General features: G+C 64.0%; 51 protein-coding genes (2 of these 51 cut by a window edge). 27 read left to right on the top strand and 24 right to left on the bottom strand.

Annotation, left to right across the window (positions count from 1 at the left end; all coding sequences use genetic code 11):
* From glyA to HGK27_RS19895, 3 genes are all read right to left on the bottom strand, one after another.
* Positions 1–856: the 5' portion of a serine hydroxymethyltransferase gene (gene glyA / locus HGK27_RS19885; protein WP_241127656.1), read on the bottom strand. The gene continues 452 nt to the left of window position 1, outside the view; only the first 856 of its 1308 coding nucleotides appear in the window; it begins with the start codon at positions 854–856; its stop codon lies beyond the left edge, outside the window.
* A 215-nt stretch (positions 857–1071) separates the two neighbouring features.
* A complete protein-coding gene (locus HGK27_RS19890) occupies positions 1072–2250 on the bottom strand; it encodes an SMP-30/gluconolactonase/LRE family protein (RefSeq protein WP_206244582.1) in 1179 nt (392 codons plus the stop codon).
* Positions 2247–3614, bottom strand: coding sequence for an MFS transporter (locus tag HGK27_RS19895; protein WP_206244583.1), 1368 nt, complete (start codon positions 3612–3614; stop codon positions 2247–2249). The genes HGK27_RS19890 and HGK27_RS19895 overlap by 4 nt, the downstream gene beginning before the upstream one ends.
* 436 nt (positions 3615–4050) lie before the next feature.
* Here HGK27_RS19895 and HGK27_RS19900 point away from each other — a divergent pair, with 436 nt between their 5' ends.
* Positions 4051–4428 carry a response regulator transcription factor gene (locus HGK27_RS19900; RefSeq protein WP_206244584.1) on the top strand — a complete coding sequence of 126 codons (378 nt, stop codon included), beginning with the start codon at positions 4051–4053 and terminating at the stop codon, positions 4426–4428.
* A 61-nt stretch (positions 4429–4489) separates the two neighbouring features.
* Positions 4490–5119, top strand: a complete 630-nt coding sequence (locus tag HGK27_RS19905) for a response regulator transcription factor (protein WP_206244585.1) — start codon at positions 4490–4492, stop codon at positions 5117–5119.
* A 25-nt stretch (positions 5120–5144) separates the two neighbouring features.
* Here HGK27_RS19905 and HGK27_RS19910 read toward each other — a convergent pair whose 3' ends face one another.
* The 3 genes from HGK27_RS19910 to HGK27_RS19920 form a co-directional block, all read right to left on the bottom strand.
* Positions 5145–6128 (bottom strand): hypothetical protein, encoded by a 984-nt coding sequence (locus tag HGK27_RS19910; RefSeq protein ID WP_206244586.1) that lies wholly within the window; start codon positions 6126–6128, stop codon positions 5145–5147.
* Between the two features lie 131 nt (positions 6129–6259).
* Positions 6260–8269, bottom strand: a complete 2010-nt coding sequence (locus HGK27_RS19915; RefSeq protein ID WP_206244587.1) for a M1 family metallopeptidase — start codon at positions 8267–8269, stop codon at positions 6260–6262.
* A gap of 141 nt (positions 8270–8410) precedes the next feature.
* Positions 8411–8968, bottom strand: coding sequence for a hypothetical protein (locus HGK27_RS19920; protein ID WP_206244588.1), 558 nt, complete (start codon positions 8966–8968; stop codon positions 8411–8413).
* Between the two features lie 372 nt (positions 8969–9340).
* Between HGK27_RS19920 and HGK27_RS19925 the strand changes: the two genes are divergently transcribed.
* Positions 9341–11251 carry an FAD-binding monooxygenase gene (locus tag HGK27_RS19925; RefSeq protein ID WP_206244589.1) on the top strand — a complete coding sequence of 637 codons (1911 nt, stop codon included), beginning with the start codon at positions 9341–9343 and terminating at the stop codon, positions 11249–11251.
* A 45-nt stretch (positions 11252–11296) separates the two neighbouring features.
* Complete coding sequence (locus tag HGK27_RS19930; RefSeq protein ID WP_206244590.1) at positions 11297–11785, top strand: MarR family winged helix-turn-helix transcriptional regulator; 489 nt, start codon at positions 11297–11299, stop codon at positions 11783–11785.
* A 60-nt stretch (positions 11786–11845) separates the two neighbouring features.
* Here the strand turns inward: HGK27_RS19930 and HGK27_RS19935 are convergent, their stop codons facing one another.
* Genes HGK27_RS19935 through HGK27_RS19945 form a run of 3 tightly spaced genes read right to left on the bottom strand, consistent with a single transcriptional unit; the run spans position 11846 to position 13752 of the window.
* The gene (locus HGK27_RS19935) at positions 11846–12058 is read right to left on the bottom strand and encodes a tautomerase family protein (RefSeq protein ID WP_206244591.1); all 213 of its coding nucleotides are present in this window, start codon (positions 12056–12058) and stop codon (positions 11846–11848) included.
* 31 nt (positions 12059–12089) lie between these two features.
* Entirely contained in the window at positions 12090–12983 is an 894-nt protein-coding gene (locus tag HGK27_RS19940; RefSeq protein WP_206244592.1) for an SDR family oxidoreductase, read from the bottom strand.
* A 28-nt stretch (positions 12984–13011) separates the two neighbouring features.
* Positions 13012–13752 carry an SDR family oxidoreductase gene (locus HGK27_RS19945; RefSeq protein WP_206244593.1) on the bottom strand — a complete coding sequence of 247 codons (741 nt, stop codon included), beginning with the start codon at positions 13750–13752 and terminating at the stop codon, positions 13012–13014.
* A gap of 99 nt (positions 13753–13851) precedes the next feature.
* On the opposite strand from HGK27_RS19945, the gene HGK27_RS19950 reads away from it, so the two are divergent.
* The 4 genes from HGK27_RS19950 (at position 13852) to HGK27_RS19965 (ending at position 19252) form a co-directional block, all read left to right on the top strand.
* The gene (locus HGK27_RS19950; RefSeq protein ID WP_206245440.1) at positions 13852–14745 is read left to right on the top strand and encodes a LysR family transcriptional regulator; all 894 of its coding nucleotides are present in this window, start codon (positions 13852–13854) and stop codon (positions 14743–14745) included.
* A gap of 108 nt (positions 14746–14853) precedes the next feature.
* Positions 14854–16137, top strand: coding sequence for a D-tagatose-bisphosphate aldolase, class II, non-catalytic subunit (locus HGK27_RS19955; protein WP_206244594.1), 1284 nt, complete (start codon positions 14854–14856; stop codon positions 16135–16137).
* Positions 16130–17263: an SIS domain-containing protein gene (locus tag HGK27_RS19960; protein WP_241127658.1), complete on the top strand. Its 1134-nt coding sequence runs from the start codon at positions 16130–16132 to the stop codon at positions 17261–17263. The genes HGK27_RS19955 and HGK27_RS19960 overlap by 8 nt, the downstream gene beginning before the upstream one ends.
* A gap of 30 nt (positions 17264–17293) precedes the next feature.
* A complete protein-coding gene (locus tag HGK27_RS19965; RefSeq protein ID WP_206244596.1) occupies positions 17294–19252 on the top strand; it encodes an alpha-galactosidase in 1959 nt (652 codons plus the stop codon).
* A 16-nt stretch (positions 19253–19268) separates the two neighbouring features.
* Here the strand turns inward: HGK27_RS19965 and agaR are convergent, their stop codons facing one another.
* Positions 19269–20042: a transcriptional repressor AgaR gene (gene agaR / locus HGK27_RS19970; RefSeq protein ID WP_206244597.1), complete on the bottom strand. Its 774-nt coding sequence runs from the start codon at positions 20040–20042 to the stop codon at positions 19269–19271.
* A gap of 265 nt (positions 20043–20307) precedes the next feature.
* Between agaR and HGK27_RS19975 the strand changes: the two genes are divergently transcribed.
* From HGK27_RS19975 to HGK27_RS19995, 5 genes are all read left to right on the top strand, one after another.
* Positions 20308–23064 carry a TonB-dependent receptor gene (locus tag HGK27_RS19975; RefSeq protein ID WP_206244598.1) on the top strand — a complete coding sequence of 919 codons (2757 nt, stop codon included), beginning with the start codon at positions 20308–20310 and terminating at the stop codon, positions 23062–23064.
* Positions 23065–23155: 91 nt separating this feature from the next.
* Positions 23156–24064 carry an ROK family protein gene (locus HGK27_RS19980; protein ID WP_206244599.1) on the top strand — a complete coding sequence of 303 codons (909 nt, stop codon included), beginning with the start codon at positions 23156–23158 and terminating at the stop codon, positions 24062–24064.
* Complete coding sequence (gene nagA / locus HGK27_RS19985; protein WP_206244600.1) at positions 24061–25266, top strand: N-acetylglucosamine-6-phosphate deacetylase; 1206 nt, start codon at positions 24061–24063, stop codon at positions 25264–25266. The genes HGK27_RS19980 and nagA overlap by 4 nt, the downstream gene beginning before the upstream one ends.
* Entirely contained in the window at positions 25263–26576 is a 1314-nt protein-coding gene (locus tag HGK27_RS19990; protein WP_206244601.1) for a sugar MFS transporter, read from the top strand. Before nagA ends, HGK27_RS19990 begins: the two co-directional genes overlap by 4 nt.
* 58 nt (positions 26577–26634) lie before the next feature.
* Positions 26635–27273: an HAD-IA family hydrolase gene (locus HGK27_RS19995; RefSeq protein ID WP_241127660.1), complete on the top strand. Its 639-nt coding sequence runs from the start codon at positions 26635–26637 to the stop codon at positions 27271–27273.
* Here the strand turns inward: HGK27_RS19995 and HGK27_RS20000 are convergent.
* Complete coding sequence (locus HGK27_RS20000) at positions 27268–28158, bottom strand: LysR substrate-binding domain-containing protein (RefSeq protein WP_206244602.1); 891 nt, start codon at positions 28156–28158, stop codon at positions 27268–27270. The genes HGK27_RS19995 and HGK27_RS20000 overlap by 6 nt on opposite strands.
* Positions 28159–28250: 92 nt before the next feature.
* On the opposite strand from HGK27_RS20000, the gene HGK27_RS20005 reads away from it, so the two are divergent.
* From HGK27_RS20005 to HGK27_RS20015, 3 genes are all read left to right on the top strand, one after another.
* Complete coding sequence (locus HGK27_RS20005; RefSeq protein WP_206244603.1) at positions 28251–29456, top strand: MFS transporter; 1206 nt, start codon at positions 28251–28253, stop codon at positions 29454–29456.
* Entirely contained in the window at positions 29453–29866 is a 414-nt protein-coding gene (locus HGK27_RS20010) for a GFA family protein (protein ID WP_206244604.1), read from the top strand. The genes HGK27_RS20005 and HGK27_RS20010 overlap by 4 nt, the downstream gene beginning before the upstream one ends.
* 141 nt (positions 29867–30007) lie before the next feature.
* Positions 30008–31513: a GGDEF domain-containing protein gene (locus tag HGK27_RS20015; protein ID WP_206244605.1), complete on the top strand. Its 1506-nt coding sequence runs from the start codon at positions 30008–30010 to the stop codon at positions 31511–31513.
* Positions 31514–31530: 17 nt separating this feature from the next.
* On the opposite strand, the gene HGK27_RS20020 is transcribed toward HGK27_RS20015, so the two are convergent.
* The 3 genes from HGK27_RS20020 to HGK27_RS20030 form a co-directional block, all read right to left on the bottom strand.
* The gene (locus tag HGK27_RS20020; protein WP_241127662.1) at positions 31531–32433 is read right to left on the bottom strand and encodes an ADP-ribosylglycohydrolase family protein; all 903 of its coding nucleotides are present in this window, start codon (positions 32431–32433) and stop codon (positions 31531–31533) included.
* A gap of 15 nt (positions 32434–32448) precedes the next feature.
* A complete protein-coding gene (locus HGK27_RS20025) occupies positions 32449–33870 on the bottom strand; it encodes a nicotinate phosphoribosyltransferase (protein ID WP_206244606.1) in 1422 nt (473 codons plus the stop codon).
* Positions 33871–33954: 84 nt separating this feature from the next.
* Entirely contained in the window at positions 33955–35022 is a 1068-nt protein-coding gene (locus tag HGK27_RS20030) for a bifunctional nicotinamide-nucleotide adenylyltransferase/Nudix hydroxylase (protein ID WP_206244607.1), read from the bottom strand.
* A 103-nt stretch (positions 35023–35125) separates the two neighbouring features.
* On the opposite strand from HGK27_RS20030, the gene HGK27_RS20035 reads away from it, so the two are divergent.
* Positions 35126–35800, top strand: coding sequence for an NUDIX hydrolase (locus HGK27_RS20035; protein WP_206244608.1), 675 nt, complete (start codon positions 35126–35128; stop codon positions 35798–35800).
* Here HGK27_RS20035 and HGK27_RS20040 read toward each other — a convergent pair.
* Entirely contained in the window at positions 35782–37794 is a 2013-nt protein-coding gene (locus HGK27_RS20040) for a sigma-54-dependent Fis family transcriptional regulator (protein WP_206244609.1), read from the bottom strand. The genes HGK27_RS20035 and HGK27_RS20040 overlap by 19 nt on opposite strands.
* Before the next feature lie 368 nt (positions 37795–38162).
* Between HGK27_RS20040 and HGK27_RS20045 the strand changes: the two genes are divergently transcribed.
* From HGK27_RS20045 to dld, 7 genes are read left to right on the top strand one after another with little or no spacing between them, the layout of a single operon-like run.
* Entirely contained in the window at positions 38163–38567 is a 405-nt protein-coding gene (locus tag HGK27_RS20045; protein WP_241127664.1) for a c-type cytochrome, read from the top strand.
* A gap of 8 nt (positions 38568–38575) precedes the next feature.
* Positions 38576–38971: a VOC family protein gene (locus HGK27_RS20050; protein ID WP_206244610.1), complete on the top strand. Its 396-nt coding sequence runs from the start codon at positions 38576–38578 to the stop codon at positions 38969–38971.
* Positions 38972–39011: 40 nt separating this feature from the next.
* Positions 39012–39557, top strand: coding sequence for a Twin-arginine translocation pathway signal (locus HGK27_RS20055; protein ID WP_206244611.1), 546 nt, complete (start codon positions 39012–39014; stop codon positions 39555–39557).
* Positions 39558–39581: 24 nt separating this feature from the next.
* Positions 39582–41153 (top strand): GMC family oxidoreductase, encoded by a 1572-nt coding sequence (locus HGK27_RS20060; RefSeq protein ID WP_206244612.1) that lies wholly within the window; start codon positions 39582–39584, stop codon positions 41151–41153.
* A 46-nt stretch (positions 41154–41199) separates the two neighbouring features.
* The gene (locus HGK27_RS20065) at positions 41200–42297 is read left to right on the top strand and encodes a glycerol dehydrogenase (protein WP_206244613.1); all 1098 of its coding nucleotides are present in this window, start codon (positions 41200–41202) and stop codon (positions 42295–42297) included.
* Positions 42298–42300: 3 nt separating this feature from the next.
* Positions 42301–43017, top strand: a complete 717-nt coding sequence (gene gloB, locus HGK27_RS20070; protein ID WP_206244614.1) for a hydroxyacylglutathione hydrolase — start codon at positions 42301–42303, stop codon at positions 43015–43017.
* Positions 43017–44675 (top strand): D-lactate dehydrogenase, encoded by a 1659-nt coding sequence (gene dld / locus HGK27_RS20075; RefSeq protein WP_206244615.1) that lies wholly within the window; start codon positions 43017–43019, stop codon positions 44673–44675. The genes gloB and dld overlap by 1 nt, the downstream gene beginning before the upstream one ends.
* 38 nt (positions 44676–44713) lie before the next feature.
* Here dld and HGK27_RS20080 read toward each other — a convergent pair whose 3' ends face one another.
* On the bottom strand, positions 44714–45502 hold the full coding sequence (locus HGK27_RS20080; protein ID WP_206244616.1) for an SDR family NAD(P)-dependent oxidoreductase: 789 nt from the start codon (positions 45500–45502) through the stop codon (positions 44714–44716).
* A 125-nt stretch (positions 45503–45627) separates the two neighbouring features.
* On the opposite strand from HGK27_RS20080, the gene HGK27_RS20085 reads away from it, so the two are divergent.
* Complete coding sequence (locus tag HGK27_RS20085; RefSeq protein ID WP_206244617.1) at positions 45628–46590, top strand: LysR family transcriptional regulator; 963 nt, start codon at positions 45628–45630, stop codon at positions 46588–46590.
* Between the two features lie 126 nt (positions 46591–46716).
* Entirely contained in the window at positions 46717–48273 is a 1557-nt protein-coding gene (locus HGK27_RS20090; RefSeq protein WP_241127667.1) for a porin, read from the top strand.
* A 369-nt stretch (positions 48274–48642) separates the two neighbouring features.
* Here HGK27_RS20090 and HGK27_RS20095 read toward each other — a convergent pair whose 3' ends face one another.
* The 8 genes from HGK27_RS20095 to HGK27_RS20130 form a co-directional block, all read right to left on the bottom strand.
* Entirely contained in the window at positions 48643–49122 is a 480-nt protein-coding gene (locus HGK27_RS20095) for a CPBP family intramembrane glutamic endopeptidase (RefSeq protein WP_206244618.1), read from the bottom strand.
* 569 nt (positions 49123–49691) lie between these two features.
* Positions 49692–52184, bottom strand: coding sequence for a TonB-dependent siderophore receptor (locus tag HGK27_RS20100; RefSeq protein WP_206244619.1), 2493 nt, complete (start codon positions 52182–52184; stop codon positions 49692–49694).
* A 123-nt stretch (positions 52185–52307) separates the two neighbouring features.
* Entirely contained in the window at positions 52308–53228 is a 921-nt protein-coding gene (locus tag HGK27_RS20105; RefSeq protein ID WP_206244620.1) for a FecR family protein, read from the bottom strand.
* A 65-nt stretch (positions 53229–53293) separates the two neighbouring features.
* Positions 53294–53824, bottom strand: a complete 531-nt coding sequence (locus HGK27_RS20110) for a sigma-70 family RNA polymerase sigma factor (RefSeq protein ID WP_206244621.1) — start codon at positions 53822–53824, stop codon at positions 53294–53296.
* Between the two features lie 273 nt (positions 53825–54097).
* The gene (locus tag HGK27_RS20115; RefSeq protein WP_206244622.1) at positions 54098–54316 is read right to left on the bottom strand and encodes a helix-turn-helix domain-containing protein; all 219 of its coding nucleotides are present in this window, start codon (positions 54314–54316) and stop codon (positions 54098–54100) included.
* A 99-nt stretch (positions 54317–54415) separates the two neighbouring features.
* Complete coding sequence (locus HGK27_RS20120; protein WP_206244623.1) at positions 54416–54736, bottom strand: hypothetical protein; 321 nt, start codon at positions 54734–54736, stop codon at positions 54416–54418.
* The gene (locus HGK27_RS20125; protein WP_206244624.1) at positions 54685–54888 is read right to left on the bottom strand and encodes a hypothetical protein; all 204 of its coding nucleotides are present in this window, start codon (positions 54886–54888) and stop codon (positions 54685–54687) included. Before HGK27_RS20125 ends, HGK27_RS20120 begins: the two co-directional genes overlap by 52 nt.
* Before the next feature lie 65 nt (positions 54889–54953).
* Entirely contained in the window at positions 54954–55949 is a 996-nt protein-coding gene (locus HGK27_RS20130) for an AraC family transcriptional regulator (protein WP_206244625.1), read from the bottom strand.
* Between the two features lie 236 nt (positions 55950–56185).
* On the opposite strand from HGK27_RS20130, the gene HGK27_RS20135 reads away from it, so the two are divergent.
* Positions 56186–57053: the start of a TonB-dependent receptor gene (locus HGK27_RS20135; RefSeq protein ID WP_206244626.1), read on the top strand. It continues 1049 nt past the right edge of the window; 868 of the gene's 1917 nt are visible here — the first part of the coding sequence; the start codon lies at positions 56186–56188; its stop codon lies off the right edge, out of view.

Genomic DNA, 57053 nt, shown 5'->3' on the forward strand with positions numbered 1-57053 from the left:
AGGCCACGGCCTTGGCGGCGATCACATGTTCAAGCGGGCCACCCTGAATGCCGGGGAAGATCGCCGAGTTGAACTTCTTCGCCAGCGCCTCGTCATTGGTGAGGATCAGGCCGCCACGCGGACCACGCAGCGTCTTGTGCGTGGTGGAGGTGACGACATGGGCGTGTTCGATCGGGTTGGGATGCTGGCCACCGGCCACCAGACCCGAGAAATGCGCCATATCGACCATCAGCTTGGCATCGACCGAATCCGCGATCTCACGGAAGCGCTTGAAGTCGATCTGGCGCGGATAGGCCGAACCGCCCGCGATGATCAGCTTGGGGTGGTACTCCTGAGCCAGCGCGGCGACGGCATCGTAATCGATGCGCTGATCGTCCTCACGCACGCCATACTGCACGGCGTTGAGCCACTTGCCCGAGAAGGTGGGCGCGGCCCCATGGGTGAGGTGGCCGCCATGGGCAAGGCTCATGCCCAGCAGCGTGTCGCCGGGCTGAAGCAGGGCGTACTGCACCGCCATATTGGCCTGAGCGCCCGAATGCGGCTGAACATTGGCGAATTGCGCACCGAACAGGCGGCAGGCGCGGTCAATGGCGAGCTGTTCGGTGACATCGACATGCTCGCAGCCACCGTAATAGCGCTTGCCCGGATAGCCCTCGGCGTACTTGTTGGTCAGCACCGAGCCCTGCGCCTGAAGCACGGCGGTCGAGACGATGTTTTCCGAAGCGATCAGCTCCAGCTTGTCACGCTGGCGGCCCAGTTCGGCGTTGATCGCGGCATCGACAACGGGGTCGGCCTCAGCCAGCTGGCCGCCGAAAAAAGGCGCAACTGTAACGTCGAGAGAAGCGGTGGTTGCCATGTTCAGATCCTCTGCGAGATGGTCTGCGTTATCCGTGAGAGGCAGCTTGCGCGCCAATCGCCGGGCCCGCTCGGATATCCGCGCCGATCTGCTTGAACATTTGCGTCAATGGGAAAATTCAAGGACGGAAAGCGGCGGCGCGACAGGCCACCGCGGGAAGCAGCCCCGGCCTCACATCCACCAATGCTTGAAACGGATGCCCCGACCGGCAGGGCTCAGCCTGGCGCGGCGCCCTGCGTCTGCACCTGCAGCGCATAGAGCGACTGCCCGCAGCACATCATCAGCATGTTGCGCTTGGGGCCCGCAAAGGTGAGGTTGGCGCAGAGTTGCGGCAGGCGGATGCGCCCGATCAGCTTCCCTGCGGGCGACAGCACCTGCACACCGCCATAGCCCAGCGGCCCGTTCACCCCGCACCACAGATTGCCGTTCACATCGGCGCGAAACCCGTCCGGGCTGCATTTCACGCCATCGACCACCATATCGCTGAACAGCCGCTGCCGGCTGACGGTCCTGCCGTTCACATCGAAGGCATAGATCACCGATTTGCCGCCCGCATGGTTGTCCCCCGGCGCCTTGCCGGTGCTGGCCACATAGAGCGTCCTGAAATCGGGCGAAAAGGCGATGCCATTGGGGTCGGGCAAGTCCTTCTCGTCGATCACCTTGCTGATCGAGCCATCCGCATCCACCCGGTAGCAATGGCCCGGCCCGCGCGCGCGACCACCGACCATGCCCGCCAGCTCTGAACCGATCCGGGGGTTGATCCGCCCTGCCGGATTGGTCTGCCCGCCCGCGAAATCGGGATGGCCTTCCGACAGCGTGTCGCCATAGGCCGGATCGGTGAACCAGACGCTGCCATCGGCATGAACGGCGATGTCATTGGGCGAGTTGAGCGGTTTGCCCTCGAAACTGTCAGCCAGCACGGTGACGGTGCCGTCATGCTCATGCCGCACGATCCGGCGGAACAGATCCTCGCAGGTGATCTGCCGCCCCTGCGCATCGAAGGCATTGCCGTTGGAATTGAACGAGGGGGAGCGGAAGGTGGTCACCTCACCCGTCTCCCAGATGTAGCGATACTGCTTGTCGGCCTGCACATCGCTGAAGACCAGATACTGGCCTTGCGAGGACCATGCGGGCCCTTCCAGCCAGAGGCCCTTGTCCCAGATGCGGCGGATCTGCGTGATGCCCAGCAGCAGGTCGTTGAAGGCGGGATCAAGGACGATGATGTCCGGATCGGGATAGATCACCGGATCGGCACCCGGCCCCCAGGCGCGCGGCGGATCGGTGATCACGCTGCGCGGCTGCGGCCTGCCCATCGCGCCCTGCGCCAGCGCCGCGGAAGGCAGGCATGCGGCGGCGCCCAGCAGGCCCAGCGTGGTGCGTCGATTGACAATCATGATGAGGCTCCTTCCGGCAGGCTGTTCGTCAGGGTTGAGGGCGTGCCCCCCCGGTTGCGGAAGACCAGCAGCACCAGACCGCCTGCCGCCACAAGGCACAGGCCAAGGGTGGCCAGACCGATCTCATCCGATCCGAAGCGATCCCGTGCAAAGCCCAGAATGGAGGGCCCCGCAAAGCCGCCGATGTTGCCCAGCGAATTGATCGCCGCCACGGCAGCGGCCACCGCCCGCCCGGACAGGCGCTCGCCCGGCAGGCTCCAGAAAAGGGCGGAAGCGGTCATGGCGCCGACCATGGCGATGGTCATGGTCAGCAGCGTGATCAGCAGATGGCCCGCGCCCCAATGGGCGGCGGCCACCAGCGCCAGCCCGCCGACAATCGACATACCGACCATCATCGCCTGCTTGCACCCTGCACGCTCGGCATAGGCCGAGGCCGTCACCATGCCCACAGCGCAGCCGACATAGGGCACCGCCGAATAGAGCCCGATGGCCAGACTGCCCTGCACCCCGCTGGCATGAACCAGTGTGGGCAGCCAGAAGTTGATGCCATAGACGCCGATCACCATCAGGAACCAGATCGCCATCATCGCCCACAGCACCGGCAGGCGGGCGACCTCTCCCAGCGGCAGATCGGTCTGAGCGGTTTCGCGCTTTTCGACGGCCTGCACCACGGTCTCCACGTCTGCGGAGGTCAGCCATGAGGCCTGACGAGGACCATCCACCAGCGTCCGGGCCACCACGAGGCCCAGCACAAGGGCCGGCGCCGCCTCGATCACGATCATCCAGCGCCAGCCGGCCAGACCCAGCGCGCCATCCAGCGCGCCCAGCAGCCAGCCGGAGAGCGGCAGGCCGATCACAAAGGAGATCGGCTGGGCCGCCATCAGGATGGAGAAGACGCGGCCCTGCCGCTCCGGCGGCAGCCAGTAGTTGAAATAGAGGATCAGCCCGGGGAAAAATCCGGCTTCGGCAGCGCCCAGCAGGAAGCGCAGGGCGAGGAAGACCCATTGCTCCTGATGCGGGCCGAAGAGATGGGCTATGGGGGCAATCGCCGCCAGCATGGCCGCCACCACGCCCCAGCTGACCATGATACGGGCGATCCAGAAACGCGCGCCGACCTTGTGAAGGATGAGGTTGCTGGGCACCTCGCACAGGAAATAGCCGATGAAGAAGATCCCGGCGCCAAGGCCGAACACCGTATCCGAGAGCCCCAGCTCGCCCAGCATCTGCAGCTTGGCGAGGCTGATGTTCACCCGGTCGATATAGGCCACGATGTAGCAGAGCAGCAGCAGCGGCATGATCCGCAGCAGGATCTTGCGATAAAGCGCATCGCTGCTGGTGGGCAAGGCGTGCCGGGGGGCTGGCATCTCTATCCGCTCCGCAAGGATCTTATGACCATGGATCGCTGGCCGGAGATTGCAGCCTGATTTCAGGCGTCTGCCCCTGATGGCCCGATCGCCATGGTGAAATTCATGATTATTTGTAGAGGTATAGAAGCTGAGCCACGGGGGTCAACCCTCTCAATCGGCCTCTGCCTCGCGCGATGGCAAGACCTCTTGCGGGGAAGGCTCCGAGAGAATTTCATTGTTTTTTGTGGCGTTGCGAAAAATTGGCGCCCGGCTCGGCCCTCTACAGCCCCTCGATCCGAGATACCAACCACCGCCATTTAGTCCGACTATATAAGTCGCACATACCCATGCCCCCAACCTCGGTATAGTTATATTTCTCAGCCGATTGCGCCACCAAGGGGAAAATCACAGTGATCCGCAGACCCTGGCCTGCAGGATCGCCGGGGAGAACCGCGTGCCCACATCCCTTCCGATCGCCCTTGTCGATGACAATCCGCTGGTCTGCGCCTCACTGGACAGCCTGATCAGGTCAGCCGGAATGACGACGAGGACCTTCAGCGGCGGCAAGGCCTTGCTGGATTTTGCGGGGCTCGCGGAGATCGCCTGCGTGATCACCGATCTCAACATGCCCGGGATGAACGGCCTTGCCCTGCAGACCGAACTGCTGGCGCGCGGCCACCACACCCCCATCATTTTCATGACCGCCTTCCCGACCCAAGAGGCGCAACAACGCGCCCTCTCCGCAGGCGCCATCGCCTTTCTGACCAAGCCGATCAGCCCGCAGATCCTGCTGCAAACCCTTGAACAGACGCTGGATCAGGGCCTTGCGTGATACAGGCGGGCAGGCCAAAGACAGCGCATTGGCCAGCAGGCCCGCGCAGGGGGTATCGCCTATGACCAAATCCCATGACCAGACCGGCCTGGTCATCATCGTCGACGATGATCCGATGCTGCTCGAGTCCAGCGCCAGCCTGCTGCGCTCGGTCGGCCTGCCCACCTTGTGCTTTGGCTCGGGTCAGGCTGTGCTGGAGGCCAGGCTGCCCGATGTGCCCAGCTGCCTGGTGATCGATATCCGCATGCCGCAGATGGGCGGCTTTGAAATCCAGGCAAAGCTGGCCGAGAGAGGCGACGATATCCCCGCCATCTTCGTCACCGGCCACGGCGATATTCCGATGAGCGTGAAAGCCATGAAGGCGGGCGCCGTCGATTTCCTGCCGAAGCCCTGTCGCGATCAGGATCTGCTCGATGCCATCGCCGCCGCTTTGGAACGTGACCGCGCAAGGCGCAGCGCGCGCAAGGATCTGGCCGCCAGCCAATCGCTCTATGACCGCTTGACCGCGCGGGAAAAGGAAGTGATGGGCGGCGTGTGCCGGGGGCTGCTCAACAAGCAGGTCGGCGCGGAGCTGGGCATCACCGAAATCACGGTGAAGCTGCATCGCTCCAGCCTGATGAAGAAGCTGGGCGCCAAATCCTTCGCCGAACTGATCCGCATGAATGATTTTATGCGCAGTCAGGGGATTTAAGACCAAAAGCGGCCTGCTCCCCCGATCACTTCATGGCCACGGCTCTGAAGCCGATCACCCCGGCATCGGCATCATACAGGTAATCGAAGCGGTTCAGCAGATGGACGCCGGTGTTGACGAAGGTGGGCCGCCGCCCGATCCCCGCCAGCGTGATCGAGGAAGGCACCGCATCATCGCCGCGATCCCCGGCATGGATGGTGTAGCCGATCCGGGCGTGGCCCGCGCTGGCTGGAGCAATCTCGATCCCGACCGCCGTGCCATCGGGCAATGCGGTCGCATCGCCGGCTCCGGCGGGCAGCTTTTCGGGCGGCAGGGTCAGGAACATGCCGGTGATCCCCGTATCCACCAGCAGCTTGCCGCAGGACGGCGCCCCATCTCCAAGCGTGATGCAGGCCCCGGCCGCAGCCCAATCGCCATGCTCCGCATCGCGCGCCAGAGGCACCAGCGCAAAGCCTTCATGCCCCGCGCCCAGCTCGATGCCGTGCCGGGTCAGGCGATAGGATCGCGGCCCCGCAGCGGCGAGGTTCAGCAGCGGATTATGGTCCGGCGTGCCATCGGGCTGATGGTCATAGGCGCGCGCGAAGCCGATCCCCAGCATGGCCACATTGTCCGGATGCGATACCGGCGCGCAACGCCGCGCCCGGGGCGTGCAGTCGATCCTCTCCACGGCGAGGACAGGGATGGGTCTGGTCGTCACGCGGCTGTTGCGCCCGGCGATGGTCAGCGGCGTAACCACCCAGCGCCCCACCATGATCCGCCCCGAACTCGAATAGGTGAGGCTGGCCGGACCAAGGGAAGGCAGAGCCCCGATCCCCGCAATGCTGCTGGCTGACAGCACCACCCCCGTCGACCCTGTATCGACCACGGCAGCGTGCAGCGCATCGCCGACACCGACCGCCAGCCGGGGCACTTCGACGATCGGTTGCCCCACCGGTGGCGCATTGAGAAATTCGAGGAAAACAGGCGGAGCCGCCTGCGCCGTCGCAGCGGTGGCACAAGGCAGCAGCATAAGGGCTCGCCAGATCATGCGGAAACGTCGGAGCATGGCCATGTCTGCACCACATCGCCGCGCCTTGCCATCGATTTTACCGCCACCCTTGCAGACAGGCAGGCGCCCCCATGACCGCCTGCCTCCCGGAGTTACTGCCCCGGCGCCACCATGCTGTCATTGCTGCGGTCGCGGTCTGGGATGCGGTGTTCAGGGTCCAGCGTGGCGCGGGCGACCTGCTTGCCCGGCTCGATGGTGATGGTGGTGAAGGGCTGGCGAATCCAGCTTTCGGCAGGCAGGCGATAATCGCGATGCGTGCCGTCGCGGAAGTCCACCCGCAAGGTAACGGGCATGATCAGCCTGTCATGGCTGGCAACGGTGATCGCGGTGCTGCCCTTGGCGGCATCAGGCGTGATCCTGTCGACCCCCAGATCCAGCTGCCAGTTGTTCTGATACCAGCCGCGCCACCACCAGCTCAGATCCTCGCCACTCTCGCTTTCCATGGCACGGAAGAAATCAGCGGGCTTGGGGTGCTTGAAACGCCAGGCGTCGATAAAGCGGCGGAAGGCGGGATCGAAACGGTCTGGCCCGAGGATCTCCTCGCGCAGCAGCTTGAGGCCCAGCGCCGATTTGAAATAGGTCACCGGGTGGCGGTATTTCTCGATGATCGTGTCGGCGCGGCTCAGGATCGGCGGGGCGGCAGGGTCGGCCAGCGTGGGCAGGATTTCATCGACCGGATTGCCGCCGCCCGGGGCGAATTCGCTGTCACGCTTGGGAGCGTACTCGCCCTTGTTGAAATCGTCGGATTCATAAGTGTCGATGAAGGTGTTGAAGCCCTCGTCCATCCAGGCGTCGCGGCGCTCGTCGAAGCCGACGATCATCGGGAACCAGCTGTGGCCGATCTCATGGGCGGTGATCCAGAACAACGTCTTGCCCGCATCCTCGATGCCGTCGAACACGATGCCGGGATATTCGATGCCCGAGGACGGCCCCGCCACATTGATCGCCGCAGGCCACGGGTAGACCGACCAGCGCTGCGACATGCGCTCGACCGTATCCTTCACATATTCCGTCGAGCGGCCCCAGCGGTCATTGCCCTGACTTTCAGCGGGATAGAAGGACATGGCCAGAGAGGTCTTGCCGCCGGGCAGGTTGATCCGCGCCGCATCCCACGCAAAGACCGATGAAGCGCTGAAGGCCACATCGCGCGTGTCGTTCATGTGAAAGTGCCATGTCAGCGAGCCGCCGGGATTGGGGCGGCTGGCGGGATCGGTGATTTCCTGCGGGCTGCGGATCATCACCGTGGCGTCGCTGCTGCGGGCTTTCTCCAGCCGCGCGCGCTGGGTGGCGGTGAGCACCTCCTGCGGGTTCATCAGCTCGCCGGACCCTGCCACCAGCATGGTGCCGGGCGCCGTCACCCAATAGTCGAAATTGCCATATTCGAGGTAGAACTCCTGCCCGATGTAGGGCAGAGTGTCCCAGCCGCGCAGATCGTCATAGACGGCCATGCGCGGATACCACTGGGCCATATCATAGATCGGCCCATCCTTGGCCACGCCCCATGACATGCGCCCGCCCCATTTGCCGGGGATCGCGAAGTGATAGCGGATGCGCAGCTTCGCCTTGCCGCCCTTGGGCGCCAGAGCGGCAGGCAGATCCACCCGCAGCCTTGTATCGCTGACGAGCGAATGCACCGGAATGAAGCCGCTTTTCGTTTCGACTTCCACCCCATCCAGCACAAAGCCATCGGTGGAGGCCGGGCGCGGGCGTCCTCCGGCGAAGCTGCCCCGGCTGTCGGCCTTGTAGATGTTCTGGTCGAGCTGCACCCACAGCACATCCAGCGTATCGGGGCTGTTGTTGGTGTAATCGATGTCCTCGCTGGCCGAGAGGATCGGCCCCTGTCCTGCGCCCTTCTCATCCAGCTTCGCATGGATCGCGTAATCGGCGCGGTTCTGCCAATAGGCCGGGCCCGGCAGGCCATTGGGCGAGCGATAGGGATTGACCGCCTGCCCCATATCGAAAGGCGCGAAAGTCTCGCGGGGCTGGTAGGTCGGGGCCTGTCCGCTCTGGGCAAAAGCCAGCGAGGACCAGCCACAGGATGTCAAACCACACAGGGCAGCAGCCAGCAGCGCCCGACGCAGGCGAGAGGCAGGGTGAGGCATCGATCAATCCTTCAATCTGGAGCAGCAGGGCCTGACGTGGCCTAACCTTTTGCGGTGTCGGCCTTTCCGCCCCTCTTGGCAAGGCGTGATATTATCTCATAGTCGCCATTTGCCCCATCCGACCGTCGGAATGAAGAACCCTCAAAGCGCCGTGGTGATGTCCAGCCCGATCCGGCTGGAAGAGCCCCGCGTCGGCTGCGAGGGATCGCCCTGGCGCTGCCCGGGATAGCGCGTCATCTGCCAGCCCATGGTCATCACCAGAGGCCCCAGCGGATGCTGCAACCCCACATTGCTGCGCCAGCCCATCAGCTCCGGCTCATTGAGGAACCACAGCCGCGTGCTGTCATCGAAACCGTCATGCATGCGCAGTTGCAGCGCCCCCGCACCCGCCACCAGCCGCCATTGCCCATGCACCCGCAGGCTGGAGGTAGCGCCCACATAGATCTCGCGGTCCACGCGCAGGCTGCGGTGATCGGCCTCATGCCCGATATAGTCGTTGGGATTGACCACCATCACCGTGCCATACTGGAAGGTGACGCCATAGCGCAGGCGGCCCGCATTGTTGTCCAGATTGACGAAAGCGACATCGAGCCGCCGCTGCGCCGGCGCGGCGCCCAGCCCTCCCTCGACCGCCACCGCATTCTCCTGAGAGATCAAATCGGTGGTCAGCACGGGATGCGCCTGAGCGGCCCCCGCCATGCTCGCAAGCCCACTCAACAGCAGCAAAAGACGCGAGGCACGGCCACGCCGCCTCCCGCCTGCAAGACAGGTCATCTCCATGTGTTGAACCCCCGTTTCGCCCCTCGATCCCCATCGAGACAGCGTGATCCCGGGATTAAAATTGCCTAAAAACCTTGAAGCAAAGTTTGAGCAGCTTGGTTGACGCGCCGGCAAGGTCCGTCACGCGGATAGACCTAGCCCGGGCCGGATCGGCGGCCATCCGGCCTCCCCGCGCAACACCGCCTGCGACTTAAGTCGGGGCGTTGACTTCCATATAGGTAGTATACTACATATTTTGTATGGGCTCGACAGCGGGCCGGCGCGAAACAGCGCTTGCGAGAGGATGAAACGATGCAATTCCACCTCAATGGATTTCGAACCGGCGATCCGTCCGTGTCTGACAGGACGCCCAGCGATCACGCCGCCCACGATGTCGATGTGCTGATCGTCGGCTGCGGCCCGGCGGGGCTGACGCTTGCGGCTCAGCTTGCGCGTTTCCCCGCGATCCGCACCCGCATTGTCGAGCGCAAGGCAGGGCCGCTCCAGCTTGGTCAGGCCGACGGGATCGCCTGCCGCACGATGGAGATGTTCAACGCCTTCGGCTTTGCCGAGCGCGTGGCCCGCGAGGCCTATTGGGTCAATGAGACCACCTTCTGGAAGCCCGATGACACCCATGCCGGGCGCATCGCGCGCCATGGGCGCATCCGCGACACGGAAGAGGGTCTGTCCGAATTTCCGCACGTCATCCTCAATCAGGCGCGGGTGCATGATTTCTACCTTGAAACCATGCGCAATGCGCCGAGCGGACTTGAGCCGGATTACGGCCTCGAAGTGGCGGATCTGAGCATTCCCGAGGACCCCGCCGCGCCCGTTTCCGTCACCTTGCGGGCCGCCGATGGTAGCGATGATGCGCCGGTCGAAACCATCCGAGCGCGCTATGTGATCGGCTGCGATGGCGCGCGCAGCAAGGTGCGCAAGGCCATGGGGCGCGAATTGCGCGGGGAATCCGCCAACCAGGCCTGGGGCGTGATGGATGTGCTGGCCTATACCGATTTCCCCGACATCCGCCTCAAGGCCGCGATCCATTCGGCCCATGACGGCAACATTCTGATCATCCCGCGTGAAGGCGGCTATCTCGTGCGCCTCTACATCGAACTCGACAAGCTGGCCGCGCAGGAGCGCGTTGCCGCGAAAAACATCACCGCAGACAAGCTGATCGCGGCAGCGCAGCGCATCCTCCAGCCCTATGTTCTGGATGTGAAGGAGGTGGCCTGGTGGTCGGTCTATGAGATCGGCCAGCGCCTGTGCGACAAGTTCGACGATGTGCCCGCCGGGCAGGAAGCCCATCGCCTGCCGCGCGTGTTTATCGCCGGGGACGCCTGCCATACGCACAGCCCCAAAGCGGGTCAGGGCATGAATGTCTCCATGCAGGATGCCTTCAACCTCGGCTGGAAGCTGATCGCCGTGCTGAGCGGTCAGGCAGAGCCCGAATTGCTGCACAGCTATTCGGCGGAGCGGCAGGCCATCGCCCGGGAGCTGATCGACTTCGACCGGGAATTCGCCGCCATGTTCAGCGCCAAGCCCAAGACCGCCCCGGATGAAGAGGGCGTCGATCCGGCGGAATTCCAGCGCTATTTCGTCAAGCAGGGGCGCTTTACGGCGGGCACGGCGACCCGATATCAGCCCTCCCTGCTGACCGGAAGCCGCGCCCATCAGGGGCTGGCCGAAGGCTTCCCTGTCGGTATGCGCTTCCATTCCGCGCCGGTGATCCGTCTGGCCGATGCCAGGCCCATGCATCTGGGGCATGTCGCGGCTGCCGATGCGCGCTGGCGGCTCTATCTCTTTGCCGACAAGGCGGGGCTCAAGCCGGGATCGGCGCTGCTGACTCTCTGCGACTGGCTGGCGCGGGATACCCGCTCGCCGCTGGTGGCCTACACCGCCCCCGATGCCGATCCGGACAGCCTCTTCGATGTCCGCGCCATTATGCAGCAGGGCCACCAGACCCTGTCCATGGACGATCTGCCCGACCTGCTGTGGCCGCGCAAAGGCCAGTTCGCCCTGCGCGATTATGAGAAGGCCTTCTGCGTCGACCCGGCCGCCGATATCTTCACCCTGCGCGGCATCGATCGCGAGCAGGGCTGCATGATCCTCGTGCGCCCGGACCAATATGTCGCGCAGGTGCTGCCGCTCGATGGCGTCAGCGATCTCTCCGCCTTTTTCGAGGGCGTGATGCGCAAGCCGGAGCCAGTCGCCCCTGCGTGATCGAACAATTCCCTCCGCATCGAAATGGCTTTAGGAGCGCTTCCCATGAGCCATTTGGAAACCATGCCCGGACATCTGATCCGCCGCCTCCAGCAAATATCGATGGGGCGTTTCAGCGCCCGCATGGCCGAGGCCGGTCTCGATCTCACCTCGGTGCAATATGCCGCCTTGCTGACGCTGCAGGATCACCCCGATCTCGATCAGCAGACCCTTGCGGGCATGATCGCCTATGACCGCGTCACGCTGGGCGCGGTCATCGACCGGCTGGTGCAGCGCGGCCTGATCGAGCGCGGCATCAACCCCGATGACCGCCGCGCCCGCGTCCTGCGGCTGACGACGCAGGGGCATGAGATGATCGCTCTGGCCTCGGGCTGGGTGGAGAAGGTGCAGGAGGATCTGCTCGCGCTGCTGGCGCCTGAGGAACAGGCCACCTTTCTGGCCCTGCTGACCAAGGCGACAGCGAGCGGCAATGCCCTCAGCCGCGCCCCCTTCAAGGGGCAAGCCTCACCCGCTTCCGCCAAGGCCGGGGACTGAGCGGAAAGGGCCGCCCCTGCATCGGCAAGGGCAGCCCGTGTGAACGCGGAAGGAAAGCGTTCAGTCTCTGGCGCGATAGGCCTCAGGGATGATGAAGACCTCGTCAGAGCGGGCGTAGCCGCCGTCCGGCACCTCTTCGATCAGCACCATCGTGTGGGCTTTCGCGCCCTCGCCGAAATATTCGGCCAGCATGGCGGTGGTGCGGTGAACCAGCTCTTCCTTCTGAGCCTTGTTCATCGCGGCCTGAGGGAATTTGAAATTGGCAAATGGCATGGGTTTTACTCCTGTTGGGTGGTTGGAAACTTTATCGCGCGGGATGAAGAAGGTCGGCGTGATCGATGCGATGCAAAAATTCGGCGCGAACTCTGTCGATCACCGCGAAGCTGACCTCTGATCCGTCACTGGCCGGATCGATCACAAGGCGGAAGGGGCGCGTGCCGTGCTCCATGCCGACCACATCGGCCACCGCCTGCCCGATGCTTGCCGGATCGGCGTCAGCTGGCACGGTGGCCGCCAAAGCATCGAGCAAATGGGCCGAAAACTGCGGCGGATAGCTGGCGACATAGGCCTGCTCGACGGCCCTATCCCCGGGCGATCCGGCATGGGCGAAATGGTTGGTACCGCTGGTAAAGGCGCCCGGCACGATGATGGATGTCTCGATCCCCAGCGGCGCCAGTTCTCTGGCATAGCTGACCGCCAGCGCATCCATCCCCGCCTTGGCCGCAAAGTAAGGCCCCAGCAGCGGCGGCACACCGCCCGCCACGCTGCTGCTGGAAATCCAGACCAGCAAGCCTTGTTTGCGCTCACGCATATGTGGCAGCACCGCCCGGTTGACGCGCTGGGCGCCCAGCACATTCACATCGTAAAGCTGGGCCAGTTGCTCGGGGGCAAAGGCCTCGGACGGCCCAAAGACCATATGGCCGGCATTCTGCACCAGCACATCGATGCGGCCATGGCGGGCGATGATGGCCTCCACCGCGGCCTTGATCGAGGCCTCATCCTGCACATCCAGTTCGATGGCATGCAGGTCGATGCCATGCTGCGCGGCATAGGCATCATTGTCGGCCACGGCCTGCACGTTCTTTCCGGCAGTGCCGCGCATCGAGGCATAGGCCGTATGCCCGGCATGGGCGAGATCGCGCGCGATCATCCGGCCAAAGCCGCTCGATGCGCCGGTGACAAGGGCAATCAAGGACATGGGACGTCTCCTTTCCGATAAGGATTTTTCAGATCACGCCGCCATTGGCGCGGATGGTCTGGCCGCTGACCCAGCCACCATCAGGCCCGGCCAGAAAGGCGACCACGCTGGCGATGTCGTCAGGCTGACCGAGGCGCCCGAAGGGGTTCATCCCCGCGATGGCCTTGACCTGCGCCTCGCTCTTGCCCTTGAGGAACAGTTCGGTCTCGACCGGCCCGGGCGCCACGGCATTGACGGTGATGCCGCGCTGGCCAAGCTCTTTGGCGAGGATATGGGTCATCGCCTCAACGCCCGCCTTGGTGGCGGCATAGACGCCGTAACCGGGCTGATAGAGCCCCACCACGCTGGAGGAAAAGCTGACGATCCGCCCGCCATCGCGCAGCCGCCGGGCCGCTTCACGCATGCCGCGAAACACACCGCCCAGATTGAGCGCAACCTGCTGTTCGAAGGCGTCATCCTCCATCTCGGCGATGGGGGCCAGCTTCATCATCCCGGCATTGTTGACCAGCACGTCGACCCGGCCAAACGCCGCTTCGGTAGCATCGAACAGGGCAGTCATCGCTTTGGGATCGCCCAGATCGGCCTGCACCGCGATGGCCTGTCCGCCCTGAGCGATGATGGTCTTGACGATGGTGTCGGCGGCCTCACGGTCATGGCCGTAATTGACGGTGACGGCGAAACCGTCATGGGCGAGGCGCTGGGCGATGGCCGCGCCGATGCCCTTGGACCCGCCGGTGACGATGGCGCTGCGCTGATGCTGATGGATCATGAACTCTCTCCTTGGCTGATGAGCAGGAGATAGCGGCACCGATGGCCCGGATAATCAGGCAAGACTTGCCATCATAATTCGGTTATCACGAATAATATGATGGACCGTCTAGACCGGATGCGCCTCTTCGTGCGCGTGGTGGAAAGGGGCAGCTTTACCGCCGCTGCTGCGGATCTGGGCATTCCGCGCTCCACCGCGACAGAGGGCATGAAGGCGCTGGAGGCCGCTCTGGGCGCCCGCCTGCTGGACCGCACGACGCGCCATGTCGCCGCCACGCTCGATGGGCAGGACTATTACCGGCGCTGTCTGGCGATCCTGGCCGATCTGGAGGAGGCCGAAGGCGCGCTGCGCAATGCCGAGCCGCATGGGCTTTTGCGCGTCGATGCCCATGGGCTGATCACGCGCACCTTTCTCCTGCCGCACCTGCCCGATTTTCTCGACCGCTATCCCCGCATCGACCTGCATTTCGGCCAAAGCGACAGGCTGGTCGATCTGGTGCGCGAGGGGGTCGATGTGGTGATCCGCGCCGGGCAACTGGCTGACAGCGGATTGATCTCGCGCCGTCTGGGCGTGATCAGCGAGATCACTGTTGCCAGCCCCGCCTATATCGAAAAACACGGCATGCCCGCCACGCCCGACGATCTGGCCGGACACGAGATGATCGGTTTCGTTTCGTCACGCACGGGCGAGGTGCTGCCCCTGGAATTCATGCAGCAGGGGCACCTTAGGGAGTTGCGCCTGCCCGCGCGGATCACCGTCGACAATTCGGACACGATGGCCGATCTGGCGCGGCGCGGTTGGGGGCTGGTGCAGGCCCCACGCTATCGTTTTGCGCAGGATCTGGCTGAAGGCAGGCTGGTCGAGGTGCTGGGCGCCTTTCCGCCGAGCCCCACGCCACTTTCCGCGCTTTACCCGCAGAACCGGCAATTGGCGCATCGGGTGCGGGTGTTTCTCGACTGGATCACCGGGCTGTTCCAGACCGCAGCGCTTTGAAACAGGAAAGGAATGAGGCTGCGCCGGACATAGAAAGTTTCGTTTTGCTGTTTTTTATTGCGCAGGCGCGATTGGCATCATAGAAATCCCGGCGAAGGGAGCGTTTCGATGCATCTGATTCGCGATTTGATCACCCGCCACAAGAATGGCGACGCCATCGGCATCACCTCCGTCTGCTCGGCCCATCCGCTGGTGATCGAGGCGACATTCAAGCATGCGCTGCGCGTGCATGCGCCGCTGGTGCTGATCGAGGCGACCTCCAATCAGGTCAATCAGGATGGCGGCTATACCGGCATGGTTCCGGCCGATTTCCGCAAATTTGTCGAAACAATCGCTGAAAAAACCGACTTTCCTCTCGACCGTCTGGTGCTGGGCGGCGACCATCTCGGCCCCAATGCCTGGACCGCGCTCAGCGCCGAAGAGGCCATGACAAAAGCCGAAATCATGGTGGCCGATTATGTGCGCGCCGGTTTCAGCAAGATCCATCTCGATTGCTCGATGAGCTGCGCCGATGATCCCGCCCCCCTGCCCGAACGCACCATCGCCGAACGTGCCGCCCGCCTCTGCAAGGCTGCGGAACAGGCTTACGAAGGCGATCCCGCCGGCGCTCCGGCCTATGTCATCGGCACGGAAGTGCCCGTTCCCGGCGGCGCGGCAGAGGATCTCGACACGCTGGCCGTCACCTCGCCCGAGGCCGCGCTGGCCACGCTGGACATGCATCTCACGCTGTTCCGCAGCAGCGGATTGGGCGCGGCCTGGGACCGCGTGATCGCCACGGTGGTTCAGCCCGGCGTGGAATTCGATCATATGAAGGTGGTCGATTACCGCCCCGAGGCCGCCACCGCGCTGAGCGATGCCATCGTTCCGGTCGATCATATTGTTTTTGAAGCGCATTCCACCGATTATCAGCCCCCCGAGGCGCTGGCCGCGCTGGTACGCGATCATTTCGCCATCCTGAAAGTCGGCCCCGGCGTGACCTTTGCGCTGCGTGAGGCGCTATGGGCGCTCGATGCGATCGAGCGCGAAACCATAACCGAAACAAAGCGAGCGAATCTGCGCGACACCGCCATCGCCCGCATGCAGGCCGAGCCGGGCAACTGGCAGCGCTATTACCACGAAAGCGGCGATGCGCTGGGCCTGCAGTTGCAGTATAGTCTGAGCGACCGCATCCGCTATTACTGGCCCGACGCGCAAATCGCGCAGGCCCAGCAGCAGTTGTTCGACAATCTGCGTGAGCATCAGCCCCCCTTGCCTTTGCTCAGCCAATATCTTCCTGTCGCTTATGCCGCCGTCCGGGCTGGTGAAGCGACGCTCGATCCGATTGATCTGGTCGTCGCCCATATCGGCGCCACCCTCGATGCCTATCATGGAGCCTGCAACCCCGATGCCTGACACCTCCACCGCCGCCGCTCAAGCATCGACCGAAAGCTGGACCCGCCGCGAAATCCTGCAGCAACCCAAGACGTTGCGCGCGACTCATGCCATTCTGCGTGAAGAACAGGCCGGGATCGACGCCTTCCTCGCGCCCTTCCTTGCCAAGCCCGATCTGCGCATCATGCTGTGCGGCGCGGGCACCTCGGCCTTTATCGGCGAATGCCTTGCCCCCTGGCTTTCGGCCAAGCTGGGCCGCCGCGTCGAAGCCGTTGCCACCACCGAGATCGTGGCCGCACCGCATCTCTACCTCGATCCCGCGCACCCGACGCTGATGGTGTCCTTCGGCCGTTCGGGCAGCAGTCCGGAGAGCGTCGCCTCGGTCGATCTGGCCGATCAACTGCTGCCGCAGGTGCGCCATCTGGTGATCACCTGCAACGCTCAGGGCGCGCTGGCTCAGCGCAATGCGGACAATGCCCATATCGTGGTGCTGCCCGAGGAAACGCATGACCGCGCCTTCGCCATGACCTCCAGCTTCAGCGGCATGATGCTTTCGGCGCTGTCGATCCTGACCGGCATCGACCGGATGGATGCCCGCACTGCGGCCATTGCCGCTGCTGTCGATGCCGTGCTGCCCGCTGCGGATGCCGTGGCCGCCGATCTGGCAGCGCAGGATTTCGACCGCGTGGTCTATCTGGGCAGCGGCGTGTTTCAGGGGCTGGCGCGCGAGGCCGCGCTCAAGCTGCTGGAGCTGACCGATGGCGCGATCCCGACCATGTTCGATTCCTCGCTGGGCTTCCGCCATGGGCCGAAGACGATCGTGACAGCGCGCACGCTGGTGGTGGTGTTTGTTTCGAACGATCCGCTGACCCGCCTTTATGATCTTGATATCATAGAGGAATTGCGCGCCGATGGCCTCTGCGCCGCTGTGCTGGCGGTGGCGGCTCAGGATACGCCGGGCATCGTGCTGCGCGTGCCGGGCGCCGAGGCTCTGGGCGATGCCGATCTGCTGTTTCCCTATATCGTTCCCGCTCAGCTGTTTGGCCTGCATTGCTCGCTCAGGCTGGGGCGCACGCCGGATCAGCCCAATGCCAGCGGCGCGGTCAACCGCGTGGTGCAAGGGGTCCGCATTCACCCGCTGGGGTAAGCGCCAATCAAGAAGCTTGGGGGAATAAGAATGGTCGCCAAATCGATGCGACAGATGGCAGTGCTGATGCTTTCCACCGGGCTGATGGGCGCGTCTTTCGCGCATGCCGGCACCTTCGGCAATGACAGGCTGGCGCTCGATTGGCAGGAGGACGGGCATCTCGCGCAGATGCGCGTGCTTGATCGGCTCAACAACAAGACCATCGCGATCACGGCGCCTTTCGCCCTGCATCTGGGCGACGGCACCGTGCTAACACCCGCCGATCTGGTGATGGACGGCGCCCCGAAGCTTTCCATCATCAAGCCCGTTCCGGGCGCTTCGCGCGCGGCGGAACGCCGACAGCGCAGCCAGATCGAGACCAGCTTTACCGATAAGGCAGGCCGCTTCCGCGTGACATGGCGCCTGATCCAGAGCGCCGAAGCCGCCTATGCCCGCGGCGAACTCACCGTCACCGCGCTCAAGCAGGATGAGGCGATCCCCCGCATCGATCTCTTCGATGCGAGCGCGCCCGGCGCCGAGATCATCGGGCGTGTCGACGGCTCTCCAGCGGTTATCGGCCCGGATTATATCCAGTTCGAGAACCCGCTCGCCAAAAGCCATACAGAGGTGGAGCATCCCACCATCGAGCAATGGATCGAGCGCGCCCTGCCCCTGCAAAAGGGCAAATCCGTGACCTACAGCGCGGCGGTGGGGGCGACAGCACCGGGCCAGCTGCGCCGCGATTTCCAGACCTATCTGGAGGAAGAGCGCGCCCATCCCTATCGCACCTTCCTGCATTACAACAGCTGGTACGATATCGGCTTTATGACGCCTTACACCGCCGATGAAGCGGTGGAGCGGATCGGGACCTTTTGCGAGGAATTGTCCAGAAAACGGCAGGTCAAGCTGGATTCCTTCCTGTTTGACGATGGCTGGGACGATCGCAGCGGCGACTGGTCTTTCTCCAAGGCCTTCCCGCAAGGTTTCGTTTCCTTGCGCAATGCTGCCCAGCGTTGCGGCGCGGCGCCGGGCATCTGGCTTTCGCCCTGGGGCGGTTATGACAAGCCCAAGCTGGAACGCATTGCGGCAGCGGGGCAGCGCTATGAGACCATCGATGGCGGCTTCGCTCTGTCAGGCCCCAAATATTACGAGCGGTTCCATCAGGTTGCGATGGATCTGATCGAGAAACAGGGCGTCAACCAGTTCAAATTCGACGGTACGGGCAATGCCAACAAGGTGGTGCCGGGCAGCCGCTTCAACAGCGATTTCGATGCCGCGCTCGATCTGATCCATGATCTGCGCGTGGCCAAGCCGGACCTGTTTATCAACCTGACCACCGGCACCTATCCCTCGCCCGCATGGCTGCGCTATGCGGACACGATCTGGCGCGGCGGGGCGGATCATGATTTCGCAGGCGTCGGCCCCTCGCGTGAGCGCTGGGTGACCTATCGCGATGCCCAGACCTATCAGACCGATGTGATCGGCGGGCGGCTGTTTCCGCTTAACGCGCTGATGCTGCATGGGATTATCTACGCCCAGCATGCCATGGGGCTGGACACCGACCCGACCAACGCTTTCGGCAATGAAGTCCATTCCTATTTCGGCAGCGGGACGCAGTTGCAGGAACTCTACATCACACCGAAACTGCTTTCGGCCCAGAATTGGGACCTGTTGGCGCAGGCCGCGCGCTGGTCTCGCGACAATGCCGAAGTGCTGAAGGATACTCATTGGATCGGGGGCGATCCGGGCCATCTCGACGCCTATGGCTGGGCGGCGTGGAGCCCTCGCAAATCGATCATCACCCTGCGCAATCCGGACAATCGCCCGCAGGCCTTGCTGCTGGATGTGGCGCGCGCTCTGGAACTGCCGAAGGGTGCGGCTGACAGCTATGCGGCCAAGGTGATCTGGTCAGGCGGGGCGAAACTGCCCGCTTCACTCAGCACCGGCAGCCCCGCAACCATCATGCTGGCGCCGTTTGAAGTGCTGACAGTGGAACTGACGCCCGGCTGATCGTCGGGCGTTCCGCTCAGCTTTTGTGAAGCTTGAAGCCCAAGCGCTCCGAGGCCGCACGCACGTCCTCTGGCACCTGGGGCTCGGTCACCAGATGGTGGATGTTCTCGATGCGGATGATGCGATGGAGGCAGACCTTGCCGAATTTCGAACCATCCGTCACCGCGATCACCTCGCGCGCGGCTTCCACCATCTTGCGGTTGAGCATCGCCTCGGGCTCGTAATGCGTGGTGATGCCGCATTCGATGTCGAAACCATCGACACCGAGAAACAGCTTGTCGACCCGCAGTTCGTCCAGCGCGGCCACCGTCTGCGCGCCGTAGAAAGCGCGGTTCTTGCGGCGCAGCATGCCGCCCAGCATCACCACATTCAGATTTTCCTTATCCGCCAGCGCGTTGAGGATATCCAGATCATTGGTGAGGACGGTGATATCCTTGTCGTCGGGCAGATGGCGGGCGATCTGCAAGGTGGTCGTGCCCGAATCCAGCACGATCGAATCGCCCGGGCGCACCATGGCGGCTGCCAGCTTGCCGATGCGCGATTTCTCATCGGCATGGCTGGAGCGTTTCGTTTCGACCGCAGGCTCGGCGGTGACATTCACCGCCTCCGCGCTGATCGCCCCGCCATAGGAACGCTCCATCACGCCGCGTGTCTCAAGATAGCGCAAATCCTTGCGAATCGTCTGCATCGAGACGCCGAAACGCTCGGCCAGCGGGGCCACCTGCACGCTGCCGCGTTCTTTCACCAGCGTGCTGATCTGTTGGCGTCGCTCGCTGGTGTCACGGATCATGCTGTGGAGTCCTGTTTTCAAAACGAAACCCTGAATAACAGGCATTTGCCCCATTTTCAACCGAGACTCGAAGTTTCGTTATCTTTCTGTTTGACACCAAGTATAAAACGAAGTCATATTTGAGACAGACAATGATGAACGAAACATCAGGGCGGATCACTCGACCGGCATCAAACTCTCAGGGCAAGCGCTGCAAGGAGGCAGCGCAGGCCTGATACGGGGTTCAACGGGCGGGAACCAAGCTGCATCCAACGGAGGGACTACGATGGGCGGTTTCAAGGCAGAGCTGGGTGCCGGGCACACCAGCAGTGCGCATAAACGCAAGGCGCTGAGGCTGATGGTGGCAGGCATGGCCCTGCCGGTGCTGACGGGCCTGTTCGCGGGTCAGGCCGCCGCGCAGGCCAGTGACGCGCAAACGCAGGGCGATACGCCTTCGCTGGGCGCTCAGGCGGTGAGCAACAGCGGCGCTCCCATCGTCGTCACCGGCCTGCGCGCCGGGATCGAACGTTCGCTTAATGACAAGCGCAAGTCGATCAATGTCGAGGACGTGATCTCCGCCGAAGACATCGGCAAGTTCCCCGACAACAATCTGGCGGAATCGCTGCAGCGCGTGCCCGGCATCACCATCGACCGCTCGGTGACCGGCGAGGGCCAGACCATCAATCTGCGCGGCCTTGGCCCCCAGTTCACCCGCAGCGAGATCAACGGCGGCACCGCGCTCAACGGTTTCGACTTCAGCGTGCTGGCGCCCGAACTCTTCTCCAAGATCACCGTCGAGAAATCGCCCCAGGCCAAGACGGTCGAGGGCGGTCTGGCTGGCACGATCAAGGAAGAAACCCCCAAGCCGTTTGATATTCCCGGCTTCCGCGCCACAGTCACCAGCGGCCTTACCATTGGCGATCGCGGCGAAACCATGCCGCGCGTCTTCGGTCTGATCAGCAAGAACTGGAATGACAGCTTCGGCATCACCATTGCCGGCGCCTATTCCAAGACCAACTTCCAGACCAATGAGGTCGATTACGGCCCCTGGGTCGCCTTCAAGAACATCGCCAGCGCTCAGGCTCTGGCCACAGCACCCAGCGATCTGCTCAACGCGGCCACGCCGCGCACCTCGGCCTATTATTCCTATCAGCAGAAGCGCGACAATTACGGGCTGACCGCCGCCGTGCAGGGCCGCCCCTCCGACAAGCTGGAGATCACCGCCGACTTCCTCTACGCCCGCAAGAGCGGCGTGGAAATCGACGACCGCCCCGATGCCCCCATCGAAGGCACCACCTATTACGCCGATGGCACCAGCAGCGCGGGCAATCAGGTGCCCACCAATTACACCATCAGCAATGGCGCGGTCACCTCCGGCACCTTCAGCAACATCCAGAACCGCGTGGGCTACAGCTATCAGCCGCAGACCAACACGGTCTATCAGGCCACGCTGCGCGCCAAATGGACGCCCAGCGATCACCTGACCATCGAACCCGGCTTCAGCCACGCCCATCAGAAAACGCGCGCCGAGCTGGACCTCTATTCTTTCGCGATCAACGGCGCCAACATCACCTATAATGTGAATGGCGATGCCCCCAGCTTCGCCTCGACCGCGACAGACTTCTCGACCAACCCCAACGATTACAAATTCAACGTCTTCATCTTCGATCGCACTGACGACAGCATCGATGAGAACGTCGCCCATCTGGACTTCACCAACACCTTCGACATTCCCGGCTTCAAGAGCCTGCAATGGGGCGTGCGCTATACCGATCGCCGGTCGACACAGGTGACCAAGGATGTCGGCCTGTATCAGGGCAACAGCCTGCTGGGCACCAACACGCCCACGCTGGGTGCGGTGGCCACCACCCTGCCCTTCTCGGTGAACGGCGCCAGCACGCCTTCGCGCATCCTGTCGGTGGACATCAGCAAGGTGGCCAGCACCTTCTACAACGGCCTCGATCCCTACACCGATTCCAGCCAGTTCTATGACGATCCCACGCAGGATGCGCTGGCCAGCTACCATGTGGTGGAGCGCACCTATGCCGGTTACGTGCAGGGCAATTTCGAATTCGGCCCGGTCTCGGTCAATGCCGGTGTGCGGATCGTGTCCACCTCAACGCATTCGCAGGGCACATCGCTGATCGGCACCACGCCCACGCCCAGCGATACGCGCAGCAGCTACACCAACTTCCTGCCCGCCATCAACGCGCGCTATGAGCTGAAGCCAGACCTGCTGCTGCGCGCCACCTATTCGCGCGCCATGACGCGGCCCACGCTCGACCAGCTCAGCTCCTCGGTGATCGTGAATGCCGGGCCGCGCACCGGCACCAGCGGCAATCCCAATCTGAAGCCCTATACTGCTGACCAGCAGGATGTTGGTTTCGAATGGTATTTCCACAAGGGCTCGCTGCTGACGCTGACCGGTTTCGCCAAGGAGATCGACAATCTGATCTCGGAAACGGTGGTCAACCAGACCACCACCTTCCCCGATCAGCTGACCGGCCTGCCCACCACCGGCGTCATCGCCTTCACCGAGCCGACCAATGGCAATCACGCCACCATCAAGGGTCTGGAAGCAGGGCTGCAATCGCCCTTCTACTTCCTGCCCGGCGCGCTGAGCGGCTTTGGCGGCATTCTGAACTACACCTTCGCCGACAGCCAGTCGAATGTCACCATCGCGGCGGATGGCACGCGCACCACGGCGCTGCCCGGCCTGTCCAAGCACAGCGCCAATGCGGTGCTGTATTACGACCGCCACGGCGTGGACATGCGCCTCGCCTATGCCTGGCGCAGCACCTATCTGCGTGACGATGCGGTGGGCGCGCAATTCGGGGCCCAGCGTTACATCCGCAGCTATGGGCAGATGGACTTCTCGATGAATGTGCCCGTCACCCATTTCTTCCAGCTGGGCTTCGATGTGAACAATCTGCTCAACACCCAGCGCAAGGAGTATATCCTGCTCGACAATGGCGCGAAGGAACCGGCCAGCCTGCTTCAGCAGGAACGCCGCTTCGTGTTGACGGGCCGCGTGGTCTTCTGATCAATCTGGAACCCATGCCGACCGGGGCTGATACCTCGGTCGGCATCATGAGATGGGATATGATGGTGCAACGGTATGGGCGGGTTCCCGCATGATCTACGGCATCGATATCGGCGGGACCAAGATCGAGTTCGTGGCCTTCGATGATGCGCTCGAAGCTGTCGAGCGCCGCAGGCTGGCCACGCCTGCCCATGATTACGGCGCCTTTACGCAGGCGCTGACGCAGTTGATCGAAGAGGCCGATGCCCGTTTCGGCGGCAAGGCTCCCGTGGGTCTGGGCATGCCCGGCCTGACCGATCGCGAAGGCCGGGCGCTATGTGCCAACCTTCCCGGCGTAACGGGCCACAAGGTGGCGCAGGATATGGCCCAGCGCCTTGGCCGCCCGGTGGCGATGCTCAACGACACGCGCTGCTTTGCCCTGTCCGAGGCGCGCGGCGGTGCGGGTGAAGGCCATCGCGTGGTCTTCGGCGCGATCCTGGGCACCGGCGCCGCCGGAGGTCTGGTGATCGACGGCCATGTCGAGGACGGCCATCGCGGCCTCGCCGGGGAATATGGCCATTTGCCCCTGCCCGCTGCCCTGCAGCAAACATATGACCTGCCCATCCTGACCTGCGGCTGCGGCTTGCCCGGCTGTTTCGAGGCCTATGTCGCGGGCGAAGGCCTGATCGCTCTGGCCCGCTGTTTCGGGGCCGATGTGGCAGACTCCCGCGCTCTGGCCGCCGCATGGCGCGCTGGCGACAGGGCCGCGCTGGCCACGCGCGATGCCTTTCTGGACATTCTGGGTGCCTCTTTCGCCAACATCGTGAAGCTGTGCGACCCGGACATCATCGTGCTGGGCGGCGGGCTCTCGTTGATCGAGGAGGTCTGCGCGGGGCTGCCCGCAGCCATTGCCGGGCATCTGTTCTCCGGTCTGGCCTCGCCGCCGGTGGTCCGGGCCAAATTCGGGGATTCAAGCGGGGTGCGCGGTGCGGCCATTCTCGCCAGCTTACTGGAACCATGATGGATTATGCCTTGCGGGCGGCTCAGATCATCGCCCATGACAGCGATCTGAGCAATGCCACCATCACCATAGACAACGGGAAAATCGCGGGCCTTGGCGAGGGTGAGGGCGAAAGCCGGCCTACGCTCGATCTGGGTGATGCCATCATCGCGCCGGGCATGATCGACATCCATATCCATGGCCGCGAGGGCTGCGATGTGATGGATGCTGATCCGGCCGCCCTGCGCGAGATTTCGGCCTCTCTGGCCCAGCATGGCGTGACGGGCTTTCTGGCCACCACCGCCACCGCCGCCTGGGATCGCACATTGAACGCGCTGGCCATGGTGGGCGAGGTGATGGCCGGCCCTGCCCTGCCCGGCGCAAGGCTGCTGGGCGCCTACAGCGAAGGCATCTTCTTCAGCAAGGTCCACAAGGGCGCGCATAATGAAGCCTTCTTCCTGCCCCCCACCGTCGAACGCATTGCCGAGATGCAGCAGGCCGCGCGCGGCAGTCTGAAGGTCGTCGCCCTCGCCCCCGAACGCGAAGGCGCCATGGAAACCATCCGCTACGCCGTCTCGCAAGGCATCCGCATGGTGCTGGGCCATACGGACGCCACCTATGACCAGACCATGGCGGCGCTGGAGGCAGGCGCCAGCGGCGGCGTCCATGTCTTCAACGGCATGCGCGGCATCCATCACCGCGATCCGGGCTGCGCGGGGGCGGTGATGCTGCACCCAGCCACGGTGGAGGTGATTGCCGATGGCGTGCATCTCCATCCCGCGATCCTCTCGATGATCACCCGCCTCAAACAGCCCGAGGAGGTCATGCTGATCAGCGACTGCATGTGCGCGGGCGGGCTCCATGATGGGGATTACCGCCTTGGCGAGATGGATGTGAAAGTCACTCAAGGTGTCGCGCGAACCCCGGCGGGCGGTCTGGCGGGCAGCACGCTGACGCTGGACAATGCCGTGCAGCGCATGGTGCGCGAAGTGGGCCTCAGCTTCCGCGATGCGCTGGAGATGGCCTCGCTCGCTCCGGCGCATTTTCTGGGGCTGGCAGAGACCACAGGCAGCCTTGCCAAAGGCAAGCAGGCCGATTTGGCCATCATGGATGCCGGTCATCGCGTGCGCGCCACCATCGTGGAGGGCACACCCGTCTGGATCGACCCCGACTGGCAGCATGCCGCAACCCTTGCCGCCGCCACCGGAGGTCCACAGCCATGAGCACCTCCCCCTTGCCGCACGCCAGGGCGCAGCCGCTGGCCATCGTCATCATCGGCGTGCTGTTCTTCGTGTTCGGCTTTGTCACCTGGCTGAACGGCTCGTTGATCCCCTATCTGAGGATCATCTGCGATCTCGATGTTTCGCAGGCCTTTTTTGTCACCTTTGCCTTTTACATCGCCTATACGGTGATGGCCCTGCCCGTCTCGGGCCTGCTGGCACGCACCGGCTATCGGCGCGGCATGGCACTGGGTCTGGCGATCATTGCGGGCGGCGCGCTGATCCATATTCCCGCCGCGCTGCTGGCCAGCTTTCCGCTGTTCCTGCTGGGGCTTTTCACCATGGGATCGGGGCTGACGGTGCTGCAAACCGCCTCCAACCCCTATATCGTGCTGCTGGGACCGCCAGAGAGCGCGGCGCGGCGCATCAGCATCATGGGCATCGTCAACAAGGCGGCGGGCGCCATCGTGCCGATGGTCTTCGCCTCGGTGGTGCTCGCCCGGCTGGGCGATCTGGGGGCGATCGAAAAGGCCGGCCTCACCCCTGACATCCGCCAGATGCTGGCCCGGCAGCTGATCCTGCCCTATCTGGCCATGGCCGCGATCCTGCTGGTGCTGGTGGGCTTTATCCGCGTGATGCCCCTGCCCGAAGTTCACCCCCCCAACACCGCAACCGATCGGGGCGATGCCCGCCTGATGGACCAGCCCCGCCTGATCCTGGGCGTGATCACGCTGTTCGGCTATATGGGTCTGGAGGTGATGGCGGGCGACACCATCGGCGTCTTCGGCGCCCATCTGGGCTTTCCCAAATTCCTGACGCTCACCTCCTATACGATGAGCTTTATGGTGCTGGGCTATATCCTCGGCATCCTGCTGATCCCCCGCGTGATCTCTCAGCGCACGGCGCTGCGCATCTCGGGCGTGGCCGGGCTGGCAATGACCTGCGGCGTGATGCTCTCCTCGCCGCAATCCATGGCCATTTCGCAGAACCTGTGGGGCTGGAGCGGCCTGCCCCCCATCCCCGATCCCGTCTTCTTCGTCGCCGCCATGGGTCTGGCCCATGCTCAGGTCTGGCCCACGCTCTGGCCGCTGGCGCTGCAAGGCGCGGGCGCAGCCACGGCGCGCGCCTCGGGCCTGCTGATCATGGCCATTTCGGGCGGCGCGCTGATCCCCCTGCTCTTCGGCCAGCTGAGCCATGCCCTGCCGGTGATGCAGCAGGCCTATGCCCTCGCCATCCCCTGCTACGCGCTGATCCTGTTCTACGGCTGGAAGGGCTGCACCATGGTGCGCTGGCCTTTTGCCAGCCGGGGCTGATGGATTGTCACACAAAAATGCTCTGGTGCCGCCCGTGCAGGCCTCTATAGCCCCGCGCATGGATCACGGAGTTGATATGGATTTCGACGGCTGGCTCTTCGATATGGACGGCACGCTGCTGACCTCCATCCCCTCGGTCGAGCGGGTGTGGAGCGACTGGGCCCGCCGCAACGGCATCGAGGTGGAAAGCTTCCTCAAGCGCATCCACGGCGTTCAGGCCGTGGAGGTGGTGCGCCGCGAAAACCTGCCCGGCCTCGATCCCGAACGTGAAGCCAACCGGCTGGCCGACGCCGAACTCAACGATCTGGACGGCACAGAGGCCATCCCGGGCGTGGCGGCCTTCCTTGCCAGCCTGCCGCCGGAGCGTTGGGCCATCGTCACCTCGGCGCATCGCCGTCTGGCGCTGGCGCGGCTTCAGGCCGTGGGCGTGCCCCTGCCCAAGGTGCTGATCTGCGCCGAGGATGTGGCCCGCAGCAAGCCTGCTCCCGATGGCTTCCTGCTCGCCGCCGCGCAGCTGGGCGTCGATCCCGCGCGCTGCGTGGTCTTCGAGGATTCCCATGCCGGTGTCGCCGCCGGAGAGGCCGCCGGGGCTGCGGTGATCGTGGTCAGCGCCACCCATAAGGAGCCATGGGCAGGCGACCATATGGTGATCCGCGACTATCACGATCCCCGGCTGGCGCTGTCTTCCGCCCTATAGGCCGCCTTCCGCCGCCAACCACGCCACGAAACGCATCAGAAACCCGGCCGGATCGGCATGGCGCGGCACCAGCGCGACATAGCCGGTGCGGCGCACGCGCAGCTCGGGCAAGGGCGTCATCAGGCGGCCTGAGGCGATGTCGATCTCCAGCATGGGCAGCGGGCCGATGCCGATCCCCAGCCCATCCTCCACCGCCTGCCGCGTGATAAAGAAATGGTCGAAGCGCTGCCGGGGCAGGCCGCCCAGATGCGACAGGCCCGCGTGGTCGAGCCAGTCACTCCAGTCACCCGCGCGCGTTTCGCTGGCCAGCAGCGTGTGATCGGCCACATCCTCGGGCCGTGTGATGGGGCGCTGTGCGAAGAGCGCGGGGCTCATGATCAGCGTGTCGACATCCTCCAGCACCGGAATGGCGCGATGCTGCGGCCAGGCCTGCCCCTGCGCCGTGCCGCGCCGGATCGCCAGATCGAAGCCGCCGCGCAGATCCTCCTGAAGCGTGGAGACGGTGTGCACCACCACCTCGGTCTGTGGATGGGTGGCGTGGAAACGGTCGAGGCGCGGGATCAGCCAGCGCATGGCAAAGCTGGTGGGCACGCTGACGCGCAGAATGCGCCGCGCCGTCGGCTGCCCGCAGGCCTGCGCCGCCATGGCCACCCGGTCCAGCGCATGGCCGACCTCCGCCGCAAAGACCCCGGCGACCGGCGTGGCCACCATCCGGCGCCCGTCGCGGCGGAACAGCTTTTGCCCCAACCAATGCTCCAGCGTGGCGATATGGCGGCTGACGGCGCCATGGGTCAGGCCCAGCTCCTGCGCGGCAGCGGCATAGCTGCCCGTGCGAGCGGCGGTTTCGAACACCCTCAGGGCGTTAAGAGGCGGCAGATGGCGCATGCCACAGGTGATAAAAGCTCACGCCTATCGTGAGCAAGTGCCATCTGTTCGCCAAAAGATCATACGTCTAGCGTGGCAGGCAAGGAGAGATCATGCCCGCCATTGCCGCCCCGCCCCAAACAGCCGCGCCCGCCGCGAAACCCTCGCGCAATCTGCTGGCGGCCTGCCTCGCCCATGCACTGCATGATGGCTATACCGATGGGCTCTATGCCTTTTTGCCGATCTGGCAGGCGCAGTTCGGCCTTTCCTATGCCGGGCTGGCGATGGTGCGGGCGCTCTACTCCGGCACGATGGGCGGGCTGCAACTGCCCGCCGAGCGGCTGCTGAAAGGGGTTTCGGCCCGCAGCGCCCTGCTGCTGGCCACGCTGATCGCGGCTGCCGGCTTTCTGGTGATGGCCCTGCCGCTGGGCTTTGCCGGATTGTGCCTCGGGCTGGTGATGGCCGGGATCGGGTCGAGCATCCAGCATCCGCGCGGCTCCTCGCTGGTGCATGAGACCTATCCTGCAGGCTCGCGCCGCCCGCTGGGCATCTACAATTTCTCCGGCGATCTGGGCAAGGCCAGCCTGCCCGCTCTGGCCGCCCTGCTGCTGCCGCTGGTGGCATGGCGCCCGGTGATGGGGCTGATGGCCGTGCTGGGGCTGGTGGTTTCGGGGCTGCTTTACGGGCTGGCGCCCGCCACCCGGCCTGCCCCGTCACACAAGGCGTCCAGAGCGACCGGCGGCGCGCGCAGCCTGACCGGCTTCACCCTGCTGACCGCCATCGGCGGCTTCGATACGGCGATCCGCATGGGCTATCTGCTGTTCCTGCCCTTTCTGGTCCATCAGCGCGGCGGAGGCTCCGCCATGGTGGGGCTGGCGCTGGCCCTGCTGTTCATCGGCGGCGCTTTCGGCAAGGCGACATGCGGCTGGCTGGGTGAGCGGGTGGGCGTCACCGGCACGGTGGTGCTGACCGAGACGGCCACCGCCCTGCTGATCCTGGCCACGCTGGCAACGCCGCTGATGCCGATGCTGGTGGTGCTGCCGCTGCTGGGGGTCGTGCTGAACGGCACCTCCTCGGTGCTCTATGGCACGGTGCCGGAACTTGCGCCGGGTGGGGATCACGGCAAGGCTTTCGCGATTTTCTACACCAGCGTCACCGGCTCGGGCGGTCTGGCGCCCATTCTCTATGGCGCCATCGCCGATCACAGCAGCCAGACCACCGGCATCATGGCAACCGCCATGACAGCCGCGCTGATCGTGCCGCTGGTGCTGGCGCTGAAACCGTTTCTGCAGGCCGGGAAGGAAAGGCAAGCCGCATGACACCATCGATCAGGGGCGCCTGCCATTGCGGCGCGGTCACCTTTCGCCTGCAACTGCCCGAGGGCTTCAGGGATGTACGGCGCTGCAACTGTTCCTTCTGCCGGATGCGCGGCGCGGTGGCGATCTCCGCCAAGCTCGATGAGATCGAGATCCTGAGCGGGGAGGACAGGCTGACGCTCTATCAATTCGGCTCGCGCACGGCGAAGCATTATTTCTGCGCGACCTGCGGGATCTACACACATCATCAGCGGCGCTCCAACCCGAGCCTTTATGGCGTGAATGTCGCCTGTCTGGAGGGTGTCAGCCCTTTCGATTTCACCGAAGTGCCGGTCAATGACGGCGTGGACCACCCTGCCGACACCGGCGCCCCCGCACGTCTGGCCGGAATCTTGCGCTATCAGCCCGTTTGAGGCCGAAAGGCTTGCATCGCAAGAAGGTTAAGGCGGCGGGCCTCTCGCCGCTCATACGAAGCCCTTGCTTTCACGACAGCTTTTGATCATTCACCCGGCGTTCATCCTTTTCTAACCGCAGTTAAGGCATTGAGACTGCGCATGTTGAGGGGCACGCGGGTGGTGCAAGCGATCTTGTCCGATACTGGAAGGCCTGACGCTGCCGCCCTGCGGGGAGGCCGCGCCGCCCGCTGGCTGCCCGTTGCACTCCTTGTCCTGTTCCATGGTACAGTTCCCTATATCGCGGGCAGCATGGCGCCGATCCTCTCGCTGGCCTGTCTGGTGGCACTGGCGCTGCTCACCGGAAAGGCCTGCCTTGCCCGCGCCCGGGCCAGCGGCACGCCGGGTTGGCGCCTGCTGGCGCTGGCCATGGCGATCTGGGCCGGGGGGATGGTGGCCAACGCGGTGGTTCACCTCTCCTTCGGGCATTATCAGGGCGATGCCAGCATCTGCCTGCTGTTCTTCGTGCTCTATGGCGTGCCGCTGGTCTTCGCCACCTCCAGCCCGGACACCGAGCGCCTGTCCGTGCGGGCGCTCGACGCGCTGATCGCCAGCGCTTTGGGCGTGCTGTTCTTCGTCCATACCTTCAGCCTGTCCTCGATGGCGGGGGCCAGCGCGGAGGATGCGCAACTGCTCACCCGCATGTTCGATATCGAGAATGCGCTGGTGGCCCTCTTCGCCCTGCTGCGCTTTGCCACCAGCCATACGCGGGGCAATCGCGATGTCTTCGGCAGTCTGGCGGCCTATGGCGCGGTCTATTTCATCTGCACCGCCTATATGGACCACTGGCAGCAGGACACCGATTACGGCACCTCCTTCGACCTGATCATCGATCTGCCCATGCTGTTTCTGATCGGCCTGACACAGCGTTCGATCAGCAGGCCCTGCGGCAAAACCGTGAATGCCAGCAAGCGCGAGCGCATGGCGCAGGCCATCAGCCCGCTGCTGCTGCCCGCCATGCTGCTGGTGGTCGCGGCGACGATGCTGGGCACGCATCCGCACTGGGCGGTGGCCGGTTTCGCCACGGCCACCATCGTTTATGGCTTGCGCAATGCCCTCACCCATCTGCGCAATCTGGAGGAGCGTGACAGGCTGGCCCAGCTCTCCCGGATCGACGATCTGACCGGCCTGCCCAACCGCCGCAGCTTCGATGCCGCCTTGCAGAGCGAATGGGCGCGGGCCGCGCGCAGCGGCGATCCCTTGTCGATCCTGATGATCGACATCGACCATTTCAAGCAGCTCAACGATCATCTCGGCCATCAGGAGGGCGACCGGCGGCTGCGCGATGTGGCCGAGGCGCTGGCCGCTTGCGCCTCACGCGCGGCGGATATGGTGGCGCGTTACGGCGGCGAGGAATTCGTGGTGATCCTGCCCGCAACCAGCGCCGAAGAGGCCCGCACGCTGGCGGAAACCATGCGGATCGGCGTGCTGGCGCTGGCTCTGCCGACACCGGCACCGGGCGGGCGGGTGAGCATCAGCATCGGGGTCAGCTCGACCATGATGCCCGCGGTGGACGATCCCGATGCTCTGCTGGCCTGCGCCGATGCCGCGCTTTATGCCGCCAAGCGCGATGGCCGCAATGCGGTGCATATGCCGATGGCAGCATAGGACGAACAGCGGGCCGATCAGGGGACGAGCAAGGCTTGCGCCATCTCGGCAATGCGCTCGCGCCAGGCCAGTCTGGCCAGCCATTCTGCCGGAATGCCTTGCATACCATAGAGCGCGCCGGCCAGTTGGCCGGTGATGGCCGCCGTGGTGTCGGCATCGTCGCCAAGATTGGCCGCCAGCAGCACGGCATCGCGGTAGGTTTCGGTTTGATCGACACACCACAGGGCCGCTTCCAGACTGTGAGCCACATAGCCTGAGGACTGAATCCCGGCGCGAGCCTTGCCGCGCCATCCCCCAGCGAGAATGGCGGCAATCGGATCGCTGCCCACACCCTCAGCCGCCTTGAGCGCTGTTTCAAAATCAGCGCCCAGAATGGCGGCGCGCAGGATCAGCGCATAGCCCTCGCAGGCATCGAGGCAGGCGGTGGCGCCATGGGTGGTCGCGCTTTGCAGGCGGGCAGCATCGCGCATCGCCTTTTCGCCATGCTTCACGCCCCAGATCGCAACCGGCGCAAGACGCATCAGCGAGCCGTTGCCCGCGCTGAAGGTATCAGTCGAACCGGCGATGGGGTTGCCGTCCGCCTCGAAGCGGGCCAGCGCGCTACGCGTGGCCATGCCGATATCGAAGCATTCTCCCGTGGCGCTGTACACACCCCAGCGCCACCAGTTGACGAAGCGCCGCATCAGATCGCCCGGATCGAGCGAGCCGCGCTGCGCCAGACTTTCCGCCAGAGCCAGCGCCATGGAGGTGTCATCCGTCCAGACTCCGGCCTCAAGCTGGAACGGGCCGCCGCCGACGATATCGGTGAGCGGCGGCAGGCTGTCCCGCGCGGAGAACTCCAGCGTGGTGCCCAGAGCATCGCCGGTGGCGAGGCCCAGCAGGGCGCCAAGCGCGCGATCTTGGGTTTGCAGATCGATCATGGGATCATCCTTTCTTCAGGCCGCAGCCGTTTCAAGGGCAGCGGGCAGAACCGCTTCACCTGCCGCTCTGGCGCGCAGATCGGCAAAGCTGTGGCGGACCAGCATTTGCCCATCGCGCCACACCGGCACCAGCAGATCGTCTCTGGCATCCACCGCATCCAGCCGTGCCGCGACCAGTCTGCCATCGCGCCTCACCACGGCCTGACGGCCCGCCTTGCTGGCCTTGGTGAGATCGGTGGCGGGCTGCTTGTTAACATCGCGCCAGACGCCATCGGCATCGCGCATGGCATTGGCCTTCATGGCAAAGCGCAGCGTGTCGCGGTTGACCTGTTGCAGCAGGCCGCCGCCCATGCCGAAAGCGATGTTGTCCACGGCAAAGCCCTCTTCCACCAGACGGTCGATCAGGTAGGCGATGCTCTTGATGGTCATGCCGTCGCCCTGAATGACACGGACATGCGGATCGAGAACCCGAAAACCCTTGCCGTTGATCGTGCCGCCAAAGGCCTCCCACAACGTTTTCAGCGCACGGATCGGGGTTTCGACCGGATCGCCGCTGTCGGGGCGGACGACCAGCGTGCCCTTGCGGTTAAGCACCTTTTCGCGCAGCGCGCCGCCCCAGATGTCGCCAATGGCCGCATCCAGATCGTAGCTGTCCGAGACAACCGCCACCAGTCGCCCCTCACCCTCGAAGGCATCGAGCATATTGGCATAGGCATCCTGTTCACGGTCGCGCCCCCAGCTGGTGATCGTGCTGTGTTCAGCAGCGGGGATCGAGAAGCCCGCCATATCCGCGCCATAGTAGCGGCGGGCGGCGAGCAGGGCCTCCATCGTGTCGGTGCCCATGAAGTTCACCAGATGCGCCATGCCGCCAAGGGCTGCGCTCTCCCCGCTGCTGACGCCGCGTGCGCCGAAATCGTGCAGCTTGAAGGGAAGCTGGCCTGCGACATCGTCGCTGGTCTTTTCCAGCCCGGCGCGGATGATCTGGCGGCACTGCCAGCTCAGCGTGGCGACCGTGGTGGGATACCAGATGGCGCGCAGCAAAGCGGTTTCCACAAAGGTGGCGAGCCATGGCAGGCGCGGATCGGTGGTCTCCACCTGCAGCAGAGGCACGCCGGTGGGGACCATCATCCCCTCGGGCAGGGCGCGGATCGCGATGGGCAGGAAGCCCTTGTGATCCTCCATGATCATCTGCCAGCCCGCGCGGTTGAAGGGCACGCCATGGGCGGTGCAGATCGCTTCGGCCTCCTCGATATCCTCGGTGGTGATCGGGCGGGCCAGCAAATCGATCAGGAAGGGCTGCAGGCCCATGAACAGCACTTCGTCAGCAAAGTCATTGGGCCGCGCCTCGACATAAGCGCTGATCGCGCGGGCCTCGGGCGGATATTGCAGGAAGTGGCTGTGCTTGTAGCTGTCGGTGGCCAGGATGAGATTGGTCATGATGTGAACTCCTCACAGTGACGCCGGACGCAGGACTCCCCTGCGCGGCAGATCTCTTTTCAGTTTTCGGTATTCAGGGCCGGATTACAGGTCCGCCATCTCCTCGATGATCGACCAGTGGTCCTCGAAGAGCATCTCGGGGCTGAGATCACCGAAGCGATACCAGCGAGCATGGGCGGCATCGTCGCCCCCCTTCACGCTGAACAGCTTGCGGCGCTCGGGCAGACGGAAGAGGAAGGCGTGGGTGATGATCCGCCCGCGCAAGGACCGGCCCGGCGCATCGAAGACGCGGCTACGCGAGTCCTCGATAAAGCTGGCCAGCATGGCGGGAGGGATCTGCCCCTTGCCGTCGCTGATCGAGGTTTCCTCACGCAATTCGCGGATCGCGGCGTCGCGGATGCGCTCGGCCGGGTTCACGAAGCCACCGGGCAGGGCCAGCAGACCCTTGCCGGGCGCGCGGCCCCGCTCGACCAGCAGGATATGGCCCGATTGCACCACCACAGCATCCGCCGTGACGAAAGGCCCCTTGCCCCATTGCGCGGGATAGGCGGCAAGGAATTCGGCCTCTTCCAGCAGGGCGCGGAAGGTTTCGCCCAGCATGAACTGCTTCAGGAAATCCGCAACGCCCCCCGACAGGATCGAGCCCGCAATATCGGGAATGCGCTGAAAATAGCGCTGACGCACATCGCTGGAGGAAAAGGTGCCGTACTGACTGTCGATCTGGAGATTCTCCCACTCGGGGAAAAGCTTGAGGTAATAGGACGAAGCATCCTTGCCATAGCCCGCCAGCGCCACGCGAAAATCGCTGAGGCCGTGGCTCTGGAAACCATGGTTGTTGCCATGATCCAGCACGATGGCGCGCACCGTGCGCTGCACCTGCGTCACCCATGCCGTGTCGGAATAGAGGTGATCGTCCAGCGGGGCGATGATCAGGCGGCCTTCGGCCACTTCATGGCGGAAGGCGGCGCGCAGCATGGCCTCGCGCTCGGCATAGGTGAAGGGGTTGCGCGGATCGCGCGCCATATTGGCCGAGCCCACCAGCACGATCAGGCGGTTGACCCGCTCCAGCGCATGGGTGATGACATGTTCATGGCCGATATGCAGCGGCTGAAAACGCCCGATAAAGACGCCGAAATCGATGGTATCGTTCATATCCGAGGCTCCCTCGAAAGGTGATGCGAGGCGGACTCCCCGACTCGCTGTAGAGACCTTATATTCATTTGACATATATCCAGTCAACACATAAGTTGCCGCCATGCCTGAGAACACTGCCCAACCCTATGATCCTTCGGCCTATCCGCCCGTGGCGGTGACAGTCGATCTGGTGCTGATGAGCGTGGTGGACGGCCAGTTGGCCGTGCTGCTGCAACGCCGCTCTGCCGATCCCTTCGCCGGAAAGCAGGCACTCCCGGGCAGCTTCGTAAGGCCCGAGGAAGGGCTGGATGATGCCGCAAGGCGCGTGCTGGCCGACAAGGGCGGTTTTGCCGATGAGACAGATGTCTGGCTGGAACAGCTCTATAGTTTTGGTGACCCAAGGCGCGATCCGCGTATGAGGATCGTCAGCGTGGCCTATTTCGCGCTTTTGTCGCCCCAACGTATGGCACAGGCTTTGGCCACCCGCGATGATCTGGCGCTGGTGCCTTTAACCGATCTGGAAGCACCACTTGCTTTCGACCATGCCGCCATCATCGCGCTGACGCATGAGCGGCTGAAGGGCAAACTGGATTACATCCCCCTCGCCTTTTCCCTGCTGCCCGCGCTTTTCACGCTGCGCGATCTGCAAGCGGTGCATGAGGCCATTCTGGGCACGCATCTCAACAAGCCCGCCTTCCGCCGCCGCCTGCTCGACACCGGCTGGATCGAGCCCACCGGCGAACGCGAAGCCGATACCGCCTTTCGCCCGGCAGAACTCTATCGCCGCCGCGCCTGAGGTTCCAGCGCCGCAGCTTTCAGCAGGCCGCGATCCAGCCCATAGCGATCCATCCGCCGATAGAGCGTGGAGCGCGACATGCCCAGCAGCGTGCAGGCCATCGACATATTGCCCGCCGCCGCCGTGATCGCCTGGCTGATCTCCTCGCGCTCATCGAGCACAGCTTCGGGCAGGATCGCGCGAAAGGCCGGGGTGGCGGAGACCATCTCGGCGGGCAGGCAATCGAGACCGACCAGCCCGCCCTGCGCCAACAGGCGCGCCGAGGCCACAACATTGCGCAATTCGCGCAAATTGCCCGGCCAGTCATAACGGCGGACGCAGGCCAGCGCTTCGGGAGTGAAGCGCAAAGGTGCCCCGCCGGTTTCACGGGCGAAATGGGTCAGCAATTCTTCCAGATCACCCTCACGCTCACGCAGCGGCGGCACCGTCACCGATGCGACCGCCAGGCGATGGAACAGATCGCGGCGGAAACGCCCGGCCTCCACCTCGGCACGCAGGTCGCGGTTGGTCATGGCGATCACCCGGACCCTCACACGGCGCACATCGGCTTCACCGATGCGGGTGACGACGCCCTCTTCCAGCACGCGCAGCAGATAGGGTTGCAGGTCCAGCGCCAACTCGCCGATCTCATCGAGGCACAAAGTGCCGCCATCGGCGAGTTCAAAACGCCCGGCGCGCCCCTCGCTGCTGGCCCCGGTGAAGGCGCCCTTGGCATAGCCGAACAGCTCACTGGCGATCAGATCGCGGTTCACCGCGCCGCAGTTGAAGGTGACGAAGGGGCCACGCTCGACCAGGCTGCGGCCATGGATGGCGCGGGCGAACAGCTCCTTGCCCACGCCGGTCTCGCCCTCGATCAGCGCCGGAAGATCGGAGGGGGCCAGCTTGCGGGCGCGCTCCACACAGGCGCGCAGAACGGGGCTCTGCCCCCGGATCGCAGAGAAATCGGCACGGGATGGATCAGCCTCGTCACCGCGCCGCGCACGCCGGGGCGCATGGCGCTCTTCACGCGCGGGGATCACCAGCATATGGCCCGCCAACTCGCCCGACAGATGGATCGGCTTGAACCAGTCCTCGGGCAGCGCGGCATGGCCAGCCTGCGCGGGCAGAAAGGCGGGCTGCCCCATCATCGTGCCCAGCGGCAGGTTCAGCCTTTCCTGCAGCAAACGCGCAGCATGGCGCGAGGCATGCACCAGCCGCCCGCGCGCATCCACAATCACCATCGCATCCCAGCGCGTGCCCGCACCATGGTCCAGCGCGACCTCCATCAGCCGCACCCGCGTCAGATCGGCCTGATGCAGCAGAGCCTGCTCGATCCGCCGCGCGCCCAGCACGGAAAGCGCCACGATCTGGCTGTTGGCGATCCGGCTGCGCGCCGAAAGGTTGAGAATGCCCGCCACGCTGCCGTCCAGCGGATCGAAGATCGGCGCGGCGGCGCAGGTCCAGCTGCGCATACGCTCGCAATAATGCTCCCCGGCATGGACCAGCATCGGCACGCGGTTGGCCAGTGCCATGCCGATGCCATTGGTGCCCGCCGAACTCTCACACCAGTCGCCGCCGCAGCCCAGAGCGATGTCATTGCCCGCATGCAGCGCGGCGCGGTCACCCACGCCTTCCAGCACGACCCCTTGCGGATCGGTGACCAGCATGATGGCATCGGTGCCCATCAGCATCGGCGCGGTGTCGGCCAGCGTGGCGGCGCTGGCGCGCAGCAGATCGCGGTGATCGCGGCGGCGCGCTTCGAAGAACTCGCGCTGCAGCTGGGGCGCATTGGTGGTTTCCAGCCGGACATGCGAGGCGCGGCACCGCTCCCAGCTGTCGGCGATGGAGCCGCGCACACGGATCGAGTCCCGCGCGGCACCGGCCATGAAATCTTCCCAGGCGCGGTCCAGTTCGCGGCGGCTCTGGGCAAAAACGCGCGCGGCCATATTGGCTTCGTCGGGCAGCGCCAGATGCTGTGCCAGAGTCTCTGACGCCAGATTGCCTGACAAGGTCATCACACCTCCAGTCAGCCCTTTTGCGCGCGAGGGCGCCAGCGGGCCTTGATCCTCTCATCGGCCGCGAGCGGATCGCGACTCTTATGGAATGTTGCAGTTTCTAGAATGATCCTGATCGGCTTGTCGATAGTCCATTCGTCGATTGCGCAGAGGATGATGCAAACAAGGCCGCGGATCTTGTGACACAAAGCTGTGACACAGTTTTGTGTCATGACACAAAATCTGGAACAGTTATTGGCCCGATGGTTACAATGACTTTCTGAAACAAACCCTGTTTTTATAGAAAAACGGAGATGGATTTTCGAAAATCCTGAATTGGCACATCCCTTGCTGATCCATCCGCAAACAAACGGCATGGAGACAGGATCGTGTTCCGCATACCCCCCAAGCTCACCGTCACCGGCCTGATTGCGCTGACTCTCACGGCGACATTCTCTGCTCCGCTGGCCGCGCAAATGACCATCCCCAAATCCGCCCCCGCTTCGGGCGACAAGGTTTTTGCGCAGCAATGCGCCGCCTGCCACTCGGTCAAGCCGGGTGAGACGCGCGTCGGGCCTTCGCTGGCCAGTGTCGTCGGGCGCAAGGCCGGTTCGGTGGCTGGCTACGCCTATTCCCCCGCCCTCAAGGCCAGCGGCAAGACATGGAACGCCGCCAGCCTTGACGCATGGCTGACCAGCTCCACCAAAGCCGTGCCCGGCACCAAAATGACCTACGCGCAGGCCGATGCCGGCAAGCGCAAGGCGATCATCGACTACCTCCAGACCGTGAAATGAGACCCCCTATGGCCAAGATCATCCACACCATGATCCGCGTGCTCGAAGAAGAGCGCTCGGTTGCCTTTTACAAGACCGCGCTCGGGCTGGACATTGCCGCGCGCTTTCCCTTCGACGGCTTCACCCTCGTCTATCTGCGCAATGCGGAGAATGACGTCGAACTGGAACTGACCATCAACCACGACCGCAAGGAGCCCTACACCTTCGGCGACGGCTACGGCCACATCGCCGTAACGGTGCCTGATCTGGACGCCGAACATACGCGGATGGAAGCTTCGGGCATCGCCCCGCTGCCGATCAAGGAATTCTTCCGCGAGGGCGCGCTGATGGCCCGCTTCTTCTTCATTCAGGACCCGGACGGCTACAAGATCGAGGTGCTTCAGCACCACGGCCGCTACGTCTGAGCCACCTCCTGTCCAGAACCATAAGAAAGGGAGAGCGATCATGCGTGTGATCGACAGGATCGATATCATGAACCGGCGCACCTTCGGGCGCTCGGTAGGCACCGCCGCGCTGCTGGGGGCTGTGCCTCTGGCGGCGGGCAGCGCCTATGCTGCCGATGGCACGGTGGCGCTGAAAACCGGGCCAGCCTCGGCCTTGCCCGTGCTGGTGAAGATGGCGCGCGACCTCTATCCGCACGATAAGGTCAGCGACGAGGCCTATGCCAAGGCCGTCGCCACCATCGACGACCAGTTCGCCGAGAACAAGAAGGCCACCATGGGCCAGGGCGCGCTGGAACTGGATGGCGCCGCGAAAGCCATCAAGGGCAAGCCCTATCTGGAGCTCGCCAGCGAGGACGACCGCGTCTTCGTGCTGCGCCATATGGAGAAGGCCGGAACGCCCTTCTTCAAGGCGATGCGCGCCGGCATGATCACCGCCCTCTACAATCAGGAAGAGCTGTGGCCGGGCTTTGGCTACGAGGGATCGTCCGCTGAAAAGGGCGGCTACCTCCATCGCGGCTTCAACGATCTGGACTGGCTTCCGGCGTAACGGCGCTGGCGGAGAGGATACAACATGGCTGGAAAATTCGACGTCAATGACGACAGCGTGGTCGTCATCATCGGCTCAGGCGCGGGCGGCGGCACGCTGGCCAACGAGCTGGCGCAAAAGGGCATCAATGTCGTCTGCCTTGAGGCAGGCGCGCGCTATGAAATCAACGATTTCATCAACAATGAATGGGAAAGCTTCGCCCAGCTCGCCTGGACGGACAAGCGCACCACCTCGGGCACATGGCGCGTGGCGCGGGACTTTCCCGAACTGCCCGCATGGATCGTGAAGGCGGTGGGCGGCACCTCCACCCACTGGGCAGGCGCCTCGCTGCGCTTTCAGGAGCATGAGTGGAAAGCCCGCACCCATTATGGCGACATCAAGGATGCCGCCCTGCTCGACTGGCCCATCGATCATGCCGAAATGGCACCATGGTACGCCAAGGCCGAATACAAGATGGGCACCACCGGCACCAATGGCATCCCGCGCCTGCCGGGGAACAACAATTACAAGGTGCTGCACGCCGGGGCGACCAAGCTGGGCTACAAGGAAGTCCACACCGGCAATATGTCGATCAACAGCCAGCCGCGCGACGGGCGGGGCAGCTGCCAGCAGATCGGCTTCTGCTTTCAGGGCTGCAAATCGGGCGCCAAATGGTCGACGCTTTACACCGAGATCCCCAAGGGCGAGGCCACCGGCCATCTGGAAGTGCGCCCCGAAAGTCAGGTGATCCGCATCGAGCATGATGCGCGCGGCCGCGCCAGCGCGGTGATCTATGCCGACAAGAATGGCACCATGCACCGTCAGAAGGCCCGCGTGGTGGCGGTGGCGGGCAATTCCATCGAGAGCCCGCGCCTGCTGCTCAATTCCGAAAGCAACACCTTCAAGGATGGTCTGGGCAACAATGCCGGGCAGGTGGGCAAACATTACATGCGCCACACCACCGGATCGGTCTATGGCATCTTCGAAAAGCCCGTCCATATGTATCGCGGCACGGTGATGGCCGGGATCATCCGCGACGAGGCGCGCCACGACACCAAGCGCGGCTTCGTGGGCGGCTATGAGTTCGAGACGATCTCGCTGGGCGTACCCTTTATGGGCGCCTTCATGAACCCGGGCGGTTGGGGGCGTGATTTCACCTCGGCGCTGGACCATTACGACCATATGGCGGGCATGTGGATCGTGGGCGAGGATATGCCGCGCGCCACCAACCGCGTGACGCTGAACCACAATGCCAGGGACAGGTTCGGCATGCCGGTGGCCAACGTCCATTACGACGATCACCCCAATGACGAGGCCATGCGCAACCACGCCTTCAAGCAGGGCGCGGCGATCTATGACGCGGTGGGCGCGAAACGCACGGTGCTGACCCCGCCCTATCCCTCCACCCATAATATGGGCAGCAACCGCATGAGCGAGAAGCCCGAGGATGGCGTCGTCAACCGCTGGGGGCAGAGTCATGAGGTGAAGAACCTGTTCGTCTCGGACGGCAGCCAGTTCACCACCAGCGCGGCAGAGAACCCCACGCTGACCATCGTGGCGCTGGCCATCCGTCAGGCAGATCACATCGCCGGATTGATGTCGCGCAAGGAGATCTGAGTGCCGCGCGCCAATCTCCCCCATCCGGAACACAAGGGACAGCTTTATGATCAGCACTGCCATTTTCCCCAGCCGCTATGTTCAGGGCGACGGCGCGCTCGACCTGCTGGGCGATGAGTTGAAGCGGCTCGGCGCCAAGCCTTATGCCGTGGTCGATGCCTTTGCCCATCAGGCCTTTGGCGCGGATCTTCAGCGCGTGCTGGAGAAGGCCGGGCCCTTCACGCTGGAGGTCTTCGGCGCGGAATGCTCCGATGAGGAGGTCGAACGCCTCGTCGCTCAGGCCCGCAGCAATGACACCGATGTGATTGTGGGCATCGGCGGCGGCAAGGCGCTGGATACCGCCAAAGCCGTCGCCCATGCCATGGGCCTGCCGGTGGCCATCGTGCCGACCTTGGCCTCCACCGATGCACCCTGCAGCGCGCTGTCCGTGGTTTACACGCCGGAGGGGGCCTTCAAGCGCTATCTGGTGTTGCCGCGCAACCCCGATCTGGTGCTGATCGACACCGGCATCGTCGCCAAGGCCCCGGTGCGCTTCCTTGTCGCAGGGATGGGCGACGCGCTGGCCACCTGGTTCGAGGCCGAGGACTGCCGCGCCACCCGCGCCGCCAACATGACCGGGCGCCCCGGCCCGATGACCTCGCATGGCCTCGCCAAACTCTGCTACACCTGCCTGATCGAGGAAGGCCAGATGGCCCGCACCGCCTGCCAGCATGGCGTGGTGGTCCCCGCGCTGGACAATGTGGTGGAGGCCAACACGCTGCTGAGCGGCCTCGGCTTCGAGAGCGGCGGCCTTGCGGCAGCCCATGCCATCCACAACGGCCTGACCGCGCTGGATGAAACGCATCACTATTACCACGGCGAAAAGGTGGCCTTCGGCCTGCTGTCGCAACTGTGGTTGACGGGGCGGCCCCGCGCAGTGGTGGATCAGGTCTATGGCTTCTGCCGCGCGGTGGGTCTGCCCACCACCTTTGCGGAAATCGGCCTCACCGATCCACGCCCGGACCAGCTGGAACTGGTGGCGCAGCGTGCCTGCGCGCCGGGCGAGACCATCCACAACACGCCCTTTGCCGTCACGCCGCGCATGGTGGTGGCTGCGATGGTCGCGGCGGATGCCGAAGGGCAGCGTCTGGCGACGTTGGGCTGAGCCATGCTGGAGATCGTCCCCGTCCCGACCTTCGCCGACAATTACGTCTGGCTGGCCCATGATCCGGTGAGCCGCGAGACAGCGGTGGTCGATCCCGGCCAGGCCGAGCCGGTGCTGGCCGAGGCACAGGCGCGGGGCTGGGCGATCACCCAGATCTGGAACACCCATTGGCATGACGACCATATCGGCGGCAATGCAGCCATCAAGGCCGCAACCGGGGCGCTGGTGACCGCCCCGGCGCGGGAAGCCGACAGGGTCGCCACCGCTGATGTGCTGGTGGGTGAAGGCGACACAGTGCGTCTGGGCGAGCATATCGGCCATGTGCTCGCCCTACCCGGCCATACTTTGGGCCATATCGCCTACCATCTGCCCGGCGTGCTGTTTGCAGGCGATACGCTGTTTGCAATGGGCTGCGGGCGGATCTTCGAAGGCACGGCGGAGCAGATGTGGGGCAATATGCAGCGGCTCGCCGCGCTGCCGCCCGAAACGCTGGTCTATGCGGCCCATGAATACACGCTGGGCAATGCGCGCTTCGCCCTGACCATCGAGCCGGAGAGCGCCGCCCTGCAACAGCGCGCGGCAACGGTCACCGCCCAACGTGAGGCCGGGCAGATCACCCTGCCCACCTCCATCGCTCAGGAACTGGCCACCAATCCCTTTATACGCGCCGGATCCGTGGAAGACTTCGCCCGCCGCCGCGCCGCCAAGGATGTGTTTTGATGAGCGCCGACCTGCTGCCCCGCCTGCGCGCCATCGTCGGCACCGCCCATGTGAAGACCGGCGAAGGCGCCACGCGGCGCTTCGCCACCGGCTATCGCTTCGGCTCGGGCCCGGTGCTGGCGGTGGTGCAGCCCGGCTCGCTGGTGGAGCAGTGGCGGGTGTTGCAGGCCTGCGTTGCGGCCGGCGTGATCGTCATCCCGCAGGCCGCCAACACGGGGCTCACCGGCGGATCGACGCCGCATGGCGCCTATGACCGCCCGGTGGTGCTGATCAACACCATGCGGATCACCGGCACGCATCTGATCCAGGACGGCGCTCAGGTGGTCTGCCTGCCGGGCACCACCCTCTTCGAGCTGGAAAAGCTGCTACGGCCTTTGGGGCGCGAACCGCATTCGGTGATCGGCTCCTCCTGCATCGGCGCCTCGGTGTTTGGCGGGGTCTGCAACAATTCGGGCGGGTCGCTGGTGCGGCGCGGGCCGGTCTATACCGAGCTGGCACTGTATGCGCGGGTGGATGAGCAGGGGCAGTTGCGCCTCGTCAACCATCTGGGCATCGCTCTGGGCGACGATCCTGAAACCATCCTTGCGCGTCTTGAACAGGGTCGGTTCGATCCCTCGGATATCAGCGCAGAAGGTCGCGCCTCGGATCAGAACTATGGCGCGCATGTCCGCGCCATCGATGCCGAAACCCCCGCCCGCTTCAACGCCGATGCCGCCCGCCTGTTCGAGGCTTCGGGCAGCGCTGGTAAGCTGATGCTCTTCGCGGTGCGCCTCGATACGTTCGTCGCGGAAAAAGAAACCGCCACCTTCTACATCGGCACCAATGACACTGCGGAACTGACCGCGCTGCGCCGTGCGATCCTCGGCGATTTCACTTCGTTGCCGATCTCCGGCGAGTACATTCACCGCACCGCTTTCGACATCGCCGCCATCTACGGCAAGGACACATTTCTTGCGATCCAGCACCTCGGCACCGATCGCCTACCCGCACTTTTTGCGCTGAAAGGCCGCGTGGATGCCATCGCCACCAGGCTGGGCGACCGCGTGATGCAATTTGCCAGCAAGCTGTTCCCCAACCATCTGCCCAAGCGGATGCGTGCCTACCGCGACCGCTATGAGCATCACCTCATCCTGAAAATGGCGGGCGAGGGCATCGCTGAAACCCGCAAGCTGCTGGCCGTAACCTTCCCCAGTGGCATGGGGGATTTCTATGAATGCACGCCGGAAGAAGCCACCGCTGCCTTCCTCCATCGCTTCGCCGTTGCCGGTGCGGCCGTCCGTTATCGGGCGGTCCATCACCGCGATGTGGAGGATATTGTCGCACTCGATGTGGCGCTGCGCCGCAACGATCAGGACTGGTTTGAAACCCTGCCCGCCCGGATCAGCGAGCCGGTCATTCATGCGCTCTATTACGGGCACTTCTTCTGCCACGTCTTCCATCAGGACTACATCGTGCGCAAAGGCACCGATGTTCATGCGCTGGAACACCGTATGCTGGAGATCCTCGACCAGCGTGGCGCCGAATATCCCGCCGAGCACAATGTCGGCCATCTCTATCCTGCCAAGCCCGCATTGCAGGAGCATTATCGCGCGCTCGATCCCTGCAACTGCTTCAACCCCGGCATCGGCCAGACCTCCCGCAAGGAGCATTGGGCATGACCGGCCCGGGCTTCACACCCGGGCCGGCCCCCGTTCCATCAGGAGAACTGGATGCCGCCGTCGATCAGCACGCACTGGCCGGTCATGTAATCGCTGTCCGGCCCGGCGAGGTAGGAGGCCAGCTTGCCGATGTCCTCGGGCACCGAGACACGGCCCAGCAGGATCGCCTCGGAGTATTTCTTGATCGCCTCGCCCTTGGGCAGGCCTTCTTCCTTGGCGAGCTTTTCGTCGATCAGCTCCCACATCGCCGTGCCCACGATGCCGGGGCAATAGGCGTTGACGGTGATCTTGTGCTTGGCCCACTCCATGGCGGCGCCCTGAGTCAGCCCGCGCACACCCCACTTGGAAGCCGAATAGGGCGAAAGCAGCGCAAACGGGCGATAGGCCACGATGGAGGCCGCGCCGATGATCTTGCCGCCGGTGCCCTGCCTGATCATCTGCTCGGCGGCGGTCTTGTAGCACAGGAAGGTGCCGCGCAGGTTGACGCCCATCATGTTGTCCCACGCTTCGACCGTGGTTTCCAACAGGCTTTCCACCCGCGCGATGCCCGCGTTGGAAATCATCACGTTAAGCGCGCCCAGGTCCGTGGCGACCTTGTCGACCATGGCCTTCACCTCGGCCTCGACCGAAACGTCGGCGATGGCGGTGGTGACCTTCACGCCCTTGGCGCGGATTTCGCCGGCAGTCTCTTCCAGCTGGTCGCTATTGGCGGCGATATCGTTCAGCGCGATGTCATGCCCGTCTTCCGCCAGACGCAGCGCAACGGCCTTGCCGATGCCCCGCGCGGAACCCGTCACCAAGGCGACCGAACCCGAAATCTTGGTCATATCTCTCTCCTTGTTCAGGGGCGCGTCCTTCAAGGATTTGGGCCCCGTGAGAGACAAGCTAGGCACCCCCACAAGCCCGCGAAAGCAGCCAGTTTTATCCGGGCGATGACTTTCGGAGAACGCCCATGAAGCTGCATCATATGCGCCATTTCGACGCGGTGGCACGCCACGCCAGCCTGCATGGTGCGGCGCGCGCCCTGGGCGTGGCACAATCCGCGCTGAGCCGCAGCATCCGCGAGCTGGAGCATGATCTGGGCGTGGAACTGCTGCTGCGCTCGGCGCGCGGCGTGGCCCTGACCACGGCGGGCGAACGTTTCCTGATCCGCGCCCGCCGCGTGCAGATGGAAATCGAGCAGAGCCGCGACGAAGCCGCTCAGGAAGCGGGCGAGCAGGTCGGTTCGGTGACGCTGGGCCTGTCTTCCACGGCGCAGCGTGTGGCCATGCCCGCCATGGTGCGCCGCTTCCGCCGGGCCTGGCCGGGGGTGCGGCTGATCGTGGTGGAGGGCGATCTGCCCGACCTCCACAAAAGGCTTGGCGAGGGCACGATCGATCTGTGCATCGCCCCGCCCAGCTCCTCGCCCTTGCCGCCAGCGCTGCGCGAGGAGCGCGTGGTGGTGATGGAACAGGCGATCTTCTGCCGCGCCGGTCACCCCGCCGCCGATGCCGCCAGCCTTGCCGAGCTGCGCGGGCTCGACTGGATCGAGCTGAGCGAAATGAACTGGCCGGAAGCAGGCATGATGCCGTGGCTGGCGCTGAGCGAAGGCGCGGCCATCCGCCTTTCGGGCCTGCTCTCGGCAGCGGCGCTGGTCGCCAATTCGGAGATGCTGGCCGTGCTGCCGCGCATCGCTGTGGAGGCCTCCAGCCTTGCCGCTCAGCTGGACATCATTGCCGTGGACGATATGCCGCCCGATCTGCCGCTCAGCGTCTTCACGCGCGCCGGGCTGCCGCTGACCCCGGCGGCGCAGTTTCTCTATGACACGGCGATCAATCTCTTCGCTCAGGACGCGCCGCTGCCAAAACCCGCCATCAGGCAGCGCGCCGCCAATGACCGCCTGTGCCGCACGGAACCGCAGGCGCGCTTTGGCTAGGGCACGCTGACGGAGGAAAGGATCGAACCATGCTGACGAACACCAAAAGACCGCCTCCCGGCTGAGATCGCGCGGCGCAACCCGCGTTTGACCCGAGAAAAATCATAACATCAGGAAGGATTGCCCATGAGCAATAAGGCAGGAGCCCGCACGGGCACCGGTCAGAACCCCGCTGCGCGCGTGCGAAAGGCAGGCCAGCGCGGAAGACCAACAGAACAGACCCTGTACGGGCTGGCGCTGATCGCGCTGAGCCTTGCCGCGCCGGATCGGGCTCAGGCGCAGGACACGGCAGCAGCGCCGTCCAACGACCCGATCATCTATCTGATGCAGAGCCTGAAAGCACGCGGCGTGCTGACGCAGCAGGACTATGATGCGGTGATCGCCCGGATGAAACCGGCAGCACCGGCCAGCAATGCGATCGCCGTTCAGACCACGCCAGCTCCCTCTCCTTCAGGCACAACGCAACTCGCTTCGGCGGCAGAAACCGTGCCTGTCACGGCCCCGGCAACCGCAGCAGCGCCAGACAAAGGCCTCAAAGTCACCGGCAGCCTCGATCATGGCCTTGGCCTCGCCGTGGGCGATGTGCGGCTGACGCTCCATGGCTCGGTCAACGGCTATTATGTTCACAACAGCGGCTCGCCTGCCGATGCGGCCCATACCGTCAACGGTGGCGTCGCGCAGGCGGGGCAGACCAGTTCGTCGATCCGTTCGGGCTTTGCTCCGGCCTATCTGGTCGGCAATGTTGCCACCACCCAGCGCGGCTGGGATATCGGCATGACCTTGGGTTTCTATCCGGGCATCACCAGCATTGCGGCGGGCGCCGGTTCGCCTCAGGCCTTCCAGACCGGCGGGCTCGACATCCGTCAGGTCAATCTCACCCTCTCTCGCCCCGGCGTGGGCGAGTTCAAGATCGGGCGCGACACCGGCCTGTTCGGCGTGGATGCAGAGCTTCAGGATATGGTGTTGCTGGGCGTGGGCATCGCGCCCGCCAATCCGGCGCCGACCAATTCCACACTGGGGCGCATCGGCGCGGGCTATATCTATTCCGACTGGATTCCCCAGATCACTTACACCACGCCCAATATCAAAGGTTTCAAGGCCTCTGTGGGTGTCTTCCAGCCTTTGGAAACCGTGGGCCGGTCGGAAGTCAACAGCACGCCGGGCTTCCAATACCGCCTGACCTACAACACGAAGATCAACGATCTGTCAGCCACGCTATGGTCCTCGGCCATCATCCAGAAGCATGATCCGATGACAGGCGCGGTGGGCACGCCTTATACCGGCAAGGGCATCGATATGGGCGCGAAGCTGGGTTACGGCCCCTTCGCGCTGACGGGCTATTACTACACCAGCCAAGGGTTGGGCATCATCGGCCTATTCCAGCTGGCCGTGGCGGATAATGGCAACACCCGCAAAGGTGACGGATACTATCTGCAAGGCACCTATAAGGTGGGGCGCTTCCAGTTCGGCGGCAGCTATGGCGGCAGCTCGCTGGGTCTGGCGAAGGACGAGCCGGTCTCCGATCTGGTGAAGCACACCTATACCTCTGCCGGGCAGATCCGCTATCAGCTGACGGATTGGGTGACGCTGATCGGGGAATATTTTCACACCGATTCAACGGCCCACAATGGCAATAAGGCCAGTTCGGACACGATTTCAACCGGCGCCACGCTGGCGTTCTGACAAGTCGGATATGAATATATAATCTTAATATTTTACATTATTGAGCGCAATGCCGAATAATCGAAGGCCTGAATACCAATTTTTGCTGTATAGATTCCACTTCTTGCGCCCCTTTATCGCAAACAAGGTCGAGATACACATCACAATGATCCGAGCGAAACTGATGAACCTCGCTCCCGCATACCGGACGTGATTCGACATCCATTTCGTCAGGATTCCTGCCATGATTGCATCTCGGCCTAACCATAAAGTAATCCCCCCAAAGCGACCTAAAAAATAACAGAGCAATCCTCCAAACTGTAATTATCGCCCTTGGCAATTCCCATGACCTAAAAACGATCAGATTGACAGATTTCCGCTACTCTTAATTTACCACCAGCCACCTAGAGGTGGGATCAATTCCGTAGGAAAGTTATTCAGGTAGTGCAGGATAACACCCGGCCATATCGACCGTAATTTGAGCGTCATAGCCGCCGTTATGGGGCCAAAAATGAAGGCAGTATAAAACATTTGATATTCAAGATCGCCATTTGTCATCCAGAATGTATTTTTCAAATGCCAAAGTCCGAACAATATTGAAGATATAACAATCGCCCATATTCCGCCGTAGGCTTTCTCAAGGGCGCCCAGGATAAAACCTCGGAATAAAATTTCCTCTGTGATGGGAACGAATAAAATCCAAACATCCGGAGGGCCTCCAAGCATATTGCCGTTCAAATGGAAGCTACGAGAAAATAGAAGTGTTGTTGAAATATATAGAAGACAAACAGCGATAATCTGCATCAGCGGCGTAAAAACCCAAATCCTTCGAATCTTCAGAAGTTCGATAGGGTATTCATCACTGCTCATATCGAGGGTGTCCGGTTCAAAGCATGAAAGCCTTTATGGATCACGCTTTGGCTGCAAAAGCAATCACTTACTGAAACCGTCAGCTGACTGACCGCATCTCATGGAGCCAACTCCCTTGGCCTTTGATGGTGTGCGTAAAACAGGCCGACCAATGGCCGATCTTTGACATCCGGTGCGACCACCTAAAATCGACCAGAAGCACCCCGCACCAGAGGAGAGTTCCGGTGCCGTCACGTCCTGCATCTGAACCAATAGCGGCTTTGCCTACCCCCCTATTCCGGTCCCCAGACCATCCTGGCGCCTTGCCGCTTTGCCTCGATTCCCCCCTGCTTCCGCCGAGATGGCTGTCCATCCTGGTCCGGAAACTGCTTTGCGAAAGCAGCCCTTCATCCCTAGGAAACGGCAGGCGACAAAGAGCTATGTGACGGCTCGCGATCCGGCGTGTTCTATGAATGAAGGACTAGTTTTTGAAAGAATTCCAACCTTTCTTCGCAGTGTATTCGCGGTGAAAGCTGAAGACCTTTCAATGTCCGCCTCCGATATCTCGCACGTGAAATGGCACCCAAACATCAGTAGGTGACATGCACAGTTCCCAGAATTCGTCGCGGATCGCCGATAAAATTCTGCCCGCCCACACCACCAATCGACTGATAGTAATAGGCATTGCCCAAATTCGTTGCGTTGACGGCCAGCGTGACACGATCCGTGGCGCGATAGCTGATCCGCGCACCCACCGTGGTATAGGCCGGCTGCACCAACGTGCCGCTGGTCGCCACCGTGCTGTAGCTGCTGGTTGCATAAAGTGAGGCACCAAGGCTGAATTTCGACCAGCGGCCCGGCAGGCGGTAATCGGTCCACAGCTTGAAGAGGTGTTTCGGCGCGATGGCAGTAAAGGGCTCCCAGCCATCAACGTTGCCGGTCGCGCCATCGTCGGCAGCGTTCAGCACCTTGACCTCGGTATAGGTATAACCGGTGTTGATGGTCCAGTCAGGCGTGATCTGTCCTGAGAGCGAAACCTCGATCCCGCGATTGCGCACCTTGCCCTGAGGCACCGAAAAGCCCGACAAAGGCTGCAGCGGATCGGTGATGGCGCGGTTGCGTTCGGTGATCTGGAACAGGGCAAGGGCGGCGTTGAGCTTACCATCCAGATATTCACCCTTCAGCCCGGCCTCGAACTGCTCGCCATCCACCGGCTTGACCAGAGCGTTTGTTTCGGTGCGCGCGGTCTGCGGCTGGAACACCTTGGCATAGCTGCCATAGAGCGAGTGATGGCGATCGAGATCGAGCACCAGCGCTGCATAGGGGGTCAGCTTGGCCTTTTCGCTGTCAGCGGTGCGGGTGCTGCCGAAGGGGTTGTTGGCCGGATCGGGATCATAGATGCCGCGCCACCAGGAGAGATTGCCCCCCAGAATGAGCGTCAGCGGCGCGATCAGCCTGAAGCGGCCATTGGCATAGAGGCTGTAGCGATCGGCGTATGTGGTGCCGCCATAGAAGGTGGTGATCGGCACGGCGGGCAGATGTGCCAGATCCTGCGCAAGATTGGCCGTGGCCAGCCCTGCCCCCAGCCCGTCGAGAAGATAATCGTCGGTATGCTGCTGGTTGAAGCCGACGACCAGCTGGTGGGTCTGCCCAAACAGCTGCAGGGGCCCGGTGGCGTGGAGATCGACGGCATATTGGTCGATCCGCTCCTGCCCGGAGAAACTGAAATAGGTAAAGTCTCCGGTGGCACGCTCAACCGCGCCGGATTGATAGGCCCCTGCAATGTCGGTGGAACGGTTGCCGAAATAGAGCGTGCTCAGCTTGAGCTGCCAGCCCGATCCCAGTCTCTGCTCCAGTTCCAGAAAGGCGGTGGTGGAGTTGTAGGCATCATGGTTGAGGGGGCTGCCGACATACTGTGAACGTGGCAGACGCAGCAGGGTGTAATCGTCATAGGCGGCCAGCCCTTGCGATTCACTGCGCTGCGCCAGACGCTGATAGCTGCCCCCCACGCGTAGCAGGGTAGAGGGCGAAAGGTCGGCCTCTGCCACGCCATAGATCAGCAGGTTGCGCTTGTAGGTGGTGTTCTGGGTGAGATCGGTGCTCTGGTAAGATTCCAGCAAGCGCACGCGCACCGAATGGCTGGTGTTGACCGGCCCGGTCACATCCAGCGTCTCGCGGTAATCATTGTAGCTGCCGATCCCCAGATCAGCATTCACCTGAAACACATCGAGCGGATGCTTGCGCACCAGATTGACTGTGCCCCCCGGCCCCGCAAAGCCGTTGAACAGCCCGGCAGGGCCTTTGAGCATCTCGACGCGGTCATACATCGCCAGCCCGGGGCTGAGCGGTCCGTTCGAGGCGGTCGAAATGTCGATCGGCACACCCTCGATCTGGATGTTGTCGATCGGAAAGCCGCGTGAAAACAGGTCGGAACGCGCATCGCGATAGGGCGCGACCACCACACCCGGCGTCTGGCGCAGGGCATCGTTGAGATCGACCAGATTTTGCCGCTGGATCTGCATCTGGCTGACGACATTGACCGTCTGCGGCGTCTCGCGCTGGCTGACGGGCATCTTTGAGGCGATGGTGGTGGGCGGCGTCACCTGCCCGGCATAGGGGTCGCTGGAATGAGCGGCAGCGCTCTGCCCGTTTGCGCCACCACTCGGGCCGTTCATGCCTTCGACCTCGACCGCGCCAAGCTGGATGGCGCTGCCCGCAGTCTGGGGCGCGGGCTCAAGCTGCACTGTATCCTGACCGGTGATCCGGAACGTCAGCCCCGTACCGCTGAGCAGGCGCGATAGCGCCGCCATCGGAGCGAGCGTGCCCGAAACGCCCGGCGAGCGGGCCGATGCCGTCAGCGCGCCACTGGCCGCGACCTGCAGGCCGGACTGATAACCAAACTGGATCAACGCATCGGCCAAGGGACCGGGCGCAATCGCAAAGCTGCGCGCCGCGCTACCAGCAGAGGGCCTAGCCTGAGCCTGCGGCAAGCAGAGCGGCAATGCGCAACTGGCCATCAGGGCGATGGCGCCTGCTTGACGGCAGATGCGCTTGATGGAGATGCCTTCAGCACGGGTCTTCATGAATTCTCGTTCCTTCCAACGCCACGTCGCAAGCTGCAATTGCGTCGCAGATGCACATTTCGTTGGGAGACGATGGCACTCGCCGATTTTTTTGCGCCGACAGGAAAAATTTTGATGGTTGTGTTACTGGCGCGCGGTCACGACCAACACCCATGGGGTGATCTGCACCACCCGCCCCCTTGCGGGCCCCACCAAAGCCGTCAGCGCCGCCCTGGGGTCACTCGCGTCGAAAACCCCCGTCACCGGACTGCCCGCCAGAGCTGCATCGGCCAAGATGATCGTGCCGCCAAACCACGGGCGCAGAGCATCCACCACTTCGGAAACCGGCCGATTGCGCGCAGCGATACGGGTCGAGGGCCCGGCGGTCAGTTCGGGCGGAAGGCCGCTTCCGCTTTCGATCCGATCTCCGTCATGACGCAGCCATTCACCACGCCCCAGATTGGTGCCATGCGGGCTTCCTTTAACATCGACGCGCACCTGCCCATCATCCACCGCCAGCACCGAAGCGCCCCCGCGCAGGGCCAGATCAAAGCGCGTGCCGACATCGGTGGTGACCATCCCCGCACTCTCCACAAGGAAAGGCCGGGCGGCATCATGGCGGACATCGAAAAAGGCCTCGCCTGCCAGAAGCGAGACACGCCGCTCCCCACCGGAAAAGGACACAGCAACCGCGCTGCGCGGTCCCAGCCGCATCACGCTGCCATCCGCCAGATTGACTGTGCGGATCTCCGAGGTTCCGGTGATCTCATCGGCGCGCAAACGCAGCAGCAGGCCGGGCGTGACCGCCATCACCACCATCGCGGCCATAGCCAGCCCTGCCCAGCTGACCCGGCCCATTCTGAAACGCGTCTCAGGTTTGGGAGGCGGCGCCGCAGCCAGCAGATCGCTTGTATGGCTGATGCTGTTCCAGGCCATGGCGTGTTTGGGATCGGCAGCCAGCCACTGCTGGAACAGGGCGCGCTGCTTGTGATCCTCCGGATCGTCTTCCAACAGGATCAGCCAGCCTGCCGCCTCCTTGCGGGCCTGTTGCAGAGGGTCAGCCATGGGCGGCAACCGCAGGAGAAGCGCTGGAGAATGGCCTGCCATATGTCCCGGACGACATGGGAAGATCAATGTTCACCGCGGGCCTCGGTTCCGACATGACGGCGCGCGTCGCAATAGGCCACACCCTCGGCAATCAGCGTGTGGACCCTGCCCACCGAAAGGCCGAGATGCGCAGCGATCTCGCGCAGCTTGCGTCCCTCCATGCGGTTCATGCGCACGGCAATCTGCGTGCGCTCGGGCAGTTCCGCCAGCGCTTCCATCACGCGGTCCAACTCGCTGCGCGCAGTGCTGGCCTGCTCAGCCGAGGGCTGCTGATCGGCGACCGCCCCGGCGATGGCATCAACGCTGCTCGCAAAACGCGCCGTCTCGCGCTTCATCGCACGGAGGCTGTCCAATGCCAGATTGCGCACAACCCGATAGAAATAATCAATCGGATCGCGGATGAGATCGGGGTCTTTCACATGATGCAGGCGCAGCCATGCCTCCTGCACCACATCCTCGGCCTGCGCACGGTCGGCGATGATCGTATCGGCGTAGCGGGTCAGAGCAAGGCGATGCGCGCGATACAGATCGAGAGCGAGCCGATGGTGGTTCACGATAACATCCTGCACACCCTCGTGAGCACCAAACCAGAAGTTGCGAAAGCTTCTCAGAAGCGCTGTAGCTTTGGCCGCGAGCCCCAGCAACCCACTTTTGCCGACAGCCGGTGGTTCCGTCGATACTTCTCGGGGAGTGCAATTTTGACTCTGATGCCTGAATATGACAGCCGACCGGAGGGCTGGTTTATCATCTCGTAAAGCCTATGCTCTCTGGCCAATCCGGCGTTCAGGACATGCTGGCGGATGCGACACTCTCGCATTCTCGTTTTTTCATCCCCTTGGAACACTGGGCGCAACCCCAAACCTGCGCCGAAACGCGGTGGCAAAAGCGGCAGGCGTATAACCGACTTCCCACGCGGCCTGAGACACGCTCCACTCCCCGCTGGCAATCAGGCGATGCGCCTCATCAAGCCGGGTGGACGGGACGAACGCGGAGGGCATCGCGCCGAGCAGCAGGCGGAATCCCTCGGCCAGCTTGCGCATGTTCATGCCGACATGACGGGCCAGTTCGCTGAGGTCAGGCGGGTCGCCCAGTCGGTTCAGCAGCAGGTTCCGCGCGGCATGGAGGCGCTCGATCTCGGTGACGGTCTACCGAGGCTGCCGCGCCGCCTGCGCGGTCAGATGATCGACGGCCAGCCCCGCCAGCTCCAAGGCCTTGCTGACAAGATAGAGCCGACGCCCCGGCCCCTGCAGCGGACAGGTCAGGATCTGGCACGAGAGGCTCAGAATGGCGGGCGCCGCCGGGCGGCTGACAAAGAGCGGGCCGCTACGCGCATCGCGGCCATAGATGCTGCGGCACCATGGCACGATCTCGCTGCCCAGAAAATCCTCGCAGGCCTGCGCATCGATGGTCAGCGTCACATAATGCAGGGCTGCGGTGGGATCGAAAGCTGAACAGCGCTGTGCCACCCCTGATCGGCGATGACGCAAAGGCTGGGGCCGGACACATTGACCTTGCCGCGCACCGGCATCTCGCAGGTCAGCGCACCGTTGAGCATCAGCACCAGCTTGAGGCCCTGATGCAGGGTTTCCATCAGCCCGGCGGGCGGTTGCGCCAGCACGCCCGCCCGACACGGCCAGTAACCCTGCCGCCGCGAAGCGCCACGGGGTGTTGGAGCCGGACGTGTCAGCCATGGCGCATGGCCGAGGGCAGCATGCCATAGGCCCGGCGGAACAGGCGGGCGAAATGGCTGGGATTGGCATAGCCCACCGCCAGAGAGGCCTCGGTCACGCTGACCATGCCGCTGCCCAGCAACTGCCGGGCATGATCCAGCCGGTCGGCCTGAAGAGTGGCATGGACTGGCAGGCCGAAGCGCAGACGAAAGCCCTGCTTCAGGCGTTTCTCGTTCAACCCGACGGCCTTGGCCAGACCCGCGATCGACCATGGATGATCGAGCCGGGCCCGCATCATCAAGCGGGCGCGGTCCAGTTGCGCGCCGTCGCGCTGGCAGGCCAGTAGCGCGGGCGCAGGCGGGCGCATCAAGGCCACCACAGTGTCGAACAGGGCCAGCGCCTGCCCCTCGATGCGTAGATCGGCCATGCCGCCCAGACGGACATCACGCAGGATCGCCTCGGCCAGCGCCAGAAGCGGGCCGGGCGCGGGCATCTGCCCCAGCCACAGGGTCGGGGTGGACAGCGCATGGAGCGGATGGGTCTTGCCTGCCTTGTCGAACAAGGCATCGAACAGCGGCAGGCTGCCGGTTCTGGCGAGAAAGCTCGGCGACATCCGCAATTCAACCAGCCGCATCAACGTGTCGGCCTCGGAAACAGCGACGCCGCGCGTGGTCTCACGCGCCAGTGAGACATAAAGCGTGCCCGGGCGATAGGTGCTGGCCTGCATATCGTCTGCCGCGCCGAGAATCTCGCTGTGCCCCTGCCCGGAGAGCAGGACGGTGATGGCCAGACAAGGCTCGGTGGTTGCCTCGACGCGATAGCCCTGGCGCACGGGCTGATGATAGGCATTGAGGTCAAATCCGGGGCGCAGGTTGAGCCGCACCACCCAGCCCTGCCCGCGCGGATCGTCCTGCCCCGCAAGGCCGGAGAAATGATCCTGCGGCGCCAACCCCACCGGGGCCTGAGCGCGATGGTCGGCCTGACTGGGGGCGCGTTCGATCAGTTCCACCCGATGTTCCTTCTCTCGATGCGCCCTTCTAATTGCGAACGCTTCGCAAAGTCAATTAAAGTTCCGATCGCGGCATTGACGGGCCCGATCGCGTTAGCGCGATGCCGCCCCGATCCGGCACAGGGCGCCCGGGGCCAGAGGGGGCCCCGCCGGAGATCCATCGCGTGTCCATTGCCTGCCAACTTGCCACATTGTTGCTGACTTCTTCCGCCGCCGTGCCAGCCGCAGCCGCGGATATGGACAGCACCAGCGACCAGATCATCGTCACCGCCGCCAAGCGCGCGCAGGCCAGTCAGGATCTGGATGCCGCCGTGGCCGTGGCCGACAAGGATGATTTCGCAAGGCGCGGCTTTCAGGGCGTGGAGCAGATTGACCGCCTGCTGGCCGACATCACGCTGCGCGCCCGCTCGTCTCAGGCCTATACCAATGTGACGATGCGCGGTCAGGCCTCGCTCGATTACTACAATCCGGCGGCGCAGCTCTATGTCGACGGGCTGCCTCAGGATCAGGCGCTGTTCTTCCGTCAGGTACCGATCGATCTCGACCGGGTCGAGGTGCTCTATGGCCCGCAGGGCACGCTGTATGGGCGCGGCGCGCTGGGCGGGGTCATCAATGTCGTTACGCGCAGGCCCGACGATCAGCTGCGCGGGCAGGTCGAGGGCAATGTCAGCTCGCTGGGCTCTGGCGGTCAGGCGCTGGTCAATCTGCCGCTGGTCAAGGATGCGCTTTACGCTGATGTCAGTGTGGGCGCGCGGCACCAGAAGGGGCAGATGACCGATATGGTCACCGGCCAGCGCGTGGGCGATACCAACAGCGAAAACATTCGCGCCCGCCTGCGCTATGCCCCCAAGGGCGGCCCGCTGGACATCATGGCCTCCTACAGCCACGCCCGCATGGCCTCCACCGAGGAGTATTTCGTGCCCGAGGCCTATCGAGCTCAGCGGCTCGCGCTCGACATGCCCTCGCATTACCGGCTGTTGAGCGACAGTTTCGGGCTGACCGCGCATCTCGATCTGGGCTTTGCCACGGTCAGCTCGCTTACCGCCTATCAGGATCGCACCTACGACCGCACGATCTATGGCTATTACGCCCCGGAAACCCAGC

This window comes from Novosphingobium terrae, assembly GCF_017163935.1.
In the GTDB taxonomy this organism is placed as follows: Bacteria; Pseudomonadota; Alphaproteobacteria; order Sphingomonadales; family Sphingomonadaceae; genus Novosphingobium; species Novosphingobium terrae.

Excerpts from the sequence above, each read along its gene's own strand:
- HGK27_RS19890 (WP_206244582.1), bottom strand. The coding sequence starts at position 2,250 with ATGATTGTCAATCGACGCACCACGCTGGGCCTGCTGGGCGCCGCCGCA.
- HGK27_RS19895 (WP_206244583.1), bottom strand. The coding sequence starts at position 3,614 with ATGCCAGCCCCCCGGCACGCCTTGCCCACCAGCAGCGATGCGCTTTAT.
- HGK27_RS19905 (WP_206244585.1), top strand. The coding sequence starts at position 4,490 with ATGACCAAATCCCATGACCAGACCGGCCTGGTCATCATCGTCGACGAT.
- HGK27_RS19910 (WP_206244586.1), bottom strand. The coding sequence starts at position 6,128 with ATGCTGCTGCCTTGTGCCACCGCTGCGACGGCGCAGGCGGCTCCGCCT.
- HGK27_RS19915 (WP_206244587.1), bottom strand. The coding sequence starts at position 8,269 with ATGCCTCACCCTGCCTCTCGCCTGCGTCGGGCGCTGCTGGCTGCTGCC.
- HGK27_RS19920 (WP_206244588.1), bottom strand. The coding sequence starts at position 8,968 with ATGGCGGGGGCCGCTCAGGCGCATCCCGTGCTGACCACCGATTTGATC.
- HGK27_RS19925 (WP_206244589.1), top strand. The coding sequence starts at position 9,341 with ATGCAATTCCACCTCAATGGATTTCGAACCGGCGATCCGTCCGTGTCT.
- HGK27_RS19930 (WP_206244590.1), top strand. The coding sequence starts at position 11,297 with ATGAGCCATTTGGAAACCATGCCCGGACATCTGATCCGCCGCCTCCAG.
- HGK27_RS19935 (WP_206244591.1), bottom strand. The coding sequence starts at position 12,058 with ATGCCATTTGCCAATTTCAAATTCCCTCAGGCCGCGATGAACAAGGCT.
- HGK27_RS19940 (WP_206244592.1), bottom strand. The coding sequence starts at position 12,983 with ATGTCCTTGATTGCCCTTGTCACCGGCGCATCGAGCGGCTTTGGCCGG.
- HGK27_RS19945 (WP_206244593.1), bottom strand. The coding sequence starts at position 13,752 with ATGATCCATCAGCATCAGCGCAGCGCCATCGTCACCGGCGGGTCCAAG.
- HGK27_RS19950 (WP_206245440.1), top strand. The coding sequence starts at position 13,852 with ATGGACCGTCTAGACCGGATGCGCCTCTTCGTGCGCGTGGTGGAAAGG.
- HGK27_RS19955 (WP_206244594.1), top strand. The coding sequence starts at position 14,854 with ATGCATCTGATTCGCGATTTGATCACCCGCCACAAGAATGGCGACGCC.
- HGK27_RS19960 (WP_241127658.1), top strand. The coding sequence starts at position 16,130 with ATGCCTGACACCTCCACCGCCGCCGCTCAAGCATCGACCGAAAGCTGG.
- HGK27_RS19965 (WP_206244596.1), top strand. The coding sequence starts at position 17,294 with ATGGTCGCCAAATCGATGCGACAGATGGCAGTGCTGATGCTTTCCACC.
- agaR (WP_206244597.1), bottom strand. The coding sequence starts at position 20,042 with ATGATCCGTGACACCAGCGAGCGACGCCAACAGATCAGCACGCTGGTG.
- HGK27_RS19975 (WP_206244598.1), top strand. The coding sequence starts at position 20,308 with ATGGGCGGTTTCAAGGCAGAGCTGGGTGCCGGGCACACCAGCAGTGCG.
- HGK27_RS19980 (WP_206244599.1), top strand. The coding sequence starts at position 23,156 with ATGATCTACGGCATCGATATCGGCGGGACCAAGATCGAGTTCGTGGCC.
- nagA (WP_206244600.1), top strand. The coding sequence starts at position 24,061 with ATGATGGATTATGCCTTGCGGGCGGCTCAGATCATCGCCCATGACAGC.
- HGK27_RS19990 (WP_206244601.1), top strand. The coding sequence starts at position 25,263 with ATGAGCACCTCCCCCTTGCCGCACGCCAGGGCGCAGCCGCTGGCCATC.
- HGK27_RS19995 (WP_241127660.1), top strand. The coding sequence starts at position 26,635 with ATGGATCACGGAGTTGATATGGATTTCGACGGCTGGCTCTTCGATATG.
- HGK27_RS20000 (WP_206244602.1), bottom strand. The coding sequence starts at position 28,158 with ATGCGCCATCTGCCGCCTCTTAACGCCCTGAGGGTGTTCGAAACCGCC.
- HGK27_RS20005 (WP_206244603.1), top strand. The coding sequence starts at position 28,251 with ATGCCCGCCATTGCCGCCCCGCCCCAAACAGCCGCGCCCGCCGCGAAA.
- HGK27_RS20010 (WP_206244604.1), top strand. The coding sequence starts at position 29,453 with ATGACACCATCGATCAGGGGCGCCTGCCATTGCGGCGCGGTCACCTTT.
- HGK27_RS20015 (WP_206244605.1), top strand. The coding sequence starts at position 30,008 with ATGTTGAGGGGCACGCGGGTGGTGCAAGCGATCTTGTCCGATACTGGA.
- HGK27_RS20020 (WP_241127662.1), bottom strand. The coding sequence starts at position 32,433 with ATGATCGATCTGCAAACCCAAGATCGCGCGCTTGGCGCCCTGCTGGGC.
- HGK27_RS20025 (WP_206244606.1), bottom strand. The coding sequence starts at position 33,870 with ATGACCAATCTCATCCTGGCCACCGACAGCTACAAGCACAGCCACTTC.
- HGK27_RS20030 (WP_206244607.1), bottom strand. The coding sequence starts at position 35,022 with ATGAACGATACCATCGATTTCGGCGTCTTTATCGGGCGTTTTCAGCCG.
- HGK27_RS20035 (WP_206244608.1), top strand. The coding sequence starts at position 35,126 with ATGCCTGAGAACACTGCCCAACCCTATGATCCTTCGGCCTATCCGCCC.
- HGK27_RS20040 (WP_206244609.1), bottom strand. The coding sequence starts at position 37,794 with ATGACCTTGTCAGGCAATCTGGCGTCAGAGACTCTGGCACAGCATCTG.
- HGK27_RS20050 (WP_206244610.1), top strand. The coding sequence starts at position 38,576 with ATGGCCAAGATCATCCACACCATGATCCGCGTGCTCGAAGAAGAGCGC.
- HGK27_RS20055 (WP_206244611.1), top strand. The coding sequence starts at position 39,012 with ATGCGTGTGATCGACAGGATCGATATCATGAACCGGCGCACCTTCGGG.
- HGK27_RS20060 (WP_206244612.1), top strand. The coding sequence starts at position 39,582 with ATGGCTGGAAAATTCGACGTCAATGACGACAGCGTGGTCGTCATCATC.
- HGK27_RS20065 (WP_206244613.1), top strand. The coding sequence starts at position 41,200 with ATGATCAGCACTGCCATTTTCCCCAGCCGCTATGTTCAGGGCGACGGC.
- gloB (WP_206244614.1), top strand. The coding sequence starts at position 42,301 with ATGCTGGAGATCGTCCCCGTCCCGACCTTCGCCGACAATTACGTCTGG.
- dld (WP_206244615.1), top strand. The coding sequence starts at position 43,017 with ATGAGCGCCGACCTGCTGCCCCGCCTGCGCGCCATCGTCGGCACCGCC.
- HGK27_RS20080 (WP_206244616.1), bottom strand. The coding sequence starts at position 45,502 with ATGACCAAGATTTCGGGTTCGGTCGCCTTGGTGACGGGTTCCGCGCGG.
- HGK27_RS20085 (WP_206244617.1), top strand. The coding sequence starts at position 45,628 with ATGAAGCTGCATCATATGCGCCATTTCGACGCGGTGGCACGCCACGCC.
- HGK27_RS20090 (WP_241127667.1), top strand. The coding sequence starts at position 46,717 with ATGAGCAATAAGGCAGGAGCCCGCACGGGCACCGGTCAGAACCCCGCT.
- HGK27_RS20095 (WP_206244618.1), bottom strand. The coding sequence starts at position 49,122 with ATGAGCAGTGATGAATACCCTATCGAACTTCTGAAGATTCGAAGGATT.
- HGK27_RS20100 (WP_206244619.1), bottom strand. The coding sequence starts at position 52,184 with ATGAAGACCCGTGCTGAAGGCATCTCCATCAAGCGCATCTGCCGTCAA.
- HGK27_RS20105 (WP_206244620.1), bottom strand. The coding sequence starts at position 53,228 with ATGGCTGACCCTCTGCAACAGGCCCGCAAGGAGGCGGCAGGCTGGCTG.
- HGK27_RS20115 (WP_206244622.1), bottom strand. The coding sequence starts at position 54,316 with ATGAACATGCGCAAGCTGGCCGAGGGATTCCGCCTGCTGCTCGGCGCG.